Here is a 55,125-nt window from a genome sequence, read left to right as displayed (position 1 = left end):
GGTGGCGCGGCTGCCGCGCCAGGATCAGTACACCACCGTGCAGGAGTTGGCCGAGGCACTGGTGAGCCGCGGATGAGCCGGGGTCAGGCGGCGGAGATCGCCGCCACGGGCGTCACCGTCGATGTCGGTGACGCCACCACCCGGTACCTGCTGTACGGGCTGCTGCCCGGCTGGTTCGTACCGGGTCTGGCGGACTGGGTGATGCACCGGCGCACCCGTATCGAGGACACGGCGGGGACGAAGGAGTCCCTGATCCACTCGCTGATGATGGCGGAGGTGGGGCTGCCGATCGCGTTGACGCTGCGCTACGAGGTGAACCCGCTGCTGCTGTCGGTGCAGCTCGGGGCGGCGGCCGTGCACGAGGCGACGGCGCTGTGGGACGTGCGGACGGCGGTGGACAGCGACCGTGAGGTCAAGCCGGTCGAGCAGCACATCCACAGTTTCCTGGAGTCGCTGCCGTTCGCCGGGCTGAGCGCGTTGATGTGCCTGCACGCCGACCAGCTGCGGTCGTTGCTGCGCGGTGGCCGGGGTGATCCGGACGCGTGGCGTCTGGTCCGGCGCCGCCGGCCGCTGTCGCCCGGTTACCTGGCGGCTGTCGGCGCGGCGATCGGCGCGTGCGTGCTCCTGCCGTACGGCGAGGAGCTGCTGCGCTGCCGGCGGGCGGCCCGGGCGAGGAAGAAGCGCCGCCGGGACGACAGTGCCCGGTGGCGGGCGACCGACGAACGCTGAGATTTTGCAATTGCGTATAAGGAAAGGAGGCCGGCCATGCGCATCGCTTTCCTGGTGGCCCCTGAGGGGGTCGAGCAGGTCGAGCTGACCGAGCCGTGGAAGGCGGCTTCGGAGGGCGGCCACGAACCGGTGCTGGTGTCGACGAAGTCCGGGAAGATTCAGGCGTTCAACCATCTGGACAGGGGAGACACGTTCCCCGTGGACGAGGTGGTCGGCGAGACGTCGGCCGGCTCGTTCGGGGCGCTCGTCCTGCCCGGCGGGGTGGCCAATCCGGACTTCCTCAGGATGGACGAGAAGGCCGTCGCTTTCGTGAAGGATTTCTTCGATCAGAGCCGTCCGGTGGCCGCGATCTGTCACGCCCCGTGGACACTGGTCGAGGCGGATGTCGTGCGGGGCCGGACGCTGACCTCGTGGCCGAGTCTGCGCACGGACATCCAAAACGCGGGCGGCACCTGGGTGGACGAGCAGGTGAAGATCTGCGACGCCGGCTCCAACCAGCTGATCACCAGCCGCAAGCCGGACGACCTGAAGGCGTTCTGCGACGCGTTCCTGCATGTGTTCGCCGGGGAGGCCGGCTGATGGGCACCCCCTCCGACGGCAACGGCAAGCAGCGGCAGCGCGAGGCGTATCACGCCGAGGACCCGGCGTCGGGTCCGCTCACCACCGACCAGGGCGTCGACGTCGACCACACCGACGACTCGCTGACGGTCGGCGAGCGCGGGCCGACCCTGATGGAGGACTTCCACTTCCGGGAGAAGCTCACCCACTTCGACCACGAGCGGATCCCGGAACGGGTGGTGCACGCGCGCGGTGCGGGCGCGTACGGGTACTTCGAACCGTACGAGTCCTGCGCCGAGTTCACGCGGGCGGCGTTCCTCCAGGACCCGTCCGTGCGGACGCCGGTGTTCGTGCGGTTCTCCACCGTGCAGGGCCCCAGGGGGTCGGCGGACACTGTGCGGGACGTGCGGGGCTTCGCCACGAAGTTCTACACGTCGGAGGGCAACTACGACCTGGTGGGGAACAACTTCCCGGTCTTCTTCATCCAGGACGGCATCAAGTTCCCGGACTTCGTGCACGCGGTGAAGCCCGAGCCGCACAACGACATCCCCACGGGCGCGTCGGCGCACGACACCCTGTGGGACTTCGTGTCGCTCCAGCCGGAGACGCTGCACGCGATCATGTGGCTGATGTCGGACCGGGCGATCCCGCGCAGCTACCGGATGATGCAGGGCTTCGGCGTGCACACCTTCCGGTTCGTGAACGCCGAGGGACGCGGGACGTTCGTGAAGTTCCACTGGAAGCCGAAGCTGGGCGCGCATTCCCTGGTGTGGGACGAGGCGCAGGAGTGCCAGGGCCGTGATCCGGACTTCAACCGGCGGGATCTGTGGCTCGCGATCGAGGCGGGCGAGTACCCGGAGTGGGAGCTGGGCGTCCAACTGGTGCCGGAGGAGGACGAGTTCGCGTTCGACTTCGACCTGCTGGACGCCACGAAGATCATCCCGGAGGAGCAGGTGCCGGTCCGGCCGATCGGCCGGATGGTGCTGGACCGCAACCCGGAGAACTTCTTCGCGGAGACCGAGCAGGTCGCCTTCCACACGGCGAACGTGGTGCCCGGCATCGACTTCACCAACGACCCGCTGCTCCAGGCGAGGAACTTCTCCTACCTGGACACGCAGCTGATCCGGCTGGGCGGCCCCAACTTCGCGCAGATCCCGGTGAACCGGCCGGTGGCGCCGGTGCGCACCAACCACCGCGACGGCTACCACCAGGGCGCGATCCACCGGGGTACGAACTACTTCCCGAACTCCCTCGGTGGCGGCTGCCCCGCGCACGTCGGGGCCGGCGGGTCGGCGTTCACCCACTACACGGAGCGGGTGGACGGCGCGACGATCCGCCGGCGCAGCCCCAGCTTCCAGGACCACTACAGCCAGGCCGCGCTGTTCTGGCACAGCATGTCCGGCTGGGAGCAGCAGCACATCGTCGCCGCGTTCCGGTTCGAGCTGGGCAAGGTCGACGCGCGCGCGGTGCGGGCGCGGACGGTGGAGCAGCTGGCCCGGGTGAACGGCGAGCTGGCGGCGCAGGTGGCGCGGGGTGTCGGGGTGCCCGAGCCGTCGGCCGAGCAGGCGGCGCAGGTGAAGCAGGTCTCGCCCGCGCTGAGCCTTCAGTCGCTGCGCGGCGACGGTTCGATCCGGACCCGGCAGATCGCCGTGCTGGTCGCCGACGGTGTGGACGCCGGGCAGCTCGGGTCGGTGCGGGAGACGCTGGCGGCCGAGGGGGCGGTCGTGGAGGCGCTGGCGGCGACCGAGGAACCGGTGACGGGGACGGACGGTCAGTCGTATACGGTCGACCGCTCACTGCCTACGGTCGCTTCCGTCCTGTACGACGCGGTCCTGCTGCCCGGCGGTCCGACCGGCACCCCCGCGGTCACCGGCGACCCGGACGCGGTGCGTTTCGTCCGCTCCGCCTACCGGCACGGCAAGCCGATCGGCGCGCTCGGGTCGGGCGTCGGGATCCTGTCGGCGCTCGAGCCGGAGGGCCTCAGGCTGTCGACGGAGTTCCACCACATGATCAGCGACCGGGGCGTGGTCACGGACACCGCTCCCGGTGCCGCGCACACGGACTTCGTCCGGGCGTTCGTGGCCGCGATCGCGGCCCACCGGCACTGGGGCCGGCCTCCGCTGCGCTGCTGACGGCGGGCCGGCGGCGCCGGTTCACGCCGACCCTTCAGGGGCTCCCCGCGGGGGGAGCCCCTTCTTCACGTGCCGGAGCCGTCGGGCGTCGCCGTCTCCGCGCAGGAGCGTTCCCGGGCGCCCTCCCGGGTGCGGCCCGCGGCGACCAGCCGGCGCGGATTGCGGCGCAGGTACTCGCCCTCGAGCTGGGCCATGCGTTCGTTGTGGGCCCGCAGCGCGTCGTTCGAGCCGTACAGCAGGGTGTCGTGGCGCGTGCGGTGGATCGTCTCCAGCTCTTTCATGAGCTGCTGGTCGTCCAGGCGGCTGGGGTCGACTCCGGTCATCGTGATGTCCCGCTCGTCGTGTTCGTTCATGCGGTACGGGTACCCGCCCGGGACGCAGTACCCCCGAGCGGCATCCGGGAGGGAGCCATGGATCTCGCGTTTCTCAATCCACTGTACGAACAGTCGGGCCCTTGGGCCTCCGTGTACGTCGACACGTCCCGGCATACGGAGGACACGCCGCACGAGCTGCGCCTGACCGCCCAGGCGATGGGGCGCGAGCTGCGGGAGCAGGGTGCGGACGACGCCACGTGCCGGGCGGTGGAGGGGGCGGTCGAGGCGCTGGGCCACTCCCCCGATCCGCACGGCAGGGCCCTGTTCGCGCGGCACGGCGAGGTGGCCCTGGACCCGGTGCTGGCGCACGCCCCGCCGGGTGACCGGGCGGTGTGGGCACCGTTGCCGAGGGTGGCCCCGCTGCTGGACCTGGCCGGTGAGGACCCGCTGGCGATCGTGTCGTACATCGACCGCCGCGGCGCCGACTTCGAACTGCGCAGCGCGCTGGGCCGGCGGAAGGCGGGTGCGGTCGCCGGCCGGCAGCATCCGATCCACCGCACGTCCAGCGCCGACTGGTCGGAGCGGCACTTCCAGCTGAAGGTGGAGAACACCTGGGAGCACAACGCGGCGGAGATCGCCGACGCGCTCGCCGTCTGCCAGGACGAGACCCGGGCGGACCTGCTGATCCTGGTCGGTGACGACCGGGAGCGGCGTGAGGTGCACGATCGGCTGCCGAAGCGGCTGCACGAGCGCGTGGTCGAGTCCGAGCACGGCACCGGCTCCAGGCTGCTGGACGACGAGGTGGAGCGGGTGCGCGCCGACCACGTGCACCACCGGATCGAGGCGGAGCTGGACCGGTTCCGTGCCGCGCGCGCCCCGGACGGCGAGGGCCGCGTCGGCGCCGTCGAGGGCGTGCCCGAGTTGGTGGAGGCCGCCCGGGAGCACCGTCTGGAGGAGCTGCTGATCAGGCCGGACGGGCCCGACGCCCACCGCGAGGTGTGGATCGGCGAGGACCCCGACCAGCTGGCGGTGCGCCGTACCGAGCTGAAGATCCTCGGCGAGCAGAACTCGTGGTCCGCGCGCGCGGACGAGGCGCTGCTGCGCTCCGCCGTGACGACGGACGCCGCCGCGCTGTCCCTGGCGGCGGTGCTGGAGGGCACCGGGGACGACACTCCGGCGGGCGGCCTGGGCACACTGCTGCGCTGGAAGTGACAGCGCAGAGCGCGGCTGCTACCGGGCCCGCTCCACCCTGCGCTCGTCCCACACTGGCTCGGACGTCTCGCGGACCCGGCCGTCGCTGCCGAAGACCAGGTAGCGGTCGAAGGAGCGGGCGAACCAGCGGTCGTGGGTGACCGCGAGGACCGTGCCGTCGAAGGCCTCCAGGCCCTCCTGGAGGGCTTCGGCGGACTCCAGGTCCAGGTTGTCGGTCGGCTCGTCCAGCAGCAGCGCGGTGACGCCCTGCAGTTCCAGCAGGAGGATCTGGAAGCGGGCCTGCTGGCCGCCGGAGAGCCGGTCGAAGGACTGCTCGGCCTGCTGGGTGAGCTCGTAGCGGCGCAGCCGGGACATGGCCGCGCCACGGTCCTGGGAGTGTTCCTTCCACAGGATGTCGAGCAGGGTGCGGCCCTCCAGCTCCGGGTGGGCGTGCGTCTGCGCGAAGTGCCCGGGCACGACCCGCGCCCCCAGCCTCCACTGCCCCGTGTGGGCGACGTCGCCGCCGGCCAGCAGGCGCAGGAAGTGCGACTTGCCGGAGCCGTTGGAGCCGAGGACGGCGACCCGTTCGCCGTAGAAGACCTCCAGGTCGAACGGTTTCATCAGGCCGGTCAGTTCGAGACCTTCGCAGGTGACGGCCCGGACGCCGGTGCGGCCGCCCTTCAGGCGCATACGGATGTCCTGCTCGCGCGGCGGCTCGGGCGGCGGCCCCACCTCCTCGAACTTGCGCAGCCTGGTCTGCGCCGCCTGGTAGCGGGAGGCCATCTCGTGGCTGACGGAGGCCGCCTGGCGCAGGTTGAGGACGAGCTTCTTCAGCTGGGCGTGCTTCTCGTCCCAGCGGCGGCGCAGCTCCTCGAAGCGGGCGAAGCGCTCGCGGCGGGCCTCGTGGTAGGTGGCGAAGCCGCCGCCGTGCACCCAGGCGTCGGCGCCGGCCGGTCCGGGCTCCACGGAGACGATCTTCTCGGCGGCGCGGGCGAGCAGTTCACGGTCGTGGGAGACGAACAGGACGGTCTTGCGGGTCTCCTTCAGCCGTTCCTCCAGCCAGCGCTTGCCGGGCACGTCCAGGTAGTTGTCCGGCTCGTCCAGCAGCAGCACCTCGTCGGTGCCGCGCAGCAGCGCCTCCAGGACCAGCCGCTTCTGCTCGCCGCCGGAGAGGGTCCGCACCTGCCGCCACTGCGCCCGCTCGTAGGGGATGCCGAGCGCGGCCGTGGTGCACATGTCCCACAGTGTCTCCGCCTCGTACCCGCGTACTTCCGCCCAGTCGGCGAGGGCTTGGGCGTAGGCCAGCTGGGCGGCCTCGTCGTCGACGGTCATCACGGCGTGCTCGGCCTTGTCGACGGCCCGCGCGGCTGCCCGGATGCGGGGCGGTGCGACGGAGACGAGCAGGTCGCGTACGGTCGTCTCGTCCCGTACGGAGCCCACGAACTGGCGCATGACGCCGAGGCCGCCGCTGACGGTGACCGTGCCGCCGTGCGGCTTCAGCTCGCCGGCGATCAGCCGGAGCAGGGTGGTCTTCCCGGCGCCGTTGGGGCCGACCAGGGCGACGGCGGCGCCTTCGCCGACCCGGAAGGACACGTCCCCCAGCAGGGTCCTCCCGTCGGGGAGGTGGTATTCGAGGTGCGCGGCTTCCAGGTGTCCCATGGCCAGGCATTCTGCGGTGCGCCCGCGACCTGGGGCAAACGCTTATCCGGCCGCGTCGACGGGCTGCCCGGCCGGTCCGCTCTCCCCCGCCGGGGCGACGACCGTGCCCTGCCAGGTCAGTGCCTTCCAGCCGTCGGCCGGGGAGCCCTCCAGCACGACCACGCCGGTGTTGTCCAGGGGGCGGGCGGCGGCGAAGGGCACGTCGACGTTGTCGGCGCGGGCGGCGGTCCACATGCGGATGGCCGCGCCGTGGCTGACCAGGGCGACGGTGCCGGCGCCGCTGTCCGCGGCCTCGGTGACGACGGCGTCGTACCGGGCCAGCGCCTCGTCGCCGCTCTCCCCGCCCGGTATGCGCCGGGCGGTGTCCCCCACCGCCCACGCGAACACCGTGCGCATGTACAGCTCGCCGCGCTCCGAGTGGCCGGGCAGCATCTCCAGGTCGCCCGCGGACACCTCCCGGATGCCGTCCCGGACGATCACGTCGAGGCCGCGGGCGGCGGCCAGCGGGGCGGCCGTGAGCCGGGTGCGCAGGAGGGTGGAGGCGTAGACGGCCTCGATGTCCTCGCCCGCGAGGGCCTCGGGGAGGGCGGCGGCCTGCCGCTCGCCGAGCTCGGTCAGACCCGGGCCGGGTACGGCGGTGTCCAGCAGGAAGCCGGCGTTGGACGGGGTCTGGCCGTGCCGGATGAGGAGCAGGCGCATGCAGGGGTCCTTCCGCGTCGGGGGCTTCCGGCGGCGGGGCGCTTTGGCGGCCGGGCGGCCCCGGGCGGCCCGGGACGCACCGTACGCCGACAAGAAACGGCCACTTCAGGGTATCCGGACCCACATGAGCCCAGACGTCGACCTCACCGTCCCTCTGCCCGGCCGGCACGCCCTGCGCGACAAGCTGCTCTCCCTGGACTGCCGGCTGTTCGAGGTGGCCGCCGAGCGGCACTGGCCCGGCGCCGAGCGGGTGCTGCCGCGGCTGAGCCGCAGTGCCAACCACGGAGTGCTGTGGTTCGCGACCGCCGCCGCCATGGCCGCCGTCCGCACCCCGCGCGCCCGCCGGGCAGCCGTCCGGGGCCTGGCCTCGCTGAGCCTGGCCTCCCTGACCATCAACACCCTCGGCAAGCGGTCGGTGCGCCGGCCGCGGCCGGTGCTGGATCCGGTGCCGCTGGTGCGGCAGCTGAAGCGGCAGCCGATCACCACGTCCTTCCCGTCGGGTCACTCCGCGTCGGCGGCCGCGTTCGCCGCCGGGGTGGCGCTGGAGTCGCCGGGCTGGGGCGCGGTGGTGGCGCCGGTGGCGTTCTCCGTCGCCATGTCGCGGGTCTACACCGGTGTGCACTTCCCGAGCGACGTCCTCGCGGGTGCCGCTCTCGGTGTGGGCGCCGCGTACGCGGTACGGGGCCTGGTGCCGACCCGGGCGCAGAGCAGCCCGCCGGCCCGGCCCCGTACCGAGGCGCCGGCACTGGAGCAGGGCGAGGGCCTGGTGGTCGTCGCCAACAACGGCTCGGGCACCGCGGACCGGGCCCGCGCGCTGCGGGACGCCCTGCCCGGGGCGGAGGTCGTGGAGTGCGCGCCGGACGAGGTGCGGGCCGAGCTGGAGAAGGCGGCGGCGCGGGCCCGGGTGCTCGGGGTGTGCGGCGGCGACGGCACGGTGAACGCGGCCGCCGGGGTCGCCCTCAGGCACGGTCTGCCGCTCGCGGTGCTGCCGGGCGGCACGCTCAACCACTTCGCCTACGACCTGGGTGTGGAGGACGTGCGGGACCTCGCCGGGGCCGTCCGGCAGGGCGAGGCGGTGCGGGTGGACGTCGGCCGGTTCCGGGCCCGCGACCGCGAGGGTGTCTTCCTCAACACCCTCAGTCTGGGTGTGTACCCGGAGCTGGTGCGTGAGCGGGAGCGCTGGTCGGGCCGGATCGGCGGCTGGTCGGCGGGGGTGCTCGGGGCGCTGCGGGTGCTGCGCGCCGACCGGCACCCGCTGGCGGTGCAGGTCGGCGGCGAGACCCGCCCGCTGTGGCTGCTGTTCGTCGGCAACGGCGTGTACCACCGCAGGGGCCTGGCGCCCGGCCGCCGCGCCGACCTGGCGGACGGGCTGCTGGACGTCCGGGTGGTGCACGGCAGCCGCAGGCCGGCGTTGCGCCTGCTCGCCGCCGCCGCGGCGGGTCCGCTGACCCGCTCCCCGGCGCATGCGGCGGTGCAGGTGGGCCGGCTGCGGCTGGCGGGGGTGGAGCCCGGCACGCCGCTGGCGTACGACGGTGAGGTCACCGAGGTGTCGGGCGAGGTGACGCTGGAGAAGCTGCCCGAGGCGCTGACGGTCTACCGTCCGCTTCCCCAGATCTGACACTCCGTCAGTCCATATGTCAAAACGCGAGTCTCACGATGCGGCCTGTGGGCGTACGGTGATGCCACCGACGACACAGGGGGTACAGCGATGCCGAAGCCGCAGGAGACCGCCGTATACACGCACGGGCACCACGAGTCGGTGCTGCGCTCGCACACCTGGCGGACCGCCGCCAACTCCGCGGCGTACCTGCTCGGTTCGATCAAGCCGCACATGCGGATCCTGGACATCGGCTGCGGCCCGGGGACCATCACCGCCGACCTGGCGGCGCTGGTCCCCGACGGGCACGTCACCGGTGTCGACCACGCGCCGGGCATCCTGGAGCAGGCCCGGGCCACGGCCGCCGGGCGGGGCCTCGCGAACGTCGACTTCGCGGTCGCCGACGTGCACGCCCTCGACTACCCCGACGACACCTTCTGCGTCGTCCACGCCCACCAGGTACTGCAACACGTCGGGGACCCGGTGCAGGCGCTGCGCGAGATGCGCCGGGTCACCAAGCCCGGCGGTTTCGTCGCCGTCCGCGACTCGGACTACTCGGCGATGACCTGGTACCCGTCGGTGCCCGGCCTGGACGACTGGCTCGGGCTGTACCTGCGGGTGGCCCGGGCGAACGGCGGCGAGCCGGACGCCGGGCGCCGGCTGAAGTCCTGGGCGCTGGCCGCCGGGTTCACCGACATCACGGCCACCTCCGCGACCTGGACCTTCGCCACGGCCGAGGAGCGGGCGTGGTGGAGCGGGTTGTGGGCGGACCGCACCGTCGCCTCCTCCTACGCCGACCGCGCCACCGCGGGCGGGCACGCGAGTGCCGAGGAGCTGGCGGAGGTGGCGCGTGCCTGGCGCGCGTGGGGGGAGCGCGAGGACGGCTGGTTCGCCGTTCTGCACGGAGAAATTCTGTGCCGGAAATGGGCCTGATCCACGTATTCCGGGAAACCCGGAACGCAGGAGGTTCACATCATGGTTCCCATCCTGCTGGTACTGCTTCTGGTGCTCATTCTCTTCGGCGCCGGATTCGCGGTGAAGTTGCTCTGGTGGATCGCCCTGGCGGTTCTCGTCGTCTGGCTGCTGGGTTTCCTGCTTCGCGGTACCGCCGCGAGCGGCGGCAGGGGTCGCTGGTACAGGTGGTGAACTGACCCCGGGGGCGCCGTCACTCCCGGGGCAGCAGAGGCCCGAGCGGCCCGAGGTCCAGATTCAGGTCCTCGGGCCGCAGCCCGTAGCGGTCGCGCAGTTCGGCCATCCGGTCCTCCAGGAGCATCAGGGTGAGCCCGATCCGCTCCTCCTGCTCCTCGGTGAGGTCACCCACGTCGAAGCGGCGCAGGGCCTGCCGTTCCATCAGCTGCCGCAGCAGTTCCACGACGGTCAGGACGAGTTTCACCAGGTCGCGCTCGACGGTGTCGGGCTCCAGGTCCAGATGGTTGCGCGGCCGGCGCGGGGTCGTCATGACAGCTCCTCGAACGGTGACGGAACCTGCGCGTTCACCGAGCTGATCAGCGCGTTCAGGTCGATGCGGACGAGATCGACGTCCGCGATGCGCAGCGTGACGTCCCCCGTGATCACCACCCCGCCGGCCAGCAGCCGGTCCAGCAGGTCCACCAGGGCGACCTCGCGGCGTTCGATGACGGTCACGTGCCTTCCCCACCCTCTCGCTCGGCGTCCGCCCCGGTCTCGGCGGCGAAGGAGTACGGGGCCCAGGGACCGGTGAGTTCCACACGCAACCCGGGTGTTTCATCTTTCGCCTGGTCCACGATTTCCACGAATTCCTCGGAATACGCACGCGGCACGAGATAGGCCGCGTTGAGCACATTCCGCCCCGAAGCCCCGGAAAGCGCGGGATTCTGCGGGGCGTGCAGCCGGGAATCCTCGGCCCATTCGGAAAGCGCCCCGTGCAGTAGCTCCGCGAACGTCTCCGCTTTCTGCCACATGTCCTCGTGCGACCGGGTCTGCGCGCGCCGCTGCCGCAGGTAGTCACGGCCCGAGGCGGGTTTGGGCGCGGGCTCCTCCGGCTGGGCCGGCGCGAGGTCGGCGTACACCTTCACCCCCCATTCCACCCGGCCCTCCAGCCGGTCCAGGGTGCGCCGGAACTCCGCCTCCCGGGTCTCCATCATCGTCCGTACGCCGCTGTCGTCCCGGAAGACGGTGGCCAGGCGCAGCGGCAGCGGGGTGGTGACGGTGGTGAGCGCGTCGATCACGCCCTGGTGGGCGCGAGCGGTCGCGGTCAGCCAGTCCATGTCCTCCAGGCGGGCGCGCAGGGCGTCCTCGGCGAAGTCGGCCTCGGGGACCGTACTGACGACCGCGACCAGTCCGTGGTGGTGCAGCAGTGCGGGCGGGGCGCCCCCGACGCCCGTCAACTGGGACTGGAGGGGCGCGCCGAGAGGGCGGCAGACGGCGTACACGTACCGCAGTCCGGTCATCGTTCCTCCTTCGGCACGCGGCTCGGCTCCAGTTCCTCCAGACGCGCCAGCCGTTCGCGCAACTCGCTGTTCTCACGCGCGAGTTGGTCACGGCGGGCGCTGGAGGAGAGAGCGGGGTCGCTCTCCCACCAGTCGATGCCCATCTCCTTCGCCTTGTCGACGGAGCAGACGATGAGCCGTAGTTTCACGGTGAGCAGTTCGATGTCGAGCAGATTGATCCTGATGTCCCCCGCGATGACGACACCCTTGTCGAGTACGCGCTCGAGGATGTCGGCGAGGTTGGATCCCCCGCCCTGGCCATAGGGCTCGGGGAGCCGACTGGGCGTCGTCATCGACGGCTCCCGCCCTCCGCGTACTCAGGCTCCTCTTCTTCCTCTTCGGCCTCCGCGCCTTCTTCCTGGCCTTCCTCGCCTTCCTCGTACTCGCCCTCGGGCTCGTACTCGCCCTCCTCCTCGGCCTCGTACGGCTCCTCTTCCTCCTCTTCCTCCTCTTCCTCGCCTTCCGCGCCCTCCTGGCCGTAAGGCTCCTCCTCGCCCTCCTCGGCCTCCTCGGCCTCGTACGGCTCCTCGGCGCCCTCCTCGCCCTCCTCGGGCTCCTCCGCGGACTCGGCCTCGGACTCCTCCTCGGCCACGGCGTCCTCGTGGCTGCGGACGACCTCGCCGTCACGGATCTCGCCGCGCCAGCCGTCCTCCGCCTCGCCCTTGAGGGTGATGTAGCGGTCGAAGTTCTTGAAGTCGAGGCGCACCCGGCGGCCCGCGGCCCGCCAGATGTTCGCGGTCTTCTCGAAGAGGCCGCTGGGGTAGTACTCCATGACCAGCAGGATCCGGGTGAGGTTGTCGTCGAGCCGGTGGAAGCTGACGACGCCCTTGTTGGTGCCCTTGGCACCCTCCGACGTCCACTGGATCTTGTAGTCGGGGATCTGCTCGATCGTGTGGGCCTTCCAGCTGCGGTTGGACCACCAGATCTTGCCCTGCCAGTCGGAGTTCGTGTCGTCCGCACGGTTGGCGCTCTTCACGCCCTTGGCGAAGGTGCTGAAGTCCTGGTATTGGGTCCACTGGTCGTAGGCGGTGCGCACCGGCACGCCGACGTCGATGGACTCGACGATGACGATGGGCTTGTTGCCGCCGCCCTTGCGCTTGCCCTTGCCACCGCCGAACAGGCCCTTCACCTTGCCCATGACGTTCTCCTTGATTCTGGAGCCGCCGAGCTCCAGCGCCGAGCGCAGCGGGCCCTTGCCCTCGGCGAGCTTGCGGCCGCCTTCCAGGGCCAGCTTGGCGAAGCCCGGGCTGTTGCCCTCGGCGATGTCATTGAGCTTGACCGTGGTCTCGCCGAGCTTGCGTCCGACGCCGGACAGCATGCGCTGGGCCTGAGCCGCCAGGTATTCCTGGACCTCTGCCTTGAGGCGGTCGGCGGCCTCGCTGTGCGCCAGGTCGGTCAGGGGATTGCCCTTCGCCGCGTCGGTGGCGCCGCCCGCCGCCTTGCCGGCCGCGGACGTCGCGGATCCGAGTGTCTCGGTCATCCTTCATCGCCGCCCTTCGACTGCCGGGGACGGGTGGTACCGCCGGCCGCAGCCGTCTTCTTCGCGGCCGTCTTCCGCGCCGCGCCCTGGGTGTTCTTCGCCGTCTTCTTGGCGGGGGCCGTCCTTGACGGAGCCTTCTTCGCCACCGCCTTCTTCGCTGGGGCCGCCTTCTTGGCCGGCGCCTTCTTCGCCGGGGCCGCCTTCTTGGCCGGCGCCTTCCCGGCCGCCCGCTTCCCGGGCGCCGGGGCCTCGTCCTCGGCCTCCGCGTCCGCGTCCTCCTGCCCGTCCTCCGGCTCCTCGCGCTCCTCCGGCTCCTCGTACGCCTCCTCGGCGTCCCCCGAGTCCTCGGACCCGGCGTCGGGCACCACGCCCGACAGCCGGTCGCGCACCTGGGCCGTGCGGCCGTGCAGCCGGTCGGCGAGGGCGTTCATCTGCCGCTCGGCCATCGCGCCCGACGCGGCCTTGCCGACGCCCCGCAGTTCCCCGCGCAGCTGGTCGCCGATCTCCTTGAACTGCGGGTTGTTCTTCAGCTGCTGGTTCACCAGGTCGCCGATCGCCCGCGGGCTCAGGTTCAGCTTCTTCCCGGCCACCAGGGAGCCGACCGCGAGGGCCATCTTCATCTTCTTGGTACGTCCGAGGACGTATCCGGCCCCTATCGCGAGGCCCAGTGCCGTTCGGTTCATCGTCACGTCCAGTTGCCCGTCGTCTCGCCGGAGCCCATCCCGTGCTCCAGCCGGTCGAGGAGTTCGTCCTCGCGCCGGTCGAACTCCTCCTCGGTGATCTCGCCCGCCTCCATCTGCTGCTCGAGGCGGGCGAGTTCGGCCCGTACGGTGGAGGGGTCGTAGTAGATCCGCTCCGCCTCGTGGAGCACCTGTTCGATCACCCATGCGCTGCCGCGCACCGGCGCGAACGGCAGCAGCAGCACTTCACCGATCAGTCCCATCCGCTACTCCCTCCGCTGCACGCGGGGTGCTACTCCGCTCCCGCGTCCGCGCCGGCCGTGGTGCCCGCGGGCTCGGCGGGGCCGGGCTCGACGAAGCTGTACGGCGGCAGCGGCCCGTTGACGCGCAGTTCGACGTGGGCGAGGGACTGACGGGCGCGTTCCACGGCGGCCAGGAAGTCCTCGGCGGTGCCGCGGTCCACCAGGAACGACACGTTGACCAGCCAGCCCGTGGACTCCGGGCCCACGCTCACCGCGTCGGTGACCGGCGCCAGCAGCCGCTGCACCTCGCCGGCGTCTTCGGCCTCCTTGGCCTTGACCGCGGCGGCCACCATCTCACCGAGACGAATCTTGTCGTCGTAACTGCCGCCGCCTGACGTGCGGTTGGCCTCGGCGAGCGCCCGCAGCTCCGGGCTCTCGGCCATCACACGGTGCAGGACGGCCTCTTCCACGTGCGAGGCCTTGACGTTGTACTCGACCTTGCCGTCCAGTGCCTGGAGGCGCTCCTTGTAGTGCGTGGCGCGTTCGGCGAGCACCCCGGTGACCGTGGCGTCGTCCGGGGCGACGCTGCCGAACCGCATGGGCAGCACACTGCCGGCCGCGCCCGCCTCGGCGAGCACGTTCTGGTGCGCGAGCAGGTCGCGGCGCTTGGGGCGCAGCCCCTCGGGGGACTCGCTGACGATCGCGGCGAGGTCACCCTCCTTGAGGATCCGCACAGGCATCGGGGGCTCACCGACGCCGCCCATGCCGTCGGGGAGCGCGGGGTGGGAGCTCGCGGTGATGGCGTAGACGTAGGTGCTCACTCCTGCTCCTCCTTCCGGCGGGCGGCCGTGGTCTTGCGGGGCCGCGGCCTGGACTCGGACTCGCCCTCACCCTCTCCGCGCGCCTGCTTGAACGCGCCGGAGATGGTCTCGGCGGCGCCGGACAGCGCCCCCTTGGACTTGCCGCGGGCGCCGGACTCGGTGAGCTCACCGACCATGTCGGGCAGCCCCGGGCTCTTGCGGGGGCCGGCCTCGAGGTCGAGCCGGTTGCACGCCTCGGCGAAGCGCAGGTAGGTGTCGACGCTGGCGACGACTACTCGTACGTCGATCTTGAGGATCTCGATGCCGACCAGGGAGACCCGTACGAACGCGTCGATGACGAGTCCCCGGTCGAGGACGAGTTCCAGTACGTCGTAGAGGCCGCTGCTGCCGCCTCCGCCGCCGGACTGCTGTGCCGGGACTACGGTCATGCCGACCGCGCCTCCTTGTCTGTTGTGATGGTGTGCGGACGTTCCGGGCGGGCCGCGGCCTACCGGCCGCGGGCGTCGGCCCGCCCGCGTTCGTAGCGGCGGACGCGCCGGTAGCCGGTGAGCTGGCCCTCCGGGTCGAGCTCGACCTGGTAACTGGCCATCAGGCTCATCGTGTCGGGAACCCTGGCGAGTTCCAGGACCTCCACCTCCAACGCCCAGCCGTCCTCGGTCTGTTCGAAGGACGAGACCTGCTCGGGGACGAGTCCGGTGAGCTCCGCGAGCTGGGCGCGCGCCTGGCGCAGCACCTCCATCGGGTTCGGCCGGTGTCCGTCCGCCGTGTACTGGTCGGTGTCCTCCTGCGGCTCCTGTGAGTTCTGGGATTCCTGCGATTCGCGGGTTTTCTGGGTTTTCTGTGAACCCTGCGAATCCGGTGTGTTCTTTGTGTTCGACATGGCCACCTCTTCCCTCCGTGTGGCCGGAAGGGCGTTGGCCAAACATCGAAGCGGGCATGCGTCGTCCGCGCGGGCCGTCAGGCCTGCACGGACGCGGTATGTGCATCAGCCACGTAGTGTGTCGAGCCGGCGCCGGGCCGGTCCCAGCGCGCGTCCGCGGCCGAGCAGGCCCGCCCAGGGACCGGTGCGGGCCTGTTCGACGGCGTCCTCGACGGTCCAGCGGCGCGGGCCGAGGCCGGGGTCGTCGAGCTGGTCCCAGGAGACGGGGACGGCGACCGGGGCGCCGGGCCGCGCGCGGACGGTGAAGGGCGCGACGGCGGTCTGGGCGTAGGCGTTGCGCTGAATGTCCAGGTAGAGCCGCTCGCCGCGGTCCTGCTTGCGGGCGGCGGTGGTGAGCCGGTCGGGGTGTTCTGCGGCCAGCAGCTCGGCGACGTCCCGGGCGAAGGCACGGACCTCGTCGAAGTCGTGCCGGCCGTCGAGGGGCACGACGAGGTGCAGTCCGCGCGAGCCGGTGGTCATCGGCGCCGAGGGCAGCCGCAGCTCGTCCAGGAGGCCGCGCAGCAGGCGCGCCGCCTCCCGTACGGCCGCGAAGTCGGCGTCCGTGTCGCCCGGGGGGTCGAGGTCGAGGACCAGCCGGTCCGGGTGGTCGATGCCGTGGCCGCGGTCGGTCCGGGAGAGCCACCGGTGCAGGGTGAGGCAGGCCTGGTCGGCGAGGAAGACCAGGGTGGCGGTGTCCTCGCAGACCACGTGCGTGACCGTGCCGTCCTCCTTGCCGACCTCGGCCCGGGCGATCCAGTCCGGGTAGTGGTCCGGGGTGTTCTTCTGCATGAACCTCGGGCCGTCGAGGCCGTCCGGGTACCGCTCCAGCATCAGCGGGCGGCCGCGCAGGTGCGGCAGCATGAACGGCGCGACGGACCGGTAGTAGTCGACAAGGTCGCCCTTGGTGTACTCCTTCGCGCCGCTCCCGCCGGGGAAGAGCACTTTGCCGGCCCGGTGCACCTCGACCGTGCGGCGGCCCGCCCGTACCGTCCGCACGTCGTCGGTCATCGCACGACCGCCTCCTCGACCAGCAGCCGCCCGGCCGCGGCGATCGCCGCCGCGTCGATGCCCGCGGCGTGCAACTGCTCGTCGGGCGCGGCCGAGCCCGGCATGGTGCGCACGGCGAGCCGGACCAGCCGGGGCACGGGCCTGCCGTCGGTGAAGGCGTCGAGGACGGCGTCGCCGAGGCCGCCCTCCTCGTGGTGGTCCTCGACGGTGAGCAGGCAGCCGGTCTCCTCGGCGGCCAGCCTGAGCGTCTCCCGGTCCACGGGCTTGACCGAGTACAGGTCGACGACGCGGACCCGGATGCCCTCCTCCTGGAGGGCGTCGGCGGCGGCCAGCGCCTCGGGCACGGTCACCCCGGCCGCGACCACGGTCAGCCGGTCCTCGCCGGAGGAGCGCAGCACCTTGCTGCCGCCGACGGGGAAACGCTCCTCGGGGCCGTAGATCACCGGGGTCTCGCCGCGGGAGGTGCGCAGGTAGCGGATGCCGTCCAGGTCGGCCATGGCCGCGACCAGCTGGGCGGTCTGGTTGGCGTCGCACGGGTACAGCACGGTCGAGCCGTACACCGACCGGAACATCGCCAGGTCCTCCAGGCCCATCTGCGAGGGCCCGTCGGGGCCGATCGCGACGCCCGCGTGGGAGCCGACGAGGTTGATGCCCGCGCCGCTGATCGAGGCCATGCGCACGAAGTCGTGGGCGCGGGTGAGGAAGGCGGCGAAGGTCGCGGCGTAGGGCACGTGGCCGCGTACGGCCATGCCGACGGCCGAGGCGACGAGCTGCTGCTCGGCGATGTAGCACTCGAAGAACCGGTCGGGGTGCTCCTTGGCGAACTGCTCGGTGCGGGTGGAGTCGCCGACCTCGCCGTCCAGCGCGACGACGTCCCCGCGGGCGGTGCCGAGCGCCGCGAGGGCCTCGCCGAACGCGTTGCGGGTGGCCACCTTCCCGCCCTTGTCGTACCGGGGGAGCTCCAGCGGGCCGTCGTGCACGGCGTGCAGCAGGCGGGCGGCCTGCGGCTCCTGCACGCGGACGGTGAGGTCGCGCGGCCCGCCGAGTTCGGCGATCGCCTCCTCCGCCTCCGGCAGCGGCTTGCCGTGCAGGCCCTCGCGGTCCTCGACGGCGGCGACGCCCTTGCCCTTGAGGGTGCGGGCGAGGATCACGGTCGGCTGTCCGGTCGTCGAGGCCGCCTCGCCGTAGGCGCGGTCGACGGCGTCCACGTCGTGGCCGTCCACCTCCACGGTGTGCCAGCCGAACGCCTGGAAGCGGCGGGCGTAGGCGTCGAGGTCGTGGCCGTGCCGGGTGGGGCCGCGCTGGCCGAGGCGGTTGACGTCCACGATCGCCGTCAGGTTGTCGAGGTGCTCGTACGCGGCGTGCTCGGCGGCCTCCCAGATGGAGCCCTCGGCGAGTTCGCTGTCGCCGCACAGCACCCACACCCGGTAGCCGGTGCGGTCCAGGCGCTTGCCGGCCAGCGCGATGCCGACGCCGACCGGCAGGCCCTGGCCGAGCGAGCCGGTGGCCGTCTCCACCCACGGCAGCCGCCGCGGGGTGGGATGGCCCTCCAGCCTGCTGCCGAGCTTGCGGAAGGTCGCCAGTTCGCCGTCCTCGATCGCGCCGGCCGCCTTGTAGACGGCGTACATCAGCGGTGAGGCGTGCCCCTTGGAGAGTACGAAGCGGTCGTTGCCGGGGTGGTCGGGGCGCTCGAAGTCGTAGCGGAGGTGGCGGGCGAACAGCACCGCCATCAGGTCCGCGGCGGACATCGAGGACGTCGGATGCCCTGATCCCGCGGCCGCGGCGGCCCGCACGCTGTCCACGCGCAGCTGCTGCCCGAGTTCGACGAGTTCGGCGCTGTTCATGAGTCTCCTTCCGACGGGATGTCGGGGCGCTTGACGGGGCCCGGGGCGGGATGGTCGCCCGGGGGCCGGGAGCCGGGCTGGTCCTTGGCGGGTTCGCCGCCCGGCTGGTTCTTCGCGGGTTCGCCACCCGGCTGCGTCCTCGTGGGTTCCTCGCGCGCCTGGTTCTTGCCCGGTTCCTCGCCGGTGTCCGCGGGCAGGGCCGCGCCCGGTCCGGTGCCGGCCGGCTGCTCGCGTCCGCCGGGTACGCGCGCCAGTTCCGGGGAGGCCGTGTCCAGCGGCACGGACCAGGAGCGTACGAGGCCCAACTGGACGCCCTGGCGCGGCAGTACGGCGTCCAGGAGCCAGTCGGCGGCGACCCGGACGCGGTTGCCGGGCATCGCGGCCAGATGGTAGCCGCGGGTGACGGCACCGGCGGGCGGACCGGACAGCGATACGCCGAGCGGGTTGGCGGCGGCCTTGACGCCGCCCAGGTCGACGACGAAGCCCATGTCGCGGTGGCGGTAGGGGCGGCGCTCGCCGAGGCCGAGCGACGCGGCCACGTTGTGCGCGGCGGTCTTGCCGTGCCGCCAGGCGTGCTGGGCCGTCATCGGCGTGTACTTCCCCGGGTTGCCGAGGTCGGGCACGGCGGCCGCGTCACCGCACGCGAACACCTCGGACCTGCCCGGGACCTGGAGGTACGGGTCGACGAGGATGCGTCCCCGTTCCAGGGGCTGCCCGGTGCTCTCCACGAGCGGGTCGGGCCGGACGCCGACGCACCAGACGAGGCTGCGGGTCTCGACGAACTCGCCGTCGGTGAGCAGGACGCCGTCGTGGGTGGCCTCCTTCACGGAGGTGCCCATCCGCACGTCGACACCGCGTTCACGCAGTACACGGTCGGCTGTATGCGAAAGACGCTCGTCCATCTCCGGCAGTACGCGCGGCGCGATGTCCAGCAGCATCCAGCGGGGCCGCATGCCCAGCCGCCGCGGCTGCCGGCGTGCCAGCCGGTCGGTGTACATCTGCATGTGCGCGGCCACTTCGGTGCCGGTGTACCCGGCGCCGACCACCACGAAGGTGCACCGGGCGGCGCAGCTCTTGGGGTCGTCGGACCCGGCCGCGAGCTCCACCTGCCGGGTGACGTGGTCGCGCAGGTACAGCGCCTCGGGCAGGCCGCGGAAGCCGTGCGCGTGCTCGGCGACGCCGGGGATGGGCAGCAGTTTGTTGACGCTGCCGACGGCCAGGACGAGACGGTCGTAGGACAGGGTGCCGGTGCCGCCCTCGGGGTCGGTGTAGTGCACGGTGCGCCCGTCCATGTCGATGCCGTCGGCCTCGCCGAGGACCGGGCGCACGCCGGGCAGGGTGCCGGAGAGGGAGACGGCGACCCGGCGGGGTTCCAGGATTCCGGCGGAGACCTGGGGCAGCAGGGGCAGGTACAGGAAGTAGTCGGTCGGGTTCAGCAGGGTGATGTGGGCGCGGTGCCGGGTCAGCCTGGACAGGGTGCGGGCGGCCCGGTAGCCGGCGAAGCCGGCGCCGACGATCACTATGCGGGGTCGACTCACGGTACGCCTCCGGCGGTGTGGCTCGTCCGAGGCCTACCGCGTCCCCCTGGTCAGGGCCGCCAAACGCCCCGGCGGCGGAGCGTTTCGGCCCGACCCCGTGCGGTTACCCGGGGCGCGATCCCACCCGACCCCGTCCCAGCAGACACGGCCGACCGTGTCGCGGAGGTACCCCCCATGCCTGAATACGGCTATTTCCTGTCGACCGAGGAACACGGTCCCGCCGAGCTCGTGGAGCAGGCGCGCATGGCCGAACAGGCCGGGTTCCAGGCGCTGTGGATCTCGGACCACTACCACCCGTGGAACGGCGCCCAGGGGCAGAGCCCGTTCGTCTGGTCGGTCATCGGGGCGCTGTCGGAGGCGGTGTCGCTGCCGATCGAGACGGCGGTGACCTGCCCCACCGTGCGGATCCACCCGGCGGTGGTGGCGCAGGCCGCGGCGACCAGCGCGGTGATGACGGGCGGGCGCTTCCGGCTCGGCGTCGGCACCGGCGAAGCCCTCAACGAGCACATCCTCGGCGACGCCTGGCCGCCGCTGCACATCCGGCTGGAGATGCTCGAGGAGGCCGTCCAGGTCATGCGCCGGCTGTTCACCGGCGAGGAGGTCAACCACCACGGCACGCACTACACCGTGGAGAACGCCCGCCTCTACACCGTCCCCGACGAACCGGTCCCGATCGACATCTCCGGCTTTGGCCCCAAGGCAACCCAGCTCGCGGCCCGGGTGGGCGACGGGTACATCACGATGATGCCGGAGGAGGAGATGGTCACCCAGTTCCGCAAGGGCGGCGGGGGCAGCACCAAGCTGGTCAGCGGCGGTACGAAGGTCTGCTACGGCACCGACCGCGACGAGGCCGTCCGCCGGGTCCGCGAACTGTGGGCCAACGAGCTGCTGCCCGGCGAGATGGGCCAGATCCTGCCCACCCCCCGCCACTTCGAGCAGTTGCAGCCGCTGATCACCGAGGACAAGGTCCGCGAGAGCCGGGTGTGCGGCGACGACGTCGACGAACACGTCTCCGCCCTGGCCGCGTTCGCCGACGCCGGGTTCGACCGGGTGTACGTCAACCAGATCGGCCCCGACCAGCGCGGCTTCTTCGACTTCTACCGTACGAAGGTGCTGCCGCAGCTGACGGGGCGGTGACGGGTACGGGACGGAGCCTGTGCGGAACGGAGCCGGTCAGGCCCGGTGGTGCGGGCCCCCGGGGTCGGTGTCGCCGGGACGCGGGGGCTCCGGCTCACGCATGCCCGGTGCCGGCGCGCCCGGTGCGTGGGGCGGCATCGGCGGGTACGGCATGCCGAGGCCGCCGGGCGGTGCGACGGGCGGGGTGCCGCCGACCGCGTGACCGGGAGCCGCCGCGTGGTCCGCGTGCTTCGGGCGGGCCGCGCCGCGCAGCGCGTAGGCGGCGACGCCCAGGATCGCGGCGGTGATCAGCGCGGCCGCCCAGCCGGGCAGGCCGATGGCGAGGGCCAGGCCCAGGGCCAGGGCGAGCGCGCCGCCCGCGTACAGGGCGACGGCGCCGGACGCCGCGTACAGCATGGCCGTGCGGCGCTGCTTGCGGCTCTGCTCACGCAGCTCGTCGCGCACGGTTTCGCGCGCCACCTGCGCCAGCTCGTCGACCAGCTCCTTGTCCAGATGCTCCAAATGATCCAAGCGGTCCATACCTGACGGATACCCGCACATACGTACGGATAACGCGGTCCGGAACGCCGCCGCACCGGCGCGTGACCGGACGCCCGCCGGGTACCCGCCCGGCTCGCACGCCTCTGCCAGGTCTGTCAGGAGGAAGAGCCGAGGATGACCGCCGAACGCACCGATGTCGTGGAACTGCTCAAGGAACAGCACGCCCAGATCCGGCACCTGTTCGACGAGGTGGCGCATACGAAAGGCGAGGAGCGGAAGCAGAACTTCCATGACCTCGTCCGTCTCCTCGCGGTGCACGAGACCGCCGAGGAGGAAGTCGTCCATCCCTTCGCCCGCCGGCACCTCGACGGCGGGGAGCAGGTCGTGAGGGACCGGATCGCGGAGGAGGAGAAGGCCAAGCAGGTCCTCTCCGCCCTGGACGACATCGATCCCGACTCGCCGGAGTTCCTCGACCGGTTCGCGGCGCTGCGCCAGGACGTGCTGGCGCACGCCGAGAACGAGGAACGGCACGAGTTCGCGCAGTTCGACCGCGTCGCCGACCGCGGCAGGCTGGAAACCCTGGCCCGCGCGGTGCGGGCGGCCGAGGCCCTCGCACCGACCCGGCCGCACCCGGGCACCGACACCGCCCTGAAGAACGCGGTGGTGGGTCCCGTCGCGGCCGTGATCGACCGCACCCGGGACGTCGTGCGCAAGGCCATGGACTGACCCGGTCGCACCCGGTACGTCGTTGTCGTGCGGCCGGGCGGAGGGGATCGGGTGAAGCGATCTCCTCCCCCGGCCGCCGCCAACTAGGCTCGCCCCCATGGAGATTCAGGGCGCCGCACTGCGCATCTACGTCGACGACCTCGAAACCGCGATCCCCTTCTACGAGCGCCTGACCGGCGGCCGGGCGATGAGTTTCGCCCGCGGCGGGGTGCAGGTCGCCGCCGTCGGCTCGTTCCTGCTGATGAGCGGCCCGGAGGCGGAACTGGAGGTGCTGCGCAAGGTGACCGCGACCATCGCCGTGAAGGACGTCGAGGAGGCGTACCAGGTTCTCACCGGCCTCGGCGCCCGGATCATCGCCGGCCCGGTCGCGACACCGGTGGGCCACAACCTGATCGCGATGCATCCGGACGGAGCCGTGTTCGAGTACGTGGACCAGGCGGGCTGAGCCGCGCCGCGAGCCCGCCGGGCCGAAATTCCGCGTGGGACGCGCCGCTCACGGCATACAGTCGACGGTCGGCGCGGATCGTATGCACAGATCGCATACACGCAACGTGTACACGAAGGGACACCACGGCGGATGAGCGAGCAGCACACCTACCGGGTCATCGTCCGGGGCACCTGGGACGGGCTGACCGAGGAGTCGCGGGCGCGGCTGCTGGCGGAGGCCGCCGACCACGGGATGACGAGCATGCGGTTCACCGAGGAGGGCTCGCTGTCGTACGAGCCGTCGCCGTTGAAGCACTTCTCCATGCGGTACGTGGTGGTCTCGGACGCGGCGGACGGTGAGGAGATGGCGGCGGCGATCGCCGAGGACCGGGCGGAGACCGCGCTGCGCGGTCTCGGCCACGGCTTCACCGGTCTCAGGTCGACCGTCACGGACCTCGACACCATGAAGGTCAACTTCAAGCCCGCATCTCGGCGGTGATCGCCCACCGTTCGTGGTCCCGCCAGGCGCCGTCGATGTAGATCATGTTCGGTGAGAAGCCCTCCAGGCGGAAGCCGGCGCCACGGGCGAGGGCGATGGACGCGGTGTTGCCGGGCTGCGCGTTGATCTCCAGCCGGTGCAGCCGCATCGGCCCGAACGCGTGGCCCACCACCAGGTCGAGGCCCTCGCGCATCAGCCCGCGCCCGGCGGCGTGGGCGAACACACCGTAGCCGAGGGCGCCGCACTGGAAGCCGCCGCCGACGATGTTGTTGATGTTGATGAAGCCGGCGATGGCCCCGTCGTCCTTCTCGCAGACCAGGAATCCGGCCTTCGTGGGGTCCTCGATCAGCCGCCCCGCGTAGACCTCGTACGCCTCTTCGGTGGTCGGCGGGAACAGCCACGGCTGGTGCAGGTCCTTGCTCTCCCGGGCGCGGGCGGAGAACTCCGGAGCGTCCTCGTAGGTGAAGTGGCGTATCGCCACGCGGGGGCCTTCGGCGAGGTATCGGGACACGGCATGGGGCATCCCGTCAGCCTACGACGCCCGCGGCCCGGCGTCTCGTGGACACGGGGAGCCCGCGCGCGGGTCAGCGCAGCGCGGGTTCGTCGAGCGTCAACGTGCCCGCGTCCGCGTCGAGTTCCGCGGCCAGCCCGAACGGGATCGTCAGCGCCCCCTCGCAGTGGCCGAATCCGAACTCCTCCACGACGGGGATCCCGCCGAGGGTGCCGAGGCGGTCGGCGAGCAGGGCGCGCACCCCGTCGTAGGCGTCGCACTGTTCCCAGGAGCCGAGCAGCACCCCGTGCACCCCGTCGAGCCAGCCGGCGCGCAGCAGCTGGGTGAGGTAGCGGTCGAGGCGGTACGTCTCCTCGCCCACGTCCTCCAGGCACAGCAGTCCCCCGCGCGCTGAGGGCCGGGCGTGCGGGGCGCCGCGCTCCGCGGCGAGCAGGCACAGGCAGCCGCCGAGGGTGACGCCCCGGGCCCGGCCGGGGACCAGGGCGCGGCCGCCGGAGCGGATCGTGCGAACGGTCTCCGGGGCGAAGAGGGTGGCTCTCAGGTGCTCCTGTGCGCGGGTGTTCTTGAGGAAGTCGATGCCGGCCGCCATCGGGCCGTGCAGTGTGGCGAGCCCCAGCCGGGTGGCGAAGGCCTCGTGCAGGGCGGTGATGTCGCTGAAGCCGACGAACACCTTGGGTCCGGCCGCCCGCATGGCCTCCCAGTCGAGCAGATCGGCGATGCGCTGGACTCCGTATCCGCCGCGGGCGCACAGCACGGCGTCCACGGCCGGGTCGCACCAGGCGTTCTGAAGGTCGGCGGCGCGGTCCGCGTCCGTGCCCGCCAGGTAGCCGAATTCCGGGTGCCGGTCGAGGACGTGCGGCGCGAGAACGGGGTCGAGGTCCCAGCCGCGCAGCACGTCCAGCCCGGCCTGGAGCCGTTCCTCGGGCACCGTGCCGCTGGGGGCGACGACGGCCACCCGGGCGCCGGGTGCGAGGCGGGTGGGGCGGGCCAGCTGCTTCATGTGTGGAGCTCCAGGGTGGGGACGCCGGCCGGGTGCAGGCCGAACACCTGAGCGTACAGAGACAGCTCCGCCTCCAGCGCCCTGACCAGCGTCTGAGCCCGTCTGAAGCCGTGCCCCTCGCCGTCGAAGGCGAGGTAGGCGTGGGGTACGCCGCGTCCTCGGATCCGGGCGAGGAGGCGTTCGCACTGGGCGGGCGGGCAGATGACGTCGTCCAGGCCCTGGAGCAGCAGGAAGGGCGCGGTGATCTTGTCGGCGTGTTCGGCCGGCGAGCGTTCGGCGTACCGTCCGGGCACCTCGGCGAGCGGTCCGACCAGGGTCTCCAGGTAGCGCGACTCGAAGTCGTGGGTCTCCCCCGATGCCCAGGTCGTGAGGTCGAGGACGGGGTAGACGATGGTGCCGCAGGCGTAGACGCCGGTGGTGGTCAGGGAGGCGGCGGCGGTCCAGCCGCCCGCGCTGCCGCCCCGGATCGCGAGCCGGTCGCGGTCGGCGGTGCCCTCGTCGGCGAGGGCGAGGGCGACGGCCGCGCAGTCCTCGACGTCGACGACGCCCCACTGCTCGCGCAGCCGGTCCCGGTACGCGCGGCCGTACCCGGTCGAGCCGCCGTAGTCGACCTCTGCGACGCCGATGCCGCGTGAGGTGAAGTAGGCGATGCTCAGGTCGAGCACGAGCGGTGCCCGGCTGGTGGGGCCGCCGTGCGCCCAGACGACGTACGGCGGCAGCTCACCGCCGGGCGCGACGCAGCCGGGGTGGTGGGGCGGGTAGATGTGGGCGTGCACCTCGCGGCCGTCCGGACCGGTGAAGGTGCGGATCTGCGGTTCGGGGTAGTGGGCGGGGTCCACGGGGTCGCTGTGCGGGGCGCCGATCACCCGGGCGTGGCCGGTCCGGGCGTCCAGTTCGACGACTTCGTAGGCGCTGCGCGGGCTGGCTCCGACGGCCGTCACCCGGTCCCCGTGGACCGCGAGGGTGGGCGCGAACTCGGTCCAGGGGCCGGCCGCGTCGACGACCTCACCGGTCTCGGGATCCAGTATCCCGAGCGCGGTCGACCCGCGACCGTGGACGACGGCGATCAGCCCGCTCTCCAGCGGCGCGAACCAGCGCTGCCCGAGCCGCCACAGCGGGCCGGCGAACTCCTCCTCGCGGGGGCACAACGGAACGCCGTCGCGGTACAGGTTCCACCAGCCGCTGCGGTCGCTCGCATACAGTAGACCGCCGTCCGTCGACCATTCGCACTGCGCGACGGACTCCTGCGGGCCCCCGGCCACCGCGCGTACGGTGTGCAGCGTGCCGTCGGTGCCGACCTCGGCGCGCATCAGCTCCGTGCCGTCCCACGGCATCCGCGGATGGTCCCAGGCCACCCAGGCGGCGTGCCCTCCGTCGGGGGACAGCCGCGGCCCGGTCACGAACCGGTGCTGTTCGCCGGTGAGTTCACGGATCGCGTTCCGGTCCGAGGCGGCGGAACCGTCGAGCGGCACGGCGGCGAGGACGCGGCGCACGTCGCCGGGCCCCTCCCCGGTGAACTCCTCCAGCACGCACCAGACTTCGCCCCGCTCCAGCAGAAGCTGCGGCTCGGCCCACCGCAGTCCGCCGCCCACCGGCGACACCGGGGTCAGCGGGCGCGGCTCGGTGCCGGGTGCGTACCGGTAGAGCCGCTGGTCGGCGAAGTGGGTGAACACCACGAGGGGTTGTCCGTCCTCGACCGCCCCGGCCCACGGCTGTCCACCGTATTCGATCACCCGGCTGCGGACGTTCCACGGCGCGGGCAGCACCGACTCCTCGGTGCCGCCCGCCCGTCTCCCACCACCGCCCTTCCAAGGAGGCACTTCGTGCCCCACCTCTTCATTGCGCCGTCTCATGAGCGTGCGGCGGCCGCCCTCGCCCGGCCGGGGCTCCGTCCACCACGTCTCGTCACCGACACGGCCGACCCAGTCGGGCTGCCCGTCGTGCGCGGCGGCCAGTGCCGCGTCGATGGGCGAGGGCCAGGAACCATAGGCAAGGGTCCGCACAGCGTCTCCGATCGCCTAGGCCGACCGCAGGAAGCGGTCGAGGACGCGGACGCCGAAGTGGAGCGCGTCGACGGGGACCCGCTCGTCGACGCCGTGGAACAGCGCCTGGTAGTCGAGGTCCTCGGGGAGCTTGAGCGGGGCGAATCCGTAGCCGGTGATGCCCAGCCGTGAGAACTGCTTGGCGTCCGTGCCGCCGGACATGCAGTACGGCACCACGTGCCCGTCGGGTGCGAACTCCTCGACGGCGGCCCGCATCCGGGCGTATGTCGGGGAGTCCAGCGGCGCCTGGAGGGCGACTTCGCGGTGGTGGAACTCCCAGTCCACGTCCGGCCCGGTGAGCCGGTCGAGGGTGGCGCGGAACTCGTCCTCGCCGCCGAACAGATACCGGCCGTCGACGTAGGCGACCGCCTCGCCCGGAATGACGTTGACCTTGTAACCGGCTTCCAGCAGCGTCGGGTTGGCGCTGTTGCGGACGGTGGCCTCCACGAGCTTCGCGGCCGGGCCGAGCTTCTCCAGCAGCCGGTCCACGTCGTGCAGATCCGCGTCGATGCCGTACAGGGCGGCGAGTTCGGTGAGGGCGGCGCCTACGGTGGGGGTCATCCGCAGCGGCCATTCGTGCTCGCCGATCCGGGCGACGGCGGCGGCGAGCCGGGTCACCGCGTTCTCCCCGTTGACCTTGGAGCCGTGTCCGGCGCGGCCCCGCGCGGTGAGCTTCAGCCAGGCGGTGCCGCGCTCTCCGGCGGCGATGGGGTACAGCTCCCGTCCGCCGCCGTCGTGGAAGGTGAACGCGCCCGACTCGCCGACGGCCTCCGTACAGCCCTCGAACAGGCCGGGGTGCCGGTCGGCGAGGAACCCGGCGCCGTCCTCGGCGCTGGCCTCCTCGTCGGCGGTGAAGGCCACCACGAGGTCCCGCCGGGGGCGTACGCCCTCCCGGGCCCAGGAGCGCAGCACGGCGAGGATCATCGCGTCCATGTTCTTCATGTCGACGGCTCCGCGCCCCCACACGACTCCGTCGCGGACCTCGCCGGAGAAGGGGTGGACGCTCCAGTCGCGGGCCTCAGCGGGCACCACGTCCAGGTGACCGTGCACGAGCAGCGCGTCGGCGGACGGGTCGGTGCCCTCGATCCGGGCGACGACGTTGGTACGCCCGGGGGTCCGTTCCAGCAGCACCGGCTCCAGCCCGGCCCCGGCGAGCTGTTCGGCCGCGTACTCGGCGGCCGGGCGTTCCCGGCAGTCGCCGCCGCCCCGGTTGGTGGTGTCGATCCGGATCAGGTCGGAGGTGAACCGGACGACCTCGTCCAGTGCCCGTTCGTCAGCCATACTGCTCCTCCACCGCGGCCGAGACGATCGTGGTGACCGCCTTGAAGGTACGGATGCCCTCGTACATGGTGTCGCTGGTGTACGCCACCTTCCGCTCCCCGATCCGGTCGACGCCCGGCACGACGGTAGCGGCCTGGGCGAGGTGCTCGGCGTCGAACTCCAGGGTGAGCGTGAACGGGCCGCCGCGCACCGGCGTGTGACGGACTGCCAGTGAGGCCGCCTCCTTCGCGGCGGCGCGGATGTCCGCGGCGGTCCTGGCGGGTGTGCGGCACACGGCGGCGTACCGCGACACATGGTCCTTGACGGCGACCTTGAGCGCCTCGGGGGCGTACCCGAGCGCGTCCTCGCAGGCCACGTCGTCGCCGGTCACGAGGACGACGGGTACCCCGAACTCGGCGACGACGTGCGCGTTGAGCAGGCCCTCGCTGGCCCGCTCGCCGTTCAGCCACACCCCGGTGACGGAGTTGGCCAGGTAGGTGTGCGCGAGGACGCCCTCCATGCCGGCGCCCGCGTGGTAGCCGACGAACGCGATGCCGTCGACGTCGCCGTGCTGCACGCCTTCGACCATGGACAGCGACTTGTGCCGCCCGGTGAGCATCTGCACCCGCTCGTCGAGGTGTTCGAGGAGCAGGTTGCGCATGGTCCAGTGGGCCTCGTTGACAAGTACGTGCTCTGCCCCGCCGTCGAAGAAGCCGAGCGCGGCGGCGGCCACGTCCGAGGTGAACATCGCGCGGCAGCGTTCCCACTGCGGTGTCCCCGGCAGGACGTCGGCCGGCCAGGTGACCCCCGTGGCGCCTTCCATGTCGGCACTGATGAGGATCTTCATACGACGTCACGCTACGCGTCGGAGAACCTCCGGGCCAGGACCGGGCACGGCTGGGCGTCCGGCTCGGTGGGCGGCGCTCAGCCGGCCGTGGTGTCGCGGGCGAGGACGAACCAGTGTGCGGGGAGGTCGATGAGGGTGCCGTCCGCCATGTGTTCGGTCTGCGGCAGGGTCGTCTCGCCGTCGGCGAGGATCGTGAGGCCCGCCTCGTCGAGCAGCTTGGGGATCTCCTCGTCGTTGGCGTCGGCGGGCTTGAGTCCGTGCTGGAAGACGCGGCGCAGTTTGGGCGGGGGGCCGTCGGGGTCGGCGGAGGCGCGGCGCAGGACCTGCCGGGAGCCGGAGGTGAGTTCGACGACGAAGGCCCGCCCCAGGGTGCCGATGAGTTCGGCGACCGCGGCGGCGACCGCGGCGCGGGCTTCCGGTTCGCTCTGGTGTATGACGGCGCGCATGTACACGTTGCTGTCGCCGAGGCGGGTGTGCAGGGCGCGGACGGCCTCGGTGTCGGTCAGGTCGAGTTGCTGGAACTCGGCGGTGTCGCCGTCCGCGGCGCGGCGGGCGTGTTCGATGGCGGCGTGCGAGAGGTCGACGCCCACGGCACGGGTGAACCGGGTGGCGAGGTACCGCGTCTGGGTGCCGTTGCCGCAGCCGAGGTCGACGATGGTGCGTGTGGTGTCCGCGTACGGCAGGAGCAGTTCGCTGTGCGGTGCGGCGCTCAGTGACGGATCGGCGTCCCAGATGGCCTCCCCCCGTGCGTCGGACGTCTCGCGCCAGTAACTCTCCCAGTTGTTGCGGTAGTTCTCCGAGACCTTCATGCACGCTCCCCAGGTCGGTTCCGTGATCGGAGTATCGCGGTCACGGGGTACCGGACAAGGGGCGGGGGTCACCTTTCACCAGATGTTCGAGCCGGCGCGCACCGGGGGTACACGCCTGCGACTCGTGCGCCCCTGTCGTCGCCTCAGCCCCGGCGCCTCAGCCCCGGCGGCCGGGTGGCGTCAGTGCCTGTTCGAACCACACCGTCTTGCGGTGCCCGGCGGCGCTGGCACCCCATTCGCGGGCCAGCCGGCTGACCACGCGCAGGCCCCGGCCGGACTCGTCGTGGGTGCCGGCGCCGAGCAGGACGGGAAGGGCCGGTTCGTCGTCGGTGACCTCACACAGCAGCGCGTCGGTGCGGACCAGCCGCAGCCCGATCCGGTCGCCGTCCCCGTGCCGTACGGCGTTGCTGACGACCTCGCTGACCAGCAGTTCCGTGGTGTCCACCGCGTCGGCGAGCCCCCATTCGAGGAGCCGGCCGCGGACCAGCCGACGGGCGCGGGCCACCTCGCGCGGGTCGCGGGCGAGGTGCCATTCGGCGACGTGCCCGGCGGGGACGCCGTTGAGTCTGGCCATGAGCAGCGCGACGTCGTCCTTGCGTCCGCCGCGGGTGTTGAGGGCGCGGATGATCGTGTCGCAGGCGTCGTCCATGGAGGCCGCGGGGTGGGCGGCGGACTCGCAGAGCGCGGCGAGGCCGTCGCCGATGTCGGCTCCGCGTACCTCGACCAGGCCGTCCGTGCACAGCACCAACCGGTCGCCGGGCGAGACCCGGACGACGGTGGACTCGAAGGGGACGCCGCCGACGCCGATGGGGGCGCCGGTCGGCAGGTCGAGCAGTTCGCTGCGGCCGTCCGCGGCACGTACCAGGACGGGCGGGATGTGCCCGGCGTTGGCGAGGTGCACCTCGCCACGGATCGGGTCGTACACGGCGTACAGGCAGGTGGCGAGGTAGTTCTCGCCGAGCCGGCGGGCCAAGTCGTCGAGGTTGCGCAGGAGCTGGGCGGGCGGGGTCTCCATGGCGGCCATGGTCTGTACGGCCGTGCGCAGCTGGCCCATCATGGCGGCCGAGTTCAGGCCGTGTCCCATGACGTCGCCGACGACGAGGGCGGTGCGTGAGCCGGGCAGTTTGATGGTGTCGAACCAGTCGCCGCCGATCCGCCCGAGCCGGGTGCCGGGCAGGTAGCGGGTGGCGACGTCGCAGCCGGGCATGCGCGGGGCGACCTGCGGCAGCATGCTGTCCTGGAGGGTGTCGGCGACGTTCTCCTGGTACGTGTACATGCGGGCGTTGTCGAGTACGAGGCCCGCTCGGGCGGCGAGTTCGGCGCCGGTGGTGCGGTCCATGTCGTCGAACGTGGGGCGGTCGGGTCGGCGCATCAGCACCATGAAGCCGAGGACGACGTTGCGTGCCTTGAGCGGCACGATCAGCAGGGAGCGGCCGGTGATGAGCGGCCTGAGGTCGCGCTTCTCGAACTCGCCGGAGATACGGGCCGCCAGTTCCTCGGTGACCCTCGGGATCAGGACCGGTTCGCCCGTGACCATGCATTTGTAGAAGGGGGTGTGCTCGGGGAAGGCGAAGGTCTCGCCGACCGGCACGGTGTCGTCCCAGCGGCCGGGTTCGTCGTTGTGCTCGACCCAGACGCGGTGCATCACGGTGTGGGCGTCCGGCGGGCCGTCCGGGAAGCCTTCGCCCGCGAGGACGGCGGCGCGCAGGTGGGTGCCGGCGAAGTCGGCGAAGCGTGGCACGGCGGCGCTGGTGACCTCCCGGATGGTCTCGCCGAGGTCGAGCGAGGTGCCGATGCCGGAGCTGACCTCGTTGAGGAATTCCAGGCGTTCGCGGACGGCCGCGTACTCCAGGTCGTGCTCGGCGCCGACAGGGACGGGGACGACGGCCACCGGCCGCCCCTGCGCGATGGTGCCGGTCTCGGCGGGGAGGCGTCCCGCGCGGCGCGGCACTCCCCAGTCGGGGGTCACGGGCACCCGGTCGTACTGGCTGAACTCCAGTACCGGGTAGCCCAGTTCGAGGATCTGGGCGACGATGCGGCCGCTGAGGCCGGGGCCCATGTTCGGCAGGATCTCGGGCAGCCGCCGGGCGAGTTCGTCGAAGGCGGGGAGTTCGGTGTGGCGGGCGAAGCCGGGCGCGATGCGTTCGGCGGTCTCGTCGTCGTAGCCGCGCTCCATGTGCAGCCGGGTGGCGTCGGCGGCGAGCACCAGGAGGCGGGCGGGTCCGGGACCGACGAGTGGGTAGGCCCACCACAGGACGTCGAGTCGTTCGCCGCCGGTTTCCGGCCGTGCGGGCCCTTCGGTGGGCTGTCCGGAGAGCCGGGCCCGGCCGGCCGTCGGGTAGGCGGTCCGGCCGCCGAGCGAGGCCTCGAGGTCGGGGCCCAGCCCGTCGTACGCCTCGTAGGGACCGTAGGCGTCCAGCGGTGGTTCGGGGTCGAGGTCGTCGGGCAGGGCGCCGGAGACCGGCAGCAGGTCGGCGGCGGGCCGGCCCACGGCTTCCTCCCGCTCGACGCCGAACAGCCGCCGGGCGCCCGTGCTCCAGTGCGACACCAGGCCGTCGCGGTCGACGACGACCACGGCGAGCGGAATCCGGCCGACCCCGGCAGCCCACTGCGCGTCGCCCTCCCCAGGGTCTACGCCCACTTCCGTGCCACGGTCCATGGCCCTGACCCTCTCTCCCCCTGGACTGCGCGGGCTCCCCGTCGGCACCGCACGATCCACGTCATGATCTGTGCCGCCTACTCCACGGTACGGCCGGCGCACGGCGCGTGTGCGGCAATTGGTGAATTGCCGTGCGCGACGCCCCGGCGCACGCTATGCACCGGTACGGGCGGTCGGCGGACGTCAGTCCTCGTGGCCCAGTTGGAGGTCCCGTTCGGTCCTGCCGCCGCCCGCGACCTGGAGCACGGTGGCCACGGGCGGGTATCCCGCCGCGATGACGGTGTACTCGCCGGAGGCGAGGTCGACGAACCGGAACGTCCCGTCGCCGCCCGTGGTGAGCGTGTCGACGACGTTGCCGGCGGCGTCGAGGAGGGTGACGCGGGCGTCCTCGACGGGGCGTCCGCCGCCGGCCCGGACGGTGCCGCGCAGCAGGGCGCCGCCGGCGAGTTCGACGTCCTGGCGGGTCTCCCGGGAGGCCTGGACGGTGACGGGGAGCGCGGCGGGCCGGAAGGCGGGCGCGCTGGCGGCGAGGGTGTACTCGCCGGCCACGAGTTCGGTGATGACGTAGCCGCCCTCGCGTCCGCTGCGGGTGCTCGCGACGACCTCGCCGTGCACGTTGGTGAGGGTGACGGTGGCGTCCCGTACGGGGGTTCCGTCGGCGGTGAGCACCGCACCGGCGAGGCGGCCGGCGCCGCCGAGGACGACGTCGAGTTCGACGGGGCGTTCGCCGACGGTGACGGAGACGGCCTGCGGCTGGTGGCCGCCCGCGGCGGCGATCAGTACGTAGGAGCCCGGGCCGGGCGTGGCCAGCGCGTACCGTCCGTCCTCGCCGCTGGCGCCCCGGCCGACCTGCTGTCCGGCGACGTCGATCAGGGTGAGTGCCGCGCGGGGCACCACGGTCCCGTCGTGGTGCTGCACCGTGCCGCAGACCGGGATGCCGGCGGTGTACGGCGAACGGGCGTGCGGGATCGGGGCGGTCACCGGCGCGGTCTCCTGGTCGGTGACGGAGGCGTAGTGGGACACCAGTGGTTTCTCCTTGAGGAAGAAGGCGAGCAGCAGGCCGAGGACGAGCACCGGGACCAGGTAGAGGAAGATCCGGGGCATGGCGTCGGCGTAGGCGGCGACGCAGGCGTCGCGCAGCGCCGGCGGCAGCGCGTGCACGAGCCGTGGGGTGAGCGACTCCGGGTCGGGGAGGCGGGCGCCCCCGTGCGCGGGCAGGCGCCGGTGCAGGGCGTCGGTGAGCCGGTCGGTGAGGAGGGTGCCGAAGACGGCGGCGCCGACGCAGCCGCCGATCTGCCGGAAGTAGTTGTTGGCGCTGGTGGCGGTGGAGAGGTCGGCGGGGCGCGCGGAGTTCTGCACGGCGAGGACGAGGACGGGCATCACCATGCCGATGCCCGCGCCGAGGACGGCCATCCAGATGCTGTAGTGCAGCCGGGGCGTGTCGGTCTGGAGCCGGGACAGCAGCCACATGCCGGCCACGGAGAGGGCGCCGCCGAGCACGGGGTAGATCTTGTAGCGGCCGGTGCGGCTGATGAGCTGGCCGGCGACGGCGGAGGCGCCGACGATGCCGCCCATCATGGGCAGCATGAGCAGGCCGGACTCGGTGGCGGAGACGCCGTCGACCATCTGGAGGAAGGTCGGCAGGTAGGTGGCGGCGCCGAACAGTGCGACGCCGACGACCAGTGCGATCAGGCCGGTGACGGTGAAGACGGAGTCACGGAACAGCCGCGGCGGGATGAGGGGTTCGCCGGCGCGGTGCTCGGCGAGGACGAAGAGGGCGGCGGCCGCCGTCGCGCCGGCGCCGAGGCCGAGGACGACGCGTGAGTCCCAGGCGTACTCTGTGCCGCCCCAGCTGGTCAGCAGCACCAGGCAGGTGGAGGCCGCCGTGAGCAGCAGTGCGCCGAGCAGGTCGAAGCGGCCCCGGGAGGGCGGCTTGGGGAGCTTGAGGCCGGCGGTGACGACGGCCAGGGTGAGCAGGCCGAAGGGGACGTTGACGTAGAAGCACCAGCGCCAGGAGAGGTGGTCGGTGAAGTAGCCGCCGAGCAGGGGTCCGGCGACGGAGGCGAGGCCGAAGGCGGCGCCGATCAGGCCGAGGAAGCGGCCGCGGCGGCGGGGCGGCACGATGTCCGCGATGATCGCCTGCACGCCGGTCAGGAGCCCGCCGGCGCCGGCGCCCTGCACGGCGCGGAAGGCGATCAGCTGGTCCATGGTCTGCGCCCGCCCGGCGAGGGCGGAGCCGGCGACGAAGACGAGGATCGCGCACTGGAAGACGCCCTTGCGGCCGACGAGGTCGCCGAGCTTGCCGTAGACGGGCAGGCCCACGGTGGAGGTGAGCAGATAGGCGGTGACCGCCCAGGACACGCGGTCCAGGCCGTGCAGTTCGCCGACGATCCCGGGCAGCGCGGTGGCGACGATCATCTGCTCCAGGGCGGCGAGGAGCAGGGCGAGCATCAGCCCGGCGAAGATCAGCCGCACCCGGCGGGGGCTGAGCGGGGCGGCGGGTGCGGGCGGTGGGGCGGCTGGCCGGTCGGGTGCCACGGCCGGCTCGTCCTGCACCAGAATCGTCCCGCCCACGTGCCGCTCCCCTCGTCGCGCTGTCGCACGATTCCCCGCGTAACCACTCATCGGGGACAACTACGAGCAAGCGCGACGAGTTACGGCACCGTACCGGGCCGTGTGGACATCCACTCGAACCGGTGAGGGGGGCTCGGGTTACTTCTCGACCTCGGCGGCGAGCCTGGCGAGGAGGGCGTCGTAGATGCGGGCGAGGCCCTTGGGGGCGAAGGTCTTCTCGAAGAAGCCGCCGATGCCGCCGGCGCCCTTCCAGGTGGTGGCGACGACGACCCGGGACTTCCCCTCCCCGGCGGGGGTGACGCGCCAGGTGGTGACCATGGAGGAGTTGCGGTCCTTCTCGACCAGCTCGCCGTCGGTGGGCTCGCTGACCTCCAGGAGGCAGTCGCGGACGCGCTTGCTGGTGGCCTGGAGCTTCCAGTGGACGACAGTGCCCTCGCCGTCGCCGCCCTCGCGGACCTCGTACTCGCTGAAGTGCTCGGGCAGCACTCGCTCGCGGGTGCCGGTGTAGTCGGCGAGGGCGTCGAACACCTTCTCCGCGTCCGCTGCGACGATCCGCTCCGTGGTGGCCTCGACCTGCGCCATTGCGTTCCTCCAGGACCTGTGTTCTCGGGGTTGGGGCAAGCCAACCACCCCGGTCCCCGGCCGCCCAAATCGGGGTGCCCATGGCTGTCCGATGCGGTTGTCGTGCGGTCGTCATGCGGTCGGAAAACACCCTTGCACGATCATGGGAACAGATGTTCTATTCTGTGCTCAGCGCTACCGAGGAGGCCTGATGCGCTGGGAGAACCTCACAGCCGAGTCCGAGCACGGCCGGGCCGACACCGCACTGTTCGATGCCGACGCGGTCACCACGCGCACGTTCGACACGCCGGAGTTCGCCGGGATCACCTTCCACGAGGTCCGGGCCCGCTCCATCCTCAACCGGGTGCCGGGCGCCTCCCGCATGCCCTTCGAGTGGACCGTGAATCCCTATCGGGGCTGCACGCACGCGTGCGTGTACTGCTTCGCCCGCAAGACGCACAGCTACCTGGACCTCGACACGGGCATCGGCTTCGACACCCAGATCGTGGTCAAGGTGAACGCGCCCGAGCTGCTGCGCCACCAGCTGGCCTCGCCCCGCTGGCAGGGCGAGCACGTCGCGATGGGCACCAACGTCGACTGCTACCAGCGCGCCGAGGGCCGCTACCGCCTGATGCCGGGGATCATCTCCGCCCTCACCGAACGCGCGAACCCCTTCTCCATCCTGACCAAGGGCACGCTGATCCTGCGCGACCTCGACCTGCTCACCCGGGCCGCGCGGGTCACCGACATCGGGATCTCGGTCTCCGTCGGCTTCACCGACCAGGACCTGTGGCGGACCGTGGAGCCGGGCACGCCCGCGCCCGAGCGCCGCCTGGACGTCGTACGGACCCTCGGCGAGCACGGCATCGGCTGCGGGGTGCTGATGGCGCCGGTGATCCCGTTCCTCGGCGACCACCCCGACCAGCTGCGGGCCACCGTGCGGGCGATCGCGGCCGCCGGTGCCACCTCCGTCACCCCGCTGGTGCTGCACCTGCGGCCCGGGGCCCGTGAGTGGTTCATGTCCTGGCTGGCCGCCCGCCACCCGCATCTGGTGCGCCGTTACGAGCGGCTGTACGCGGAGGGCGCCTACGCGCCGAAGTGGTACCAGCGCCGGATCACCCGTCAGGTCCACGAACTGGCCGAGGAGTACGGCATCGGCCCCACGCGCGCGGGCACGCACCGCAGGATCCGCCCGCCCGAACCGGCCGAACCCCTCGCCACCGGGCCCGACGTACAGACACCGACACAACTCACCCTGATCTGAGAGCGTTCGAGGGCATCCCACGGCCCAATCGGGTCAAGTATCGGCCCGACACGTTCCCGCCGGTGCGCTTCCCGGGACGATCCGGCAGGGACCGTGACCTCGCGGTCCCTGCCCGCAGCCGTCCCGGGAGGACCGATGAGAACACGCGCAGCCGTGCTGTGGGCTGCCGCCGCCGTCCTCGCCGGGTCGGTCACGGCCGTCCCCGCCGGCGCGAGCACGCCGCGGACCGCGCGGCCCGCGGCCGCAGCCCCGGCCGCCGAGCCCGCCTGGAAGGAGTGCGGCACCGCCGACTATCCGACGCTCCAGTGCGCGTCCCTGAAGGTGCCGCTCGACCACGCCCACCCGGCCGGACGGCAGATCACGCTCGCCCTCTCCCGCGTACCGCACACCGCGAAGACCTACCAGGGCCCGCTGCTGGTCAACCCCGGCGGCCCCGGCGGCAGCGGTCTGACACTGGCCGGCTTCGTCGCCTCGGCCCTGCCCAGGGCGGTGGCCGGCCAGTACGACGTGATCGGGTTCGACCCGCGCGGCGTGGGCCGGAGCAGCCCCGCGCTGGACTGCGCGTCCGGCTCCTTCGGTCCCGTACGCCCCGACACGGTCCCCGCCACTCCCGCGCTGGAAAAGGCGGGCCTCACCCGCGCGAAGGCCTTCGCCGCCGCCTGCGGCAAGAAGTACGCGAGCGTGCTGCCGTACATGGACACCGTCAGCGCCGCCCGGGACCTCGACACCGTCCGGCAGGCCCTCGGCGCCGACAAGGTCAGCTACTTCGGCTACTCCTACGGCACCTACCTCGGAGCCGTCTACGCCAAGCTCTACCCGCGGCGGGTGCACCGTCTGGTCCTGGACTCCGTCGTGGACCCGACCGGCGTCTGGTACGACGACAACCTCGCCCAGGACTACGCCTTCGACGACCGCCACCGCGCCCTGATGGCGTGGATCGCCACGTACGACTCGACGTACGGGCTCGGCACCGACCCCGCGAAGGTCGAGGCCGCGTGGTACGCGATGCGGGCGGCGCTCGCGAAGAAGCCCGCGGGCGGCAGGGTCGGCGCCGCCGAACTGGAAGACACCTTCATCCCAGGCGGCTACTACAACGGCTACTGGCCCTACCTCGCCGAGGCGTTCGCAGCGTACGCGCACGACAGGGACGCCGGCCCGCTCGTCGAGGTGTACGACAAGCTGGGCGCGGTCGACTCCACCGGCGACAACGGCTACAGCGTCTACTCCGCGGTGCAGTGCCGTGATGTCCCCTGGCCGCGCGACTTCGGCCAGTGGCGCAAGGACACGTGGGCGGTGTACGACCGTGCGCCCTTCATGGCCTGGAACAACGCCTGGTACAACGCGCCGTGCGCGTTCTGGCCGACGGACACCCTGCGCCCGGTGAACGTGGCCAACGGCGAACTGCCGCCCGCCCTGCTGTTCCAGGCGACGCACGACGCGGCCACCACCTACCAGGGCGGCGTGACGGTCCACCGGCTCCTCGCCGGCTCCAGCCTGGTCGTCGAGCAGGGCGGCGGCAACCACGGCATCACGCTGAGCGGCAACACCTGCCTTGACACCTATCTGGCCGCCTACCTCGCCGACGGCGAGGTCCCGCGCGGCGGCGGTGAGGCCGACGCGGTGTGCCGCACCCTGCCCGACCCAGAGCCGCTCGCCGGCAGGACGGCGTCCGTCTCGTCCCCCGGGGCACGGCTGCACCGGCTGCTGGGGTTCAGGGGCTGAGCTGCGCCCTAAGGTGCCGCCATGGATCACACACCGCCCCGCATACGTCCGATGACCCTCGCCGACTGCGACCGTGTCTCCGAGATACGCGTCCGCGGCTGGCAGACCGCCTACCGGGGGCTCGTGCCGCGGTCGTACCTCGACGCGCTCAGCGTGGCCGAGGACGCGGCGCGGCGCCGGGCCCGGTTCGCGCAGGGGGACGGAAGCGTGGTGAACCTGGTCGCCGAGCGGGGCGGTGAGGTCGCCGGGTGGGCGGCGCTGGGCCCGTACCGGGACGGGGACGCGCGCACCGGAGACGGTGAACTGTATGCGATTTATGTAGACGATCGACATGCCGGAACCGGCATCGGCCGGGCCCTCCTGCGCGAGTCGCGGCGGCGCTGCGCGGCCGCCGGGTACCCGCGGGTGTTCCTCTGGGTCCTGAAGGAGAACACACCCGCCCGCCGCTTCTACGAGCGGGCGGGGTTTCGCGCGGACGGCGCCGAGGAGTCCTTCGACGCGGACGGGGTGGCGGTGCCCGAGGTGCGGTACGTGCGCGAGCCGGCCGGCTGACGCGGGCTCAGCGCTGCTTCGGGATCCGTGCCAGCGCGTGCACCGCCGCCTCGGCGAGCGCCGGGTGGGCCAGGGACTCGTTCAGTACCCGCCTGGCACGGTCGTCCCCCAGTTCGCCGAGCCCCTCCACGCAGGCGAGGGCCACCCGGCGGTAGGGGTCGTGCGGGCGCAGCCGCCGCTCCAGGGTGGTGATCAGCGCGGGCACGGACTCGGGGGCGCGCAGCTGCACCAGGAGGCGTACCGGGTGCAGGGCGTAGGCGACGCGCAGTTCGTTGGTGGCCAGCGCCGCGGCGGCGCGGGCGGTGCGCGGGTCGCCCAGGCGGGCCAGGGCGTGGGCGGCACAGGCGCAGCGCGGCGGGTCGCGGTGGTTGAGCAGCAGCACCAGGGACTCGAAGGCGCGCCGGTCGCCCGCCAGCCCCAGCCTGAAGGCGGCCAGTTCCCTGGCCCACAGCGGCTGTCCGGGCGCGGTGAGCACGTCCGCGAGTTCGTCGAGGTCGCCGGTCGCGGTCAGGCGCTCGTACGCCGCCGATCCCCCGGACTCCTGCCGTAGACGCTCCGTGAGCGATCGCAACTCTTCGTCCACGAAGCCCAGCGTAGGGGTGTTGTGCGGCGAGAGGGACCTACATCACAAACTCAGGGGGCTGGCGTGCTCGTTACCGGCGAGTTAAGCTCAGACGAGCGAGTTACCCACTCGCACTTCCGCTCGCGACGGTTTGGTGACGCGGCCGTCGTGAGCGCTGGTCGGTTCGGCACATCGTGTGCCGCAGTACGACTCGGCTTCGGGACAGAGCCGGTCGGGATCCGCCGTTCCGCGGGCGCTCGCGCCCGCCGCGACGGCACCGGGCGTGTGCGCTTGGCAGCCCGGCGAACACCCGCATTCACGCAGCTCTGCACGCCCCGGTGTGCGCCTCTCGGCGCACCCGGCGCGTTGTCGTCGTCACCACCCTCATTCCTGGAGTCCGCGATGGCCACTCCCCTGTCCGACACCCCTCTGTCCCAGCTCAAGACCATTGCCGTCGTCGGCCTCGGCACCATGGGCACCGGCATCGCCGAGGTCCTCGCCAAGGCCGGCCGCGAGGTGATCGGCATCGACATCAGCGAAGCCCAGGCCGCGAGGTCCGTCGCCGCGCTGGAGTCCTCCACCGCCCGCGCCGTGCAGCGCGGCAAGCTCACCGAGCAGGAGCGCGCGGACCTCCTCGGCCGGGTGCGCACCACGACCGAGCTCACGGCCGCCGCCGATGCCGACCTGGTCATCGAGGTGGCTCCGGAGTCGTACGAGGTCAAGCACCAGATATTCCGTGAACTCGACGGCGTCGTGCGGCCGGAGACGATCCTGGCGACCGGCACCAACGCCCTGTCGGTGACCCGTCTGGCCGCCGACTCCGCCCGTCCCGAGCGGGTGCTGGGCCTGCACTTCTTCAACCCTGCCCCGGCGATGAAGCTGGTCGAGGTCGTCTCCTCCGTGCTGACCGCGCCGGCGGCCGTCACCGCGGTCACGAATCTCGCCCTCGACCTGGGCAAGGAGCCCGTCGCGGTCGGTGACCGCCCCGGCTTCGTCGCGGACGGCCTGCTGTTCGGCTACCTCAACCAGGCCGCCGCGATGTACGAGGCGAAGTACGCCTCCCGCGAGGACATCGACGCCGCGATGCGGCTCGGCTGCGGCCTGCCGATGGGCCCCCTCGCCCTGCTGGACCTGATCGGCATCGACACCGCGCGGACCGTCCTGGACGCCATGTACGCCGAGTCCCGCGACCGGCTGCACGCCCCCGCCCCGATCCTGAAGCAGCTCAGCGAGGCGGGCCTGACCGGCCGCAAGTCGGGGCGCGGCTTCTACACGTACGAGGCGCCGGGCAGCGCGACGGTCGTGCCGGACGCGCTGACGCCGGGTTCCACCGGTTCCGGGACCTCCGGCCGCCCGGTCCGCTCCGTCGGTGTGGCGGGCTCCGGCACCATGGCCTCCGGTATCGCCGAGGTCTTCGCCAAGGCCGGGTACGACGTCGTGCTGGCCGCCCGCAGCGAGGAGAAGGCGCAGACCGCGAAGGCCCGCATCGGCAAGTCCCTGGCCCGCTCCGTCGACAAGGGCCGGCTGACCGCCGAGGCCGCCGCCGAGACCCTGGACCGGATCACCCCGGCGGGCTCCTACGAGGCCTTCGCGGACGTGGACCTGGCCGTCGAGGCGGTCGCCGAGGACCTGGAGGTCAAGCGGCAGCTGTTCGCGACACTGGACAAGGTCTGCAAGCAGGGCGCGGTCCTGGCGACCACGACCTCCTCGCTGCCGGTCGTCGCCTGCGCCCGCGCCACCTCGCGTCCGCAGGACGTGATCGGCATGCACTTCTTCAACCCGGCGCCGGCGATGAAGCTGGTCGAGGTCGTCCGTACGGTGCTGACGGCCGAGGACGTCCACGCCACGGTCCGCGAGGTCTGCGCCAGGATCAGGAAGCACGCGGTGGACTGCGGTGACCGCGCCGGCTTCATCGTGAACGCGCTGCTGTTCCCGTACCTGAACAACGCGGTCAAGATGGTGCAGGAGCACTACGCGTCCCTGGACGACATCGACGCGGCGATGAAGCTGGGCGGCGGCTACCCGATGGGCCCCTTCGAGCTGCTGGACGTGGTCGGGCTCGACGTCTCCCTGGCGATCGAGAAGGTGCTGCACCGCGAGTTCCGCGACCCGGGGCTGGCCCCGGCGCCGCTCCTGGAGCACCTGGTGGCCGCGGGCTGCCTCGGCCGCAAGACCGGCCGCGGCTTCCGCGAATATGCCCGCCGCTGACCGTCCCGGCGACTGGGGCGGACTGCTCGACACCGCTGCGTCTCTCCCGCCCACCCGACCCGGCAGTCCCCCGCCCCCCAAGGGCGGGGGAAACCCCGGACCTGCGCATCGAGCTGCGCGCATGCAGTACGTTCGGGTCATGTCCCAGCCCGCCAAGTCCTCCCGTACACCAGCTACGCCCGACGCGCCGGAGAGTGCCGCAGGCGGCCGTGCCGCCGCCCAGCGGCTCAAGATGCGCCGAGAACTGGCGGCAGCCGCGATGGAGTTGTTCGCGACCAAGGGGTACGAGGCGACCACCGTCGACGAGATCGCGGCCGCGGCCGGGGTCGCGCGCCGCACCTTCTTCCGCCACTTCCGCTCCAAGGAAGAGGCGATCTTCCCCGACCACGACGACACGCTGATCCGCGCCGAGGCGGTGCTCAACGCCGCCCCCGCGCACGAGCACCCGCTCGACACCGTGTGCCGCGGCATCAAGGAAGTCATGAAGATGTACGCGGGCCGGCCCGAGATCTCGGTCGCCCGCTACAAGCTGACGCGCGAGGTGCCCACCCTGCGTGAGGCGGAGATCGCGTCGGTGGCCCGCTACGAGCGTCTGTTCACCCGCTATCTCCTCGGCCACTTCGACGAACACGCGCACGACGACGACGCCAACGACGACCCGCTGCTGGCGGAGGTCGCCGCGTCCGCCGTGGTCACCGCCCACAACCACGTCCTGCGCCGCTGGCTCAGGGCCGGCGGGCAGGGCGATGTCGAGGCCCAGCTCGACCACGCCTTCGCGATCGTGCGGAAGACCTTCGGCACCGGCATCGGCGCCGGGCGCGACACCGCCCCCAGACCGGCCCCGGCGGCGGTCGCCTCGCACGGCGAGGTGCTGGTGACGGTCGCGCGCACCGACGCCCCGCTGGACGAGGTCATGCGGACCATCGAGGAGGCCCTCAAGGACCGCTGAGCGCGCCCTCGGGCCCCTTTGCCGCTGTGATGACGGCCACCCCACCGGGTGGCCGTTTTGGCATGTCAGAGCACCTTTTCGCGCGGATTTCAGAGCCCGTTCGATCGATCATCGCTCACTTGTTACGTAAAGATTTCAGGTGAGAGGAAGTTCTGGCACTCAGTGCCTTGCGGCATGACACGGGGTGTCATACGTTGAAGGAGTCCGGGCGGCCGGCGCGCAGCGACCTTTCGCGCGTCGGCTGTCCCCGCAAGCCGGACGGCCTGCGCGCCCGGACGCCTGCGTCACAGGCAACCTCCCGCGCCACAAAGCGCTGCCGAAGCACCACCGCCGAACCGACGGCACCTTTTCACCCCACCCTCAGCAGCACTCATCGCAGCACCGACGAACCCTCAGCGCCCCTCCCTCAGGGCGCTCACCGCCGGAGGCAACACCGTGACCGTGAAGGACATCCTGGACGCGATCCAGTCGAAGGACGCCACGTCCGCCGACTTCGCCGCTCTGCCGCTCCCCGAGTCGTACCGCGCGATCACCGTGCACAAGGACGAGACGGAGATGTTCGCGGGCCTCGCGACCCGCGACAAGGACCCGCGCAAGTCGATCCACCTCGACGAGGTGCCGCTGCCCGAGCTCGGCCCGGGCGAGGCCCTGGTGGCCGTCATGGCCTCCTCGGTCAACTACAACTCCGTGTGGACGTCGATCTTCGAGCCGCTGTCGACGTTCGGCTTCCTGGAGCGCTACGGCCGCACCAACGAGCTGGCCAAGCGGCACGACCTGCCGTACCACATCATCGGCTCCGACCTCGCGGGCGTCGTCCTGCGCACCGGCCCCGGCGTCAATGCCTGGAAGCCCGGTGACGAGGTCGTCGCGCACTGTCTGAGCGTGGAGCTGGAGTCGAGCGACGGCCACAACGACACCATGCTCGACCCCGAGCAGCGCATCTGGGGCTTCGAGACCAACTTCGGTGGTCTCGCCGAGATCGCGCTGGTCAAGTCGAACCAGCTGATGCCGAAGCCCGACCACCTCAGCTGGGAGGAGGCCGCCGCCCCGGGCCTGGTCAACTCCACCGCCTACCGCCAGCTGGTCTCCCGCAACGGCGCCGGCATGAAGCAGGGCGACAACGTGCTCATCTGGGGTGCGAGCGGCGGCCTCGGCTCCTACGCCACGCAGTTCGCGCTGGCCGGCGGCGCCAACCCGATCTGTGTCGTCTCCAGCCCGCAGAAGGCGGAGATCTGCCGCTCGATGGGCGCCGAGGCGATCATCGACCGCAACGCCGAGGGCTACAAGTTCTGGAAGGACGAGAACACCCAGGACCCGAAGGAGTGGAAGCGCTTCGGCAAGCGCATCCGCGAGCTCACCGGCGGCGAGGACATCGACATCGTCTTCGAGCACCCCGGCCGCGAGACCTTCGGCGCCTCCGTGTTCGTCACCCGCAAGGGCGGCACCATCACCACCTGCGCCTCGACCTCGGGCTACATGCACGAGTACGACAACCGCTACCTGTGGATGTCCCTGAAGCGGATCATCGGCTCCCACTTCGCCAACTACCGCGAGGCCTGGGAGGCCAACCGCCTCATCGCCAAGGGCAAGATCCACCCGACGCTGTCGAAGGTGTACTCCCTGGCGGAGACCGGCCAGGCCGCCTACGACGTGCACCGCAACCTCCACCAGGGCAAGGTCGGCGTCCTGTGCATGTCCCCCGAGGAGGGCCTGGGCGTGCGCGACGAGGCCAAGCGCGCCCAGCACATCGACGCCATCAACCGCTTCCGGAACATCTGAGGACCACGGAGGCCATAGATGACTGAGCGTCAGAAGGACCGGCCGTGGCTCATGCGCACGTACGCCGGTCACTCCACCGCCGAGGCGTCGAACGAGCTGTACCGGCGCAACCTCGCCAAGGGCCAGACCGGCCTGTCGGTCGCGTTCGACCTGCCGACGCAGACCGGCTACGACTCCGACCACATCCTCGCCCGCGGCGAGGTCGGCCGGGTCGGTGTGCCGGTCGCGCACCTCGGTGACATGCGCCGGCTGTTCCAGGACATCCCCCTGGAGCAGATGAACACCTCGATGACGATCAACGCCACGGCCATGTGGCTCCTGGCGCTCTACCAGGTCGTCGCCGAGGAGCAGGGCGCGGACATCACCAGGCTCCAGGGCACGACCCAGAACGACATCGTCAAGGAGTACCTGTCCCGGGGCACCCATGTGTTCCCGCCGGGGCCGTCGCTCCGGCTGACGACCGACATGATCGCGTACACGGTCTCCCACATACCGAAGTGGAATCCGATCAACATCTGCAGCTACCACCTGCAGGAGGCGGGCGCCACACCGGTCCAGGAGATCGCGTACGCGATGTCCACCGCGATCGCCGTCCTCGATGCCGTGCGCGACTCCGGGCAGGTGCCGCAGGAGCGCATGGGCGATGTCGTGGGCCGTATCTCCTTCTTCGTGAACGCGGGCGTCCGCTTCATCGAGGAGATGTGCAAGATGCGCGCCTTCGGCCGGATCTGGGACCGGATCACCCGTGAGCGGTACGGCATCGAGGACCCCAAGCACCGTCGCTTCCGCTACGGCGTCCAGGTCAACTCCCTCGGTCTGACCGAGGCGCAGCCCGAGAACAACGTCCAGCGGATCGTGCTCGAGATGCTGGCCGTGACCCTCTCCAAGGACGCACGCGCGCGTGCCGTGCAGCTACCAGCCTGGAACGAGGCCCTGGGCCTGCCCCGGCCCTGGGACCAGCAGTGGAGCCTGCGCATCCAGCAGGTGCTGGCGCACGAGAGCGACCTGCTGGAGTACGAGGACATCTTCGAGGGCTCGACGGTGATCGAGGCGAAGGTGGGCGAGCTCGTCGAGGAGTCCCTCGCGGAGATCGAACGGATCCAGGAGATGGGCGGCGCGATGGCCGCCGTGGAGTCCGGCTACCTCAAGTCGCAGCTGGTCGCCTCGCACGCCGAGCGCCGGGCCCGGATCGAGTCCGGCGAGGAGAAGATCATCGGTGTCAACGCCTTCGAGGGCACCGAGCCGAACCCGCTGACGGCCGACCTGGACACCGCGATCATGACGGTCGACCCGGCGGTCGAGGCCCGCGTCATCGCCTCGCTCCAGCACTGGCGCGACACGCGCTATCAACCGCCCTTCAACCACCCGCGCCCGTGCAAGGCGCTGGAACGGCTGAAGGAGGCCGCCAAGGGCACCGAGAACCTCATGGAGGCCACCCTGGAGTGCGCCCGCGCCGGCGTCACGACCGGTGAGTGGGCCGGGGCCCTGCGCGAGGTGTTCGGCGAGTTCCGGGCACCCACCGGGGTGTCGTCCGCGCCGGTGGCGGTCGCCGCCGAGCCGGGCTCCGCGCTCGCCGAGGTCCGCGCCAAGGTCGACGCCACCGCCCGTGAGCTGGGCGTGGGCAAGCTGCGCTTCCTGGTCGGCAAGCCCGGTCTGGACGGGCACTCCAACGGTGCCGAGCAGATCGCCGTACGGGCCCGTGACGCCGGCTTCGAGGTGGTCTACCAGGGCATCCGGCTCACGCCCGAGCAGATCGTGGACGCGGCCCTCGCCGAGGACGTGCACGCGGTCGGGCTGTCGATCCTGTCCGGTTCGCACGCCCAGCTGGTCCCGGACGTGCTCGAACGGCTGCGTGTGGCCGGTGCCACAGATATACCGGTGATCGCCGGTGGCATCATCCCAGGCGGTGATGCCGAGCAGCTCAGGGCCGCCGGAGTGGCCGCGGTCTTCACTCCGAAGGACTTCGACATCACCGGAATCATCGGCCGCATAGTCGACGAGATCCGGAAAGCGAACAAGCTCGACCCCCTGGAGGTCCCCGCATGACCACGCCCGTCAACCGTCTGCGTCCGCGACGCTCCTGTCTCGCGGTCCCCGGGAGCAACCCCCGCTTCCTGGAGAAGGCGCAGGGCCTCCCCGCCGACCAGGTCTTCCTGGACCTGGAGGACGCGTGCGCCCCGCTCGCCAAGCCCGAGGCCCGGCACACGATCGTCAAGTTCCTCAACGAGGGCGACTGGACGGGCAAGACGCGGGTCGTGCGCGTCAACGACTGGACGACCGAGTGGACGTACCGCGACGTCGTCACGGTCGTCGAGGGCGCCGGCCAGAACCTCGACTGCATCATGCTGCCGAAGGTGCAGACGGCCCAGCAGGTCGTCGCCCTCGACCTGCTGCTGACGCAGATCGAGAAGACGATGGGCTTCGAGGTCGGGAAGATCGGCATCGAGGCGCAGATCGAGAACGCGCAGGGCCTGAACAACGTCAACGAGATCGCTCAGGCCTCCCCGCGGGTCGAGACGATCATCTTCGGCCCGGCCGACTTCATGGCGTCGATCAACATGAAGTCGCTGGTCGTGGGCGAGCAGCCGCCCGGCTACCCGGCGGACGCCTACCACTACATCCTGATGAAGATCCTGATGGCCGCCCGCGCCAACAACCTCCAGGCGATCGACGGCCCCTACCTCCAGATCCGCAACATCGACGGCTACCGCGAGGTCGCCCAGCGCGCCGCGGCGCTCGGCTTCGACGGCAAGTGGGTGCTGCACCCGGGCCAGGTCGAGGCGTCCAACGAGATCTTCTCGCCCTCCCAGGAGGACTACGACCACGCCGAGCTGATCCTGGACGCGTACGACTACTACACGTCCGAGGCGGGCGGCAAGAAGGGCTCCGCGATGCTCGGCGACGAGATGATCGACGAGGCCAGCCGCAAGATGGCCCTGGTCATCTCCGGCAAGGGCCGGGCCGCCGGCATGCAGCGCACCAGCAAGTTCGAGATCCCGGAGGCGTGAGGACGATGCAGTTCGGGCGCACCTACGAGGAGTTCGAGGTCGGGGCGACGTACAAGCACTGGCCGGGCAAGACGGTCACCGAGTACGACGACCACCTGTTCTGTCTCCTCACCATGAACCACCACCCCCTCCACATGGACACGAACTATGCGGAGAAGACGACGGACTTCGGCAAGAACGTCGTCGTGGGCAACTACATCTACTCCCTCCTGCTGGGCATGTCCGTCCCGGACGTCTCCGGCAAGGCGATCGCCAACCTGGAGATCGAGTCGCTCAAGCACGTGGCGCCGACCTTCCACGGCGACACGATCTACGGCGAGACGACCGTCCTCGACAAGTGGCCGTCGAAGTCGAAGAACGACCGCGGCATCGTCCACGTCGAGACCAAGGGCTACAAGCAGGACGGCACCCTCGTGTGCGTCTTCCGCCGCAAGGTGATGGTGCCGACCGAGACGTACATCAAGGAGCGCGGCGGCGAGCAGCCCGGCCGCCCCGAGCTCAAGCAGCAGGAGAAGTAAGCCATGGCCCGTCTCGCCCAGACCGCCGGTCTGACCGACGTCCAGCAGGAGATCCTCTCCACCGTTCGGGACTTTGTCGACAAGGAGATCATTCCGGTCGCGACCGAGCTGGAGCACCGCGACGAGTACCCGCAAGCGATCGTGGACGGCCTGAAGGAACTCGGCCTCTTCGGTCTGATGATCCCCGAGGAGTACGGGGGCCTGGGCGAGTCGCTCCTCACCTACGCCCTGTGCGTCGAGGAGATCGCCCGCGGCTGGATGTCGGTCTCCGGCATCATCAACACGCACTTCATCGTGGCCTACATGCTCAAGCAGCACGGCACGCAGGAGCAGAAGGACCACTTCCTGCCGCGGATGGCGGCCGGCGACATCCGGGGCGCGTTCTCGATGTCCGAGCCGGGTCTCGGCTCCGATGTGTCGGCGATCACGTCGAAGGCGGTCAAGGACGGCGACGAGTACGTCCTGAACGGCCAGAAGATGTGGCTGACGAACGGCGGCACCTCGTCCCTGGTGGCCGTCCTGGTCCGGAGTGACGAAGGACACCCCGAGGGCACGGCGCCCCACAAGTCGATGACGACCTTCCTGGTGGAGAAGGAGCCCGGGTTCGGCGAGGTCCGGCCCGGCCTCACCATCCCGGGCAAGATCGACAAAATGGGCTACAAGGGGGTGGACACCACCGAACTGATCATGGACGGACTGCGAATTCCGGCCGATCGGGTGCTCGGCGGCGTCACCGGCCGAGGTTTTTACCAAATGATGGACGGCGTGGAGGTCGGCCGCGTGAATGTGGCGGCGCGTGGCTGCGGCGTCGCACAGCGTGCGTTCGAACTGGGCGTCCAGTACGCCCAGCAGCGACACACCTTCGGCAAGCCGATCGCCCAGCACCAGGCGATCCAGTTCAAGCTCGCGGAGATGGCTACCAAGGTCGAGGCCGCGCATGCCATGATGGTCAACGCCGCACGCAAAAAGGACTCCGGCGAGCGAAACGACCTCGAGGCGGGGATGGCGAAGTACCTCGCCTCCGAGTACTGCAAGGAGGTCGTGGAGGACGCCTTCCGGATCCACGGCGGCTACGGCTTCTCCAAGGAGTACGAGATCGAGCGCCTCTACCGGGAGGCCCCGATGCTGCTCATCGGTGAAGGCACCGCCGAGATCCAGAAAATGATCATCGGTCGCAGATTGCTCGAAGAGTATCGGTTCCAAGGCTGATTGTCCGGATGCGGGGTGTTTTCTTCGAGAAGAAGATCACACCCCGTCAACGTGCTTCGGCCGCCGACTCGGCTTCCTGGCTTGCCCAGTTGCGGCCCACGACCGGTACGATCCCGGGAAAGCCGCCGTCCCCCGTTCCAGCGCGGCATCATCCGCTACGAAGGTCATCCATGCCCCACAGCCAAACCTCTGCACCTCGCGACAGCCGAGCCGGCGTACGCCTTGCGCGCGGAGCATCGCCGTGGCTTCTCCCGACCGTCGCCACCGCAGCCCTCAGCCTGGCCCGCGCACGCCGCTCCGGCGTCGCCAAGGCCGTCGCCGTGCCCGCCACCGCGCTCGCGGCGGGCATGCTGTGGTTCTTCCGCGACCCCGAGCGCGAGATCGCCCCGGGCCGGGTCATCTCTCCCGCCGACGGTGTGGTGCAGAGCATCATGCCGTGGAAGGACGGGCGTACCCGCGTCGCGATCTTCATGAGCCCGCTCAACGTCCACGTCAACCGCGCGCCCCTTTCGGGCACGGTGACGTCGGTCGAACACATCCCCGGTGGCTTCGTTCCCGCCTTCAACAAGGAGAGCGAGAACAACGAGCGCGTAGTCTGGCATTTCGACACCGAACTCGGCGACATCGAGATGATCCAGATCGCCGGCGCGGTGGCCCGCCGCATCGTGCCTTACGTCCCGCAGGGGACGAAGGTCGAGCAGGGCGACCGTATCGGTCTGATCCGCTTCGGCTCGCGTGTCGACCTCTACCTGCCCGAGGGCGTGGAGGTCGCGGTCGAGGTCGGCCAGAAGACCGTGGCTGGGGTGACTCGCATTGACCGTGATTGATCCGGAGACACAGGCGGGCTGGGTGCCCGAGGCGGACGAGGGGGACGAAGAGGAGGAGATGCCCCTCTCTCTCCGCCTCTCGATAGCGGACACCCTCACCCTCGGCAACGCCACGTGCGGGTTCATGGCGGTGTACTTCACCACCACCGGCATCCTGATCCCGCACCTCACGGGTGACCAGGAAACGGGCATGGCCCGCCACAGCGCGGCCACCGCGGTCATCCTGATGCTCTGCGCGGCGGTCTTCGACCTGTTCGACGGCCTGGTGGCGCGCAAGCTGCGCTCGTCGCCGATGGGCGCGGAGCTGGACAACCTCTCCGACCTGATCAGCTTCGGCCTGGCGCCGGCGTACTTCGTGCTGGTCTACGGCATGGTCGCGGACGACGCGCACCAGAGAGTGGCGGCGCTCGGGGCAATCGTGGTGCTCCTGGCCGTGGTCCTCCGCCTGGCGCGCTTCTCGTGCGTGACACCGGCCAACGGCATGTTCCAGGGCATGCCGTCCCCGTTCGGGGCGCTGACGGTGGTCTCCATCGTCCTGCTGGAGCTCCCCTTCGTGGCGACGCTCCTCGCCATCCTCGGCACGGCGTGGCTGATGGTGAGCCGCGTGGAGTACCCGAAGCCGCGGGGCCGCCTCGCGGCCGCGATGCTCTCCTGGATCGTCCTCTCCATGGGCCTCCTGGCCGCCTGGGCCTTCGACGCCCCCAGCGGCCAGCTCCTCCTCCAGACGGGCTGCGCCCTGCAACTCGTCATGGGCGCGGTGATCCCGCTGTTCGCCACGGCCCGCCGGGTGAACAACTTCCGCGACAACCGCCGGGAGGCACGAGCGGCCCAACTGCCGTAACGCTCAATTCGACGCTGGCCCTGGACCTCCCCGGTCCGGGGCCTTCCGTCTTTCACGGGTCCGCCCAACGCGCCGACACGCCGGCACACCGGAAGGGCAAAGCCCGGAAGGGGCGCCATGCGACGCAGTCCCCGCCCTGGGCCGGGCACAGCCCCAAGGGATACGGCGGATGCAGCCCTCACCGGGTGACGGAGGAGGCAGGGGACACCAGCCCCGCGGGGGCCGGGGCGGAGCCCCAGAGCAGTGGAGGGGGCGCAACCCCCGCCGGGGGCCGGGGACGCAGGGGACACGATCCCCGCCGGCGTCCGGGACGGATGCACGGGACGCAGTCCCCGCCGAGACCGGGGCGCAGCCCCAGAGGGGTGCAGGGGACGCAGTCCCCGTCGGGGGTCGGGGGGCGCAGCCCCCGGTGAGGCTGAAGGGGTGGAGCCCCTGGAGATGGGAAAGGGCAGGGGCGGCGGGGGCGAGGAAACGGCTGGGTCAGGTCAGGAAGTCGTGGGCGATGGCCTCGGCCACGCGTTCGAGGATCGGGCCCGCGTCCGCGATGCACGCGGCGATGTCCGGCTCGACCGCGGTCAGCGGGTAGGCGCGCCGGATCCCCGCCCGCCCCAGCGCCTCCGGCGGCAGGGCCAGCCGGCCGCACACCGCGACGACCTCCTTGCCCGCGGCCCGCGCCGCGGCGGCCACCCCCGCGGGCGCCTTCCCGTGCAGGGTCTGCTCGTCCAGGGACCCCTCACCGGTGATCACCAGCTCCGCCCTCGCCAGCGCCGGCGCGAAGCCGAGCACGTCGAGCATCACCTCGATGCCGGGGCGGAAGGAGGCGCCGAGGAGCAGCGCACCGTATCCGATGCCCCCGGCGGCCCCCGCCCCCGCGGACGCCGCGTACTCCGCCGCCTGCGGCCCGACCGCCGCCTCCAGCACCTTCGCGTAGTGCGCCAGCGCCGCGTCCAGCGCCTCCATGTCGTCCGGCGAGGCCCCCTTCTGCGGCCCGTACACCGCGGGCGCGCCCTTCGGCCCGGTCAGCGGATTGTCCACGTCGCTGGCCAGCACGAACTCGACCGAGGACAGCCGCGGGTCCAGACCCGACAGGTCCGCGCGCACGAGAGAGGCCAGCCCGCCCCCGCCCGGCGGCACCGGCTCCCCCTCGTCGTCCAGGAACCGCGCCCCCAGCGCCGTCAGCATCCCGGCCCCGCCGTCGGTCGTCGCGCTGCCGCCGACGCCGAACACGATGGCCCGCGCCCCCGCGTCCAGCGCGGCCCGCAGCAGCTCCCCGGACCCGTACGTGGAGGCCGTGAGCGGCGCGAAGACCCCGGCCGGCAGCCGCTGCAACCCGCTCGCCTCGGCCATCTCCACCACCGCGGTGCCGCCGCGCAGCGCGAACGCGGCGGTCACGTCCTGCCCCAGCGGCCCCGCGACCCGCACCTCGCGCCGTTCGAAGCCGGCGGCCACCGCCGCGTCCACGGTCCCGTCACCCCCGTCGGCGACGGGCAGCGCCTCCACCTCGACGTCCGGCACGACCCGGCGCAGACCGGCCGTCACCCGCTCGGCGACCTGCACGGCCGTCAGCGAGCCCTTGAACTTGTCCGCGGCGACGAGCACCCGTCGGGTCCCGTCCACAGAAGCGTCCGCCACCTTGTATTCCCCTTGCTCTCCGGGCCCGTCGCACGTCAGGGCCAGTCGCGCCGTTGTGACCCTAACCGGGGAAGCCACCCGCCGTCATGCCCCGCCGGAACCCTGGGAACCTCCTGGCACCCGGCTGTGCGCGCCCGGTAAACCGGGTACACCTCAGCCATGACAGCTGTACGCACCGAGCCGGAACTCGCCGACCGCGTCCTGGGCGGCTGGCTGGGGCGGATCGCCGGGAACATGCTCGGCAAGCCGGTCGAGCAGGGCGAGGTGTGGACGCGCGACCGCATCGACCGCTACCTGCGGCTGGCCGCCGCCCTGCCGCTCACCGACTACCTCCCGGAACCGGCCGACGACACCGACGGCCTCGAGCTGCGCCCCGAGTGGCGCCAGTGCGTGCGCGGCCGTGTCCACGGCAGCTGCCGCGACGACGACGTCGACTACGCAATCCTCGGCCTGCACCTGCTGGAGACCCACGGTTTCGACTTCAGCACCGAGCAGGTCGGCGACCTGTGGCTGCTGCGGCTGCCGTACCTCCAGACGTTCACGGCGGAGCGGGCCGCGTACCGCAACCTCGCAAACGGGCTCAAGCCACCGCTGACGGCCACGTACGACAACCCGTACCAGGAGTGGATCGGCGCCCTGATCCGCGCCGACATCTACGGCTGGACGTGCCCGGGCTCCCCGCGCCGTGCCGCCGATCTGGCCCGCCGGGACGCGGTGCTGTCCCACACCGGCAACGGCGTGTACGGGGCGATGTTCGCGGCGGCGCTGGTCTCGGCCGCGTTCACCGCCCCGACCGTGCGCCACGCCCTCGACACGGCGCTCACCGTGATCCCGGCGAGCAGCCGCCTGGCCCGTACCGTTCGGCGGGTCGCCGCCCTGCACGGGGCCCGGATGACGTGGCAGGACACTCTCGCCACGGTGTCGGAGGAGACGGCCGGGCTCGGCTGGATCCACACCGTCCCGAACGCGGCCGTCCTCACCGCCGGCCTGCTGTACGGCGACGGCGACTTCACCCGTACCATCGCCCTCACTGTCCGCGGCGGCCTGGACACCGACTCCAACGGTGCCACGGCCGGCTCGGTGGCCGGGGTCCTGAACGGGGCGGCGGCCATCCCGGCGCAGTGGAAGGACCCGCTGGAGGACACCGTCCGCAGCGCGGTGTTCGGCTTCGACGGCGTGCGAATCAGTGCGCTGGCGGAACGCACCCTGCGCCTGGCCACGGCGGACGGCCGGTAGGCGGCAACTGGTTACCCTGCCTGAATGACCACCGTTCAAGACTTCGCCACGTACATCGCCGGCCTGCCGCGTGTCCTCGCCGGTGCCGCCGCCCTCTTCCGGGACTCCGAGGGGCGGGTGCTGCTCGTCGAGCCGAACTACCGCGAGGGCTGGGCCCTGCCGGGCGGCACCGTCGAGTCGGACGACGGGGAGACACCGCGCCAGGGGGCGCGCCGCGAGACGCTGGAGGAGATCGGGCTCGACGTGGAGCTCGGCCGGCTGCTGGCGGTGGACTGGGTGCACGGGACGGGACGGCCGCCGCTGGTGGCGTACCTCTACGACGGCGGGGTGCTCGCCGAGGACGACTTCAAGGCGATCCGCCTCCAGGAGGAGGAGCTCCTGTCCTGGCGCCTCGTCCCCCGTGAGGAGCTCGCCGCCCATCTGCCCGGCTCCTCGGGCCGCCGCGTCCTCGCCGCCCTGGACGTGCTGGCGGAGGGTGCGGGGACGGCGGAGCTGGAGAACGGCCACCGCGTCGGCTGACCGGCCTTCCGATACGTCCCCTATATCTGATTTGTCGGCCAAGATCGGTTTAAGGGCGGGCTGCGCAGGGACTCGGGCCGTCGGGCGCGCACATGGACGTCGGTGCGTGCGTGGACGCGATGGAGGAGGACGATCCCATGAGCAACCCGCATCCCGAAGGCGACGCACAGGTCGACGCGACCGCGGCGGCCGAGGACACCCAGGCCGCGCTGATCGATCTCGCGAACAGCGTCGCCCTGGTTCCGCAGACGCTGCCACCCGAAGGTGAGCAGCCACCCGAAGGCGCTCTCGCCCTGCCGGTGATCGAGCAGGACGGCAACCGGTACGTCCCCGTCTTCACGTCGGACGACTCACTGGCGGCCGCCGGGGCCGACCCGGCCACGGCGATCAGGATCCCGGTCGTCGAGCTGGCCGTGAACTGGCCGGATGACGACCTGTGGCTGGCGGTCGACCCGTCCACCGAGGACGGCATCGCCCTCCCCTCCGACCTGGTACGGGCCCTGCCCCGGTTCACCGGCCTCACCTGACCGCCGGCGGGCAGGGCATCCGTCCACTCGTCATTCCAGGAGAGGTCGGTACGGGCCTGGGACAACCTCCGGCCGTGACTTCGCCTGACCAACCCCTTGTCCCCTCCGACCGGCCGCGGACCGCACGGGCGCGCCAGGATATCCATTCGCCGCGAACAGCCGGGCGTCCTACTCTCGGCGCATGAGCAAGCCTCTTGTCGCCGTCCTCAGTGGAGCGGGTATCTCCACGGATTCCGGGATCCCTGATTACCGCGGGCCGAACGGGCTGTGGCGGCGGGACCCGGAGGCCGAGAAGCTCGTGACGTACGAGTACTACATGGGCGATCCCGAGATCCGGCGTCAGTCCTGGCAGATGCGGCGCA

Annotated in this window: 56 protein-coding genes (2 of these 56 cut by a window edge); 28 read left to right on the top strand and 28 right to left on the bottom strand. The window is 71.8% G+C overall.

Annotation, left to right across the window (positions count from 1 at the left end; translation table 11 throughout):
* The 4 genes in view from ACFY01_RS25990 to ACFY01_RS25975 are tightly spaced (at most 36 nt apart) and all read left to right on the top strand, a layout consistent with a single transcriptional unit that may run on beyond the window.
* Positions 1-76, top strand: the end of a protein-coding gene (locus ACFY01_RS25990; protein WP_390738130.1) for a DUF2795 domain-containing protein. The gene continues 302 nt to the left of window position 1, outside the view; the window shows 76 of its 378 coding nt (coding positions 303-378); its start codon lies beyond the left edge, outside the window; its stop codon occupies positions 74-76.
* Entirely contained in the window at positions 73-729 is a 657-nt protein-coding gene (locus ACFY01_RS25985) for a diguanylate cyclase (protein ID WP_390738129.1), read from the top strand. The genes ACFY01_RS25990 and ACFY01_RS25985 overlap by 4 nt, the downstream gene beginning before the upstream one ends.
* A gap of 36 nt (positions 730-765) precedes the next feature.
* A complete protein-coding gene (locus ACFY01_RS25980) occupies positions 766-1,308 on the top strand; it encodes a type 1 glutamine amidotransferase domain-containing protein (protein ID WP_390738128.1) in 543 nt (180 codons plus the stop codon).
* Positions 1,308-3,419: a catalase gene (locus tag ACFY01_RS25975; protein WP_390738127.1), complete on the top strand. Its 2,112-nt coding sequence runs from the start codon at positions 1,308-1,310 to the stop codon at positions 3,417-3,419. Before ACFY01_RS25980 ends, ACFY01_RS25975 begins: the two co-directional genes overlap by 1 nt.
* Before the next feature lie 65 nt (positions 3,420-3,484).
* On the opposite strand, the gene ACFY01_RS25970 is transcribed toward ACFY01_RS25975, so the two are convergent.
* Positions 3,485-3,772, bottom strand: coding sequence for a DUF6158 family protein (locus tag ACFY01_RS25970; protein WP_361802870.1), 288 nt, complete (start codon positions 3,770-3,772; stop codon positions 3,485-3,487).
* 57 nt (positions 3,773-3,829) lie between these two features.
* Here ACFY01_RS25970 and ACFY01_RS25965 point away from each other — a divergent pair, with 57 nt between their 5' ends.
* Positions 3,830-4,945, top strand: a complete 1,116-nt coding sequence (locus ACFY01_RS25965; protein ID WP_390738126.1) for a Vms1/Ankzf1 family peptidyl-tRNA hydrolase — start codon at positions 3,830-3,832, stop codon at positions 4,943-4,945.
* An 18-nt stretch (positions 4,946-4,963) separates the two neighbouring features.
* On the opposite strand, the gene ACFY01_RS25960 is transcribed toward ACFY01_RS25965, so the two are convergent.
* Both ACFY01_RS25960 and ACFY01_RS25955 read right to left on the bottom strand, forming a co-directional pair.
* A complete protein-coding gene (locus tag ACFY01_RS25960) occupies positions 4,964-6,583 on the bottom strand; it encodes an ABC-F family ATP-binding cassette domain-containing protein (RefSeq protein ID WP_390738125.1) in 1,620 nt (539 codons plus the stop codon).
* A 42-nt stretch (positions 6,584-6,625) separates the two neighbouring features.
* A complete protein-coding gene (locus ACFY01_RS25955; protein WP_390738124.1) occupies positions 6,626-7,282 on the bottom strand; it encodes a histidine phosphatase family protein in 657 nt (218 codons plus the stop codon).
* Positions 7,283-7,406: 124 nt separating this feature from the next.
* On the opposite strand from ACFY01_RS25955, the gene ACFY01_RS25950 reads away from it, so the two are divergent.
* From ACFY01_RS25950 to ACFY01_RS25940, 3 genes are all read left to right on the top strand, one after another.
* On the top strand, positions 7,407-8,900 hold the full coding sequence (locus ACFY01_RS25950) for a bifunctional phosphatase PAP2/diacylglycerol kinase family protein (protein ID WP_390738123.1): 1,494 nt from the start codon (positions 7,407-7,409) through the stop codon (positions 8,898-8,900).
* A 90-nt stretch (positions 8,901-8,990) separates the two neighbouring features.
* Positions 8,991-9,812 (top strand): class I SAM-dependent methyltransferase, encoded by an 822-nt coding sequence (locus tag ACFY01_RS25945; protein WP_390738122.1) that lies wholly within the window; start codon positions 8,991-8,993, stop codon positions 9,810-9,812.
* Positions 9,813-9,854: 42 nt separating this feature from the next.
* Positions 9,855-10,025 (top strand): hydrophobic protein, encoded by a 171-nt coding sequence (locus tag ACFY01_RS25940; RefSeq protein ID WP_390738121.1) that lies wholly within the window; start codon positions 9,855-9,857, stop codon positions 10,023-10,025.
* A 19-nt stretch (positions 10,026-10,044) separates the two neighbouring features.
* On the opposite strand, the gene ACFY01_RS25935 is transcribed toward ACFY01_RS25940, so the two are convergent.
* The 13 genes from ACFY01_RS25935 to ACFY01_RS25875 form a co-directional block, all read right to left on the bottom strand.
* Complete coding sequence (locus ACFY01_RS25935) at positions 10,045-10,338, bottom strand: gas vesicle protein K (protein WP_361439276.1); 294 nt, start codon at positions 10,336-10,338, stop codon at positions 10,045-10,047.
* Positions 10,335-10,523 carry a gas vesicle protein gene (locus ACFY01_RS25930; protein WP_361439278.1) on the bottom strand — a complete coding sequence of 63 codons (189 nt, stop codon included), beginning with the start codon at positions 10,521-10,523 and terminating at the stop codon, positions 10,335-10,337. Before ACFY01_RS25930 ends, ACFY01_RS25935 begins: the two co-directional genes overlap by 4 nt.
* Positions 10,520-11,308 carry a GvpL/GvpF family gas vesicle protein gene (locus tag ACFY01_RS25925; RefSeq protein WP_390738120.1) on the bottom strand — a complete coding sequence of 263 codons (789 nt, stop codon included), beginning with the start codon at positions 11,306-11,308 and terminating at the stop codon, positions 10,520-10,522. The genes ACFY01_RS25930 and ACFY01_RS25925 overlap by 4 nt, the downstream gene beginning before the upstream one ends.
* Complete coding sequence (locus ACFY01_RS25920; protein ID WP_390738119.1) at positions 11,305-11,640, bottom strand: gas vesicle protein; 336 nt, start codon at positions 11,638-11,640, stop codon at positions 11,305-11,307. The genes ACFY01_RS25925 and ACFY01_RS25920 overlap by 4 nt, the downstream gene beginning before the upstream one ends.
* Positions 11,637-12,827, bottom strand: coding sequence for an SRPBCC family protein (locus ACFY01_RS25915; RefSeq protein WP_390738118.1), 1,191 nt, complete (start codon positions 12,825-12,827; stop codon positions 11,637-11,639). Before ACFY01_RS25915 ends, ACFY01_RS25920 begins: the two co-directional genes overlap by 4 nt.
* The gene (locus ACFY01_RS25910; protein WP_390738117.1) at positions 12,824-13,510 is read right to left on the bottom strand and encodes a DNA primase; all 687 of its coding nucleotides are present in this window, start codon (positions 13,508-13,510) and stop codon (positions 12,824-12,826) included. The genes ACFY01_RS25915 and ACFY01_RS25910 overlap by 4 nt, the downstream gene beginning before the upstream one ends.
* A 2-nt stretch (positions 13,511-13,512) precedes the next feature.
* Positions 13,513-13,770 (bottom strand): gas vesicle protein GvpG, encoded by a 258-nt coding sequence (locus ACFY01_RS25905; protein WP_390738116.1) that lies wholly within the window; start codon positions 13,768-13,770, stop codon positions 13,513-13,515.
* Between the two features lie 29 nt (positions 13,771-13,799).
* On the bottom strand, positions 13,800-14,570 hold the full coding sequence (locus tag ACFY01_RS25900) for a GvpL/GvpF family gas vesicle protein (RefSeq protein ID WP_390738115.1): 771 nt from the start codon (positions 14,568-14,570) through the stop codon (positions 13,800-13,802).
* Positions 14,567-14,998 carry a gas vesicle structural protein GvpA gene (locus tag ACFY01_RS25895; protein WP_390738114.1) on the bottom strand — a complete coding sequence of 144 codons (432 nt, stop codon included), beginning with the start codon at positions 14,996-14,998 and terminating at the stop codon, positions 14,567-14,569. Before ACFY01_RS25895 ends, ACFY01_RS25900 begins: the two co-directional genes overlap by 4 nt.
* Positions 14,999-15,057: 59 nt before the next feature.
* Positions 15,058-15,450, bottom strand: a complete 393-nt coding sequence (locus ACFY01_RS25890; protein WP_390738113.1) for a gas vesicle protein — start codon at positions 15,448-15,450, stop codon at positions 15,058-15,060.
* Between the two features lie 105 nt (positions 15,451-15,555).
* Positions 15,556-16,497: a non-homologous end-joining DNA ligase gene (ligD, locus tag ACFY01_RS25885; RefSeq protein ID WP_390738112.1), complete on the bottom strand. Its 942-nt coding sequence runs from the start codon at positions 16,495-16,497 to the stop codon at positions 15,556-15,558.
* Positions 16,494-18,341: a transketolase gene (locus ACFY01_RS25880; protein ID WP_390738111.1), complete on the bottom strand. Its 1,848-nt coding sequence runs from the start codon at positions 18,339-18,341 to the stop codon at positions 16,494-16,496. The genes ligD and ACFY01_RS25880 overlap by 4 nt, the downstream gene beginning before the upstream one ends.
* Complete coding sequence (locus ACFY01_RS25875) at positions 18,338-19,879, bottom strand: FAD-dependent oxidoreductase (RefSeq protein ID WP_390738110.1); 1,542 nt, start codon at positions 19,877-19,879, stop codon at positions 18,338-18,340. The genes ACFY01_RS25880 and ACFY01_RS25875 overlap by 4 nt, the downstream gene beginning before the upstream one ends.
* Before the next feature lie 174 nt (positions 19,880-20,053).
* Here ACFY01_RS25875 and ACFY01_RS25870 point away from each other — a divergent pair, with 174 nt between their 5' ends.
* Positions 20,054-21,016 (top strand): LLM class F420-dependent oxidoreductase, encoded by a 963-nt coding sequence (locus tag ACFY01_RS25870; protein ID WP_390738109.1) that lies wholly within the window; start codon positions 20,054-20,056, stop codon positions 21,014-21,016.
* 36 nt (positions 21,017-21,052) lie between these two features.
* Here the strand turns inward: ACFY01_RS25870 and ACFY01_RS25865 are convergent, their stop codons facing one another.
* On the bottom strand, positions 21,053-21,535 hold the full coding sequence (locus ACFY01_RS25865; protein ID WP_390738108.1) for a phage holin family protein: 483 nt from the start codon (positions 21,533-21,535) through the stop codon (positions 21,053-21,055).
* Positions 21,536-21,670: 135 nt separating this feature from the next.
* Here ACFY01_RS25865 and ACFY01_RS25860 point away from each other — a divergent pair, with 135 nt between their 5' ends.
* The 3 genes from ACFY01_RS25860 to ACFY01_RS25850 all read left to right on the top strand — a co-directional run bounded on the left by ACFY01_RS25860 (position 21,671) and on the right by ACFY01_RS25850 (position 23,147).
* Positions 21,671-22,222 carry a hemerythrin domain-containing protein gene (locus ACFY01_RS25860; protein ID WP_390738107.1) on the top strand — a complete coding sequence of 184 codons (552 nt, stop codon included), beginning with the start codon at positions 21,671-21,673 and terminating at the stop codon, positions 22,220-22,222.
* A gap of 97 nt (positions 22,223-22,319) precedes the next feature.
* Positions 22,320-22,667, top strand: a complete 348-nt coding sequence (locus ACFY01_RS25855) for a VOC family protein (protein ID WP_390738106.1) — start codon at positions 22,320-22,322, stop codon at positions 22,665-22,667.
* Positions 22,668-22,799: 132 nt separating this feature from the next.
* Positions 22,800-23,147: a DUF6204 family protein gene (locus ACFY01_RS25850; RefSeq protein WP_390738105.1), complete on the top strand. Its 348-nt coding sequence runs from the start codon at positions 22,800-22,802 to the stop codon at positions 23,145-23,147.
* Here the strand turns inward: ACFY01_RS25850 and ACFY01_RS25845 are convergent.
* The 9 genes from ACFY01_RS25845 to ACFY01_RS25805 all read right to left on the bottom strand — a co-directional run bounded on the left by ACFY01_RS25845 (position 23,125) and on the right by ACFY01_RS25805 (position 35,431).
* Positions 23,125-23,670, bottom strand: a complete 546-nt coding sequence (locus ACFY01_RS25845) for a GNAT family N-acetyltransferase (RefSeq protein WP_390738104.1) — start codon at positions 23,668-23,670, stop codon at positions 23,125-23,127. The two genes, ACFY01_RS25850 and ACFY01_RS25845, sit on opposite strands and share 23 nt — an antisense overlap.
* A 61-nt stretch (positions 23,671-23,731) precedes the next feature.
* The gene (locus tag ACFY01_RS25840) at positions 23,732-24,658 is read right to left on the bottom strand and encodes an LD-carboxypeptidase (protein WP_390738103.1); all 927 of its coding nucleotides are present in this window, start codon (positions 24,656-24,658) and stop codon (positions 23,732-23,734) included.
* Positions 24,655-26,661 carry a prolyl oligopeptidase family serine peptidase gene (locus ACFY01_RS25835; RefSeq protein ID WP_390738102.1) on the bottom strand — a complete coding sequence of 669 codons (2,007 nt, stop codon included), beginning with the start codon at positions 26,659-26,661 and terminating at the stop codon, positions 24,655-24,657. Before ACFY01_RS25835 ends, ACFY01_RS25840 begins: the two co-directional genes overlap by 4 nt.
* A 15-nt stretch (positions 26,662-26,676) precedes the next feature.
* Positions 26,677-27,981: a M20/M25/M40 family metallo-hydrolase gene (locus ACFY01_RS25830; RefSeq protein ID WP_390738101.1), complete on the bottom strand. Its 1,305-nt coding sequence runs from the start codon at positions 27,979-27,981 to the stop codon at positions 26,677-26,679.
* On the bottom strand, positions 27,974-28,807 hold the full coding sequence (locus ACFY01_RS25825) for a M55 family metallopeptidase (protein ID WP_390738100.1): 834 nt from the start codon (positions 28,805-28,807) through the stop codon (positions 27,974-27,976). The genes ACFY01_RS25830 and ACFY01_RS25825 overlap by 8 nt, the downstream gene beginning before the upstream one ends.
* Positions 28,808-28,884: 77 nt before the next feature.
* Entirely contained in the window at positions 28,885-29,616 is a 732-nt protein-coding gene (locus tag ACFY01_RS25820) for a class I SAM-dependent methyltransferase (protein ID WP_390738099.1), read from the bottom strand.
* A gap of 157 nt (positions 29,617-29,773) precedes the next feature.
* Positions 29,774-32,275 carry a SpoIIE family protein phosphatase gene (locus ACFY01_RS25815; RefSeq protein WP_390738098.1) on the bottom strand — a complete coding sequence of 834 codons (2,502 nt, stop codon included), beginning with the start codon at positions 32,273-32,275 and terminating at the stop codon, positions 29,774-29,776.
* A 183-nt stretch (positions 32,276-32,458) separates the two neighbouring features.
* Positions 32,459-34,849, bottom strand: a complete 2,391-nt coding sequence (locus tag ACFY01_RS25810; protein WP_390738097.1) for an MFS transporter — start codon at positions 34,847-34,849, stop codon at positions 32,459-32,461.
* A gap of 138 nt (positions 34,850-34,987) precedes the next feature.
* The gene (locus ACFY01_RS25805) at positions 34,988-35,431 is read right to left on the bottom strand and encodes an SRPBCC family protein (protein ID WP_390738096.1); all 444 of its coding nucleotides are present in this window, start codon (positions 35,429-35,431) and stop codon (positions 34,988-34,990) included.
* Between the two features lie 190 nt (positions 35,432-35,621).
* Between ACFY01_RS25805 and ACFY01_RS25800 the strand changes: the two genes are divergently transcribed.
* From ACFY01_RS25800 to ACFY01_RS25790, 3 genes are all read left to right on the top strand, one after another.
* The gene (locus ACFY01_RS25800) at positions 35,622-36,674 is read left to right on the top strand and encodes an Rv2578c family radical SAM protein (RefSeq protein ID WP_390738095.1); all 1,053 of its coding nucleotides are present in this window, start codon (positions 35,622-35,624) and stop codon (positions 36,672-36,674) included.
* A gap of 135 nt (positions 36,675-36,809) precedes the next feature.
* Entirely contained in the window at positions 36,810-38,396 is a 1,587-nt protein-coding gene (locus ACFY01_RS25795; protein WP_390738094.1) for an alpha/beta hydrolase, read from the top strand.
* 21 nt (positions 38,397-38,417) lie between these two features.
* Positions 38,418-38,948 (top strand): GNAT family N-acetyltransferase, encoded by a 531-nt coding sequence (locus tag ACFY01_RS25790; protein WP_390738093.1) that lies wholly within the window; start codon positions 38,418-38,420, stop codon positions 38,946-38,948.
* A 7-nt stretch (positions 38,949-38,955) separates the two neighbouring features.
* Here ACFY01_RS25790 and ACFY01_RS25785 read toward each other — a convergent pair whose 3' ends face one another.
* Complete coding sequence (locus tag ACFY01_RS25785; RefSeq protein WP_390738092.1) at positions 38,956-39,531, bottom strand: adenylosuccinate lyase; 576 nt, start codon at positions 39,529-39,531, stop codon at positions 38,956-38,958.
* Positions 39,532-39,912: 381 nt separating this feature from the next.
* On the opposite strand from ACFY01_RS25785, the gene ACFY01_RS25780 reads away from it, so the two are divergent.
* The 9 genes from ACFY01_RS25780 to pssA all read left to right on the top strand — a co-directional run bounded on the left by ACFY01_RS25780 (position 39,913) and on the right by pssA (position 50,849).
* The gene (locus ACFY01_RS25780; RefSeq protein ID WP_390738091.1) at positions 39,913-41,718 is read left to right on the top strand and encodes a 3-hydroxyacyl-CoA dehydrogenase family protein; all 1,806 of its coding nucleotides are present in this window, start codon (positions 39,913-39,915) and stop codon (positions 41,716-41,718) included.
* A gap of 121 nt (positions 41,719-41,839) precedes the next feature.
* The gene (locus ACFY01_RS25775; RefSeq protein WP_390738090.1) at positions 41,840-42,667 is read left to right on the top strand and encodes a TetR family transcriptional regulator; all 828 of its coding nucleotides are present in this window, start codon (positions 41,840-41,842) and stop codon (positions 42,665-42,667) included.
* A gap of 435 nt (positions 42,668-43,102) precedes the next feature.
* A complete protein-coding gene (gene ccrA / locus ACFY01_RS25770; RefSeq protein WP_390738089.1) occupies positions 43,103-44,446 on the top strand; it encodes a crotonyl-CoA carboxylase/reductase in 1,344 nt (447 codons plus the stop codon).
* Between the two features lie 18 nt (positions 44,447-44,464).
* Positions 44,465-46,492, top strand: a complete 2,028-nt coding sequence (locus ACFY01_RS25765) for a protein meaA (RefSeq protein WP_390738088.1) — start codon at positions 44,465-44,467, stop codon at positions 46,490-46,492.
* Positions 46,489-47,454, top strand: coding sequence for an HpcH/HpaI aldolase/citrate lyase family protein (locus ACFY01_RS25760; RefSeq protein ID WP_390738087.1), 966 nt, complete (start codon positions 46,489-46,491; stop codon positions 47,452-47,454). Before ACFY01_RS25765 ends, ACFY01_RS25760 begins: the two co-directional genes overlap by 4 nt.
* Positions 47,455-47,459: 5 nt before the next feature.
* Positions 47,460-47,972 (top strand): MaoC family dehydratase, encoded by a 513-nt coding sequence (locus ACFY01_RS25755; protein WP_311693438.1) that lies wholly within the window; start codon positions 47,460-47,462, stop codon positions 47,970-47,972.
* A gap of 3 nt (positions 47,973-47,975) precedes the next feature.
* Positions 47,976-49,181, top strand: coding sequence for an acyl-CoA dehydrogenase family protein (locus tag ACFY01_RS25750; RefSeq protein WP_094056016.1), 1,206 nt, complete (start codon positions 47,976-47,978; stop codon positions 49,179-49,181).
* Between the two features lie 170 nt (positions 49,182-49,351).
* Positions 49,352-50,008 (top strand): phosphatidylserine decarboxylase, encoded by a 657-nt coding sequence (locus tag ACFY01_RS25745; RefSeq protein ID WP_390738252.1) that lies wholly within the window; start codon positions 49,352-49,354, stop codon positions 50,006-50,008.
* Positions 49,995-50,849, top strand: coding sequence for a CDP-diacylglycerol--serine O-phosphatidyltransferase (gene pssA, locus ACFY01_RS25740; protein WP_390738086.1), 855 nt, complete (start codon positions 49,995-49,997; stop codon positions 50,847-50,849). The genes ACFY01_RS25745 and pssA overlap by 14 nt, the downstream gene beginning before the upstream one ends.
* A 480-nt stretch (positions 50,850-51,329) precedes the next feature.
* Here pssA and ACFY01_RS25735 read toward each other — a convergent pair whose 3' ends face one another.
* Complete coding sequence (locus tag ACFY01_RS25735; protein WP_390738085.1) at positions 51,330-52,466, bottom strand: glycerate kinase; 1,137 nt, start codon at positions 52,464-52,466, stop codon at positions 51,330-51,332.
* Between the two features lie 174 nt (positions 52,467-52,640).
* Between ACFY01_RS25735 and ACFY01_RS25730 the strand changes: the two genes are divergently transcribed.
* From ACFY01_RS25730 to ACFY01_RS25715, 4 genes are all read left to right on the top strand, one after another.
* Positions 52,641-53,717, top strand: coding sequence for an ADP-ribosylglycohydrolase family protein (locus ACFY01_RS25730; RefSeq protein ID WP_390738084.1), 1,077 nt, complete (start codon positions 52,641-52,643; stop codon positions 53,715-53,717).
* A 24-nt stretch (positions 53,718-53,741) separates the two neighbouring features.
* On the top strand, positions 53,742-54,236 hold the full coding sequence (locus ACFY01_RS25725; RefSeq protein WP_390738083.1) for an NUDIX domain-containing protein: 495 nt from the start codon (positions 53,742-53,744) through the stop codon (positions 54,234-54,236).
* Positions 54,237-54,373: 137 nt separating this feature from the next.
* Positions 54,374-54,763 carry an SseB family protein gene (locus ACFY01_RS25720; protein WP_390738082.1) on the top strand — a complete coding sequence of 130 codons (390 nt, stop codon included), beginning with the start codon at positions 54,374-54,376 and terminating at the stop codon, positions 54,761-54,763.
* 181 nt (positions 54,764-54,944) lie between these two features.
* On the top strand, positions 54,945-55,125 hold the beginning of the coding sequence (locus ACFY01_RS25715) for an NAD-dependent deacetylase (protein WP_390738081.1). Its footprint extends 554 nt past the window's final position; only the first 181 of its 735 coding nucleotides appear in the window; its start codon is at positions 54,945-54,947; the stop codon falls past the right edge of the window.

It is taken from the genome of Streptomyces sp. NPDC001480, from assembly GCF_042894725.1.
Lineage (GTDB): Bacteria > Actinomycetota > Actinomycetes > Streptomycetales > Streptomycetaceae > Streptomyces.
The sequence above is the reverse complement of the archived record's forward strand: the minus strand, read 5'-3'. Positions and strand labels throughout refer to the sequence as shown.

Coding starts and splice junctions, on each gene's coding strand:
- ACFY01_RS25985 (WP_390738129.1), top strand. CDS start 73: ATGAGCCGGGGTCAGGCGGCGGAGATCGCCGCCACGGGCGTCACCGTC.
- ACFY01_RS25980 (WP_390738128.1), top strand. CDS start 766: ATGCGCATCGCTTTCCTGGTGGCCCCTGAGGGGGTCGAGCAGGTCGAG.
- ACFY01_RS25975 (WP_390738127.1), top strand. CDS start 1,308: ATGGGCACCCCCTCCGACGGCAACGGCAAGCAGCGGCAGCGCGAGGCG.
- ACFY01_RS25970 (WP_361802870.1), bottom strand. CDS start 3,772: ATGAACGAACACGACGAGCGGGACATCACGATGACCGGAGTCGACCCC.
- ACFY01_RS25965 (WP_390738126.1), top strand. CDS start 3,830: ATGGATCTCGCGTTTCTCAATCCACTGTACGAACAGTCGGGCCCTTGG.
- ACFY01_RS25960 (WP_390738125.1), bottom strand. CDS start 6,583: ATGGGACACCTGGAAGCCGCGCACCTCGAATACCACCTCCCCGACGGG.
- ACFY01_RS25955 (WP_390738124.1), bottom strand. CDS start 7,282: ATGCGCCTGCTCCTCATCCGGCACGGCCAGACCCCGTCCAACGCCGGC.
- ACFY01_RS25950 (WP_390738123.1), top strand. CDS start 7,407: ATGAGCCCAGACGTCGACCTCACCGTCCCTCTGCCCGGCCGGCACGCC.
- ACFY01_RS25945 (WP_390738122.1), top strand. CDS start 8,991: ATGCCGAAGCCGCAGGAGACCGCCGTATACACGCACGGGCACCACGAG.
- ACFY01_RS25940 (WP_390738121.1), top strand. CDS start 9,855: ATGGTTCCCATCCTGCTGGTACTGCTTCTGGTGCTCATTCTCTTCGGC.
- ACFY01_RS25935 (WP_361439276.1), bottom strand. CDS start 10,338: ATGACGACCCCGCGCCGGCCGCGCAACCATCTGGACCTGGAGCCCGAC.
- ACFY01_RS25925 (WP_390738120.1), bottom strand. CDS start 11,308: ATGACCGGACTGCGGTACGTGTACGCCGTCTGCCGCCCTCTCGGCGCG.
- ACFY01_RS25920 (WP_390738119.1), bottom strand. CDS start 11,640: ATGACGACGCCCAGTCGGCTCCCCGAGCCCTATGGCCAGGGCGGGGGA.
- ACFY01_RS25915 (WP_390738118.1), bottom strand. CDS start 12,827: ATGACCGAGACACTCGGATCCGCGACGTCCGCGGCCGGCAAGGCGGCG.
- ACFY01_RS25910 (WP_390738117.1), bottom strand. CDS start 13,510: ATGAACCGAACGGCACTGGGCCTCGCGATAGGGGCCGGATACGTCCTC.
- ACFY01_RS25905 (WP_390738116.1), bottom strand. CDS start 13,770: ATGGGACTGATCGGTGAAGTGCTGCTGCTGCCGTTCGCGCCGGTGCGC.
- ACFY01_RS25895 (WP_390738114.1), bottom strand. CDS start 14,998: ATGACCGTAGTCCCGGCACAGCAGTCCGGCGGCGGAGGCGGCAGCAGC.
- ACFY01_RS25890 (WP_390738113.1), bottom strand. CDS start 15,450: ATGTCGAACACAAAGAACACACCGGATTCGCAGGGTTCACAGAAAACC.
- ligD (WP_390738112.1), bottom strand. CDS start 16,497: ATGACCGACGACGTGCGGACGGTACGGGCGGGCCGCCGCACGGTCGAG.
- ACFY01_RS25880 (WP_390738111.1), bottom strand. CDS start 18,341: ATGAACAGCGCCGAACTCGTCGAACTCGGGCAGCAGCTGCGCGTGGAC.
- ACFY01_RS25870 (WP_390738109.1), top strand. CDS start 20,054: ATGCCTGAATACGGCTATTTCCTGTCGACCGAGGAACACGGTCCCGCC.
- ACFY01_RS25865 (WP_390738108.1), bottom strand. CDS start 21,535: ATGGACCGCTTGGATCATTTGGAGCATCTGGACAAGGAGCTGGTCGAC.
- ACFY01_RS25860 (WP_390738107.1), top strand. CDS start 21,671: ATGACCGCCGAACGCACCGATGTCGTGGAACTGCTCAAGGAACAGCAC.
- ACFY01_RS25855 (WP_390738106.1), top strand. CDS start 22,320: ATGGAGATTCAGGGCGCCGCACTGCGCATCTACGTCGACGACCTCGAA.
- ACFY01_RS25850 (WP_390738105.1), top strand. CDS start 22,800: ATGAGCGAGCAGCACACCTACCGGGTCATCGTCCGGGGCACCTGGGAC.
- ACFY01_RS25845 (WP_390738104.1), bottom strand. CDS start 23,670: ATGCCCCATGCCGTGTCCCGATACCTCGCCGAAGGCCCCCGCGTGGCG.
- ACFY01_RS25840 (WP_390738103.1), bottom strand. CDS start 24,658: ATGAAGCAGCTGGCCCGCCCCACCCGCCTCGCACCCGGCGCCCGGGTG.
- ACFY01_RS25830 (WP_390738101.1), bottom strand. CDS start 27,981: ATGGCTGACGAACGGGCACTGGACGAGGTCGTCCGGTTCACCTCCGAC.
- ACFY01_RS25825 (WP_390738100.1), bottom strand. CDS start 28,807: ATGAAGATCCTCATCAGTGCCGACATGGAAGGCGCCACGGGGGTCACC.
- ACFY01_RS25820 (WP_390738099.1), bottom strand. CDS start 29,616: ATGAAGGTCTCGGAGAACTACCGCAACAACTGGGAGAGTTACTGGCGC.
- ACFY01_RS25815 (WP_390738098.1), bottom strand. CDS start 32,275: ATGGACCGTGGCACGGAAGTGGGCGTAGACCCTGGGGAGGGCGACGCG.
- ACFY01_RS25805 (WP_390738096.1), bottom strand. CDS start 35,431: ATGGCGCAGGTCGAGGCCACCACGGAGCGGATCGTCGCAGCGGACGCG.
- ACFY01_RS25800 (WP_390738095.1), top strand. CDS start 35,622: ATGCGCTGGGAGAACCTCACAGCCGAGTCCGAGCACGGCCGGGCCGAC.
- ACFY01_RS25795 (WP_390738094.1), top strand. CDS start 36,810: ATGAGAACACGCGCAGCCGTGCTGTGGGCTGCCGCCGCCGTCCTCGCC.
- ACFY01_RS25790 (WP_390738093.1), top strand. CDS start 38,418: ATGGATCACACACCGCCCCGCATACGTCCGATGACCCTCGCCGACTGC.
- ACFY01_RS25780 (WP_390738091.1), top strand. CDS start 39,913: ATGGCCACTCCCCTGTCCGACACCCCTCTGTCCCAGCTCAAGACCATT.
- ACFY01_RS25775 (WP_390738090.1), top strand. CDS start 41,840: ATGCAGTACGTTCGGGTCATGTCCCAGCCCGCCAAGTCCTCCCGTACA.
- ACFY01_RS25765 (WP_390738088.1), top strand. CDS start 44,465: ATGACTGAGCGTCAGAAGGACCGGCCGTGGCTCATGCGCACGTACGCC.
- ACFY01_RS25760 (WP_390738087.1), top strand. CDS start 46,489: ATGACCACGCCCGTCAACCGTCTGCGTCCGCGACGCTCCTGTCTCGCG.
- ACFY01_RS25755 (WP_311693438.1), top strand. CDS start 47,460: ATGCAGTTCGGGCGCACCTACGAGGAGTTCGAGGTCGGGGCGACGTAC.
- ACFY01_RS25750 (WP_094056016.1), top strand. CDS start 47,976: ATGGCCCGTCTCGCCCAGACCGCCGGTCTGACCGACGTCCAGCAGGAG.
- ACFY01_RS25745 (WP_390738252.1), top strand. CDS start 49,352: ATGCCCCACAGCCAAACCTCTGCACCTCGCGACAGCCGAGCCGGCGTA.
- ACFY01_RS25730 (WP_390738084.1), top strand. CDS start 52,641: ATGACAGCTGTACGCACCGAGCCGGAACTCGCCGACCGCGTCCTGGGC.
- ACFY01_RS25725 (WP_390738083.1), top strand. CDS start 53,742: ATGACCACCGTTCAAGACTTCGCCACGTACATCGCCGGCCTGCCGCGT.
- ACFY01_RS25720 (WP_390738082.1), top strand. CDS start 54,374: ATGAGCAACCCGCATCCCGAAGGCGACGCACAGGTCGACGCGACCGCG.